56 protein-coding genes (2 of these 56 running past the window's edge) are annotated in these 55853 nt (G+C 66.8%); 24 read left to right on the forward strand and 32 right to left on the reverse strand.

What is annotated here, in order from left to right:
- The 9 genes from U5O44_RS08685 to scpA form a co-directional block, all read right to left on the reverse strand.
- On the reverse strand, positions 1–770 hold the 5' end (the start) of the coding sequence (locus tag U5O44_RS08685; protein ID WP_322588032.1) for a propionate--CoA ligase. 1126 nt of this gene lie to the left of the window's left edge; the window shows 770 of its 1896 coding nt (coding positions 1–770); its start codon is at positions 768–770; its stop codon lies off the left edge, out of view.
- 204 nt (positions 771–974) lie between these two features.
- Positions 975–1442: a VOC family protein gene (locus U5O44_RS08690; RefSeq protein ID WP_322588033.1), complete on the reverse strand. Its 468-nt coding sequence runs from the start codon at positions 1440–1442 to the stop codon at positions 975–977.
- Positions 1439–1825: a type II toxin-antitoxin system VapC family toxin gene (locus U5O44_RS08695; protein WP_322588034.1), complete on the reverse strand. Its 387-nt coding sequence runs from the start codon at positions 1823–1825 to the stop codon at positions 1439–1441. The genes U5O44_RS08690 and U5O44_RS08695 overlap by 4 nt, the downstream gene beginning before the upstream one ends.
- A complete protein-coding gene (locus tag U5O44_RS08700) occupies positions 1822–2079 on the reverse strand; it encodes an AbrB/MazE/SpoVT family DNA-binding domain-containing protein (protein ID WP_322588035.1) in 258 nt (85 codons plus the stop codon). The genes U5O44_RS08695 and U5O44_RS08700 overlap by 4 nt, the downstream gene beginning before the upstream one ends.
- A gap of 70 nt (positions 2080–2149) precedes the next feature.
- Positions 2150–4228 (reverse strand): acetyl/propionyl/methylcrotonyl-CoA carboxylase subunit alpha, encoded by a 2079-nt coding sequence (locus U5O44_RS08705; RefSeq protein WP_322588036.1) that lies wholly within the window; start codon positions 4226–4228, stop codon positions 2150–2152.
- Positions 4229–4251: 23 nt separating this feature from the next.
- Positions 4252–5784, reverse strand: coding sequence for an acyl-CoA carboxylase subunit beta (locus U5O44_RS08710; protein ID WP_322588037.1), 1533 nt, complete (start codon positions 5782–5784; stop codon positions 4252–4254).
- Between the two features lie 65 nt (positions 5785–5849).
- Complete coding sequence (meaB, locus tag U5O44_RS08715) at positions 5850–6899, reverse strand: methylmalonyl Co-A mutase-associated GTPase MeaB (protein ID WP_322588038.1); 1050 nt, start codon at positions 6897–6899, stop codon at positions 5850–5852.
- Between the two features lie 31 nt (positions 6900–6930).
- Positions 6931–7410 carry a GNAT family N-acetyltransferase gene (locus U5O44_RS08720; protein ID WP_322588039.1) on the reverse strand — a complete coding sequence of 160 codons (480 nt, stop codon included), beginning with the start codon at positions 7408–7410 and terminating at the stop codon, positions 6931–6933.
- Between the two features lie 27 nt (positions 7411–7437).
- A complete protein-coding gene (gene scpA / locus U5O44_RS08725; protein WP_322588040.1) occupies positions 7438–9609 on the reverse strand; it encodes a methylmalonyl-CoA mutase in 2172 nt (723 codons plus the stop codon).
- Between the two features lie 130 nt (positions 9610–9739).
- On the opposite strand from scpA, the gene U5O44_RS08730 reads away from it, so the two are divergent.
- The 4 genes from U5O44_RS08730 (at position 9740) to U5O44_RS08745 (ending at position 14315) form a co-directional block, all read left to right on the forward strand.
- On the forward strand, positions 9740–10390 hold the full coding sequence (locus U5O44_RS08730) for a GntR family transcriptional regulator (protein ID WP_322588041.1): 651 nt from the start codon (positions 9740–9742) through the stop codon (positions 10388–10390).
- Between the two features lie 157 nt (positions 10391–10547).
- Positions 10548–11708, forward strand: coding sequence for an ADP-forming succinate--CoA ligase subunit beta (gene sucC, locus U5O44_RS08735; protein WP_322588042.1), 1161 nt, complete (start codon positions 10548–10550; stop codon positions 11706–11708).
- Positions 11709–11733: 25 nt separating this feature from the next.
- Positions 11734–12630, forward strand: coding sequence for a succinate--CoA ligase subunit alpha (gene sucD, locus U5O44_RS08740; RefSeq protein WP_322588043.1), 897 nt, complete (start codon positions 11734–11736; stop codon positions 12628–12630).
- 113 nt (positions 12631–12743) lie between these two features.
- Positions 12744–14315, forward strand: a complete 1572-nt coding sequence (locus tag U5O44_RS08745) for a methyl-accepting chemotaxis protein (protein WP_322588044.1) — start codon at positions 12744–12746, stop codon at positions 14313–14315.
- 22 nt (positions 14316–14337) lie between these two features.
- On the opposite strand, the gene U5O44_RS08750 is transcribed toward U5O44_RS08745, so the two are convergent.
- Positions 14338–14988 (reverse strand): YbhB/YbcL family Raf kinase inhibitor-like protein, encoded by a 651-nt coding sequence (locus U5O44_RS08750; RefSeq protein WP_322588045.1) that lies wholly within the window; start codon positions 14986–14988, stop codon positions 14338–14340.
- Between the two features lie 156 nt (positions 14989–15144).
- On the opposite strand from U5O44_RS08750, the gene U5O44_RS08755 reads away from it, so the two are divergent.
- The 4 genes from U5O44_RS08755 (at position 15145) to U5O44_RS08770 (ending at position 18436) form a co-directional block, all read left to right on the forward strand.
- Entirely contained in the window at positions 15145–15564 is a 420-nt protein-coding gene (locus tag U5O44_RS08755) for a VOC family protein (protein WP_322588046.1), read from the forward strand.
- Positions 15565–15653: 89 nt separating this feature from the next.
- Complete coding sequence (locus tag U5O44_RS08760) at positions 15654–17276, forward strand: sensor histidine kinase (RefSeq protein WP_322588047.1); 1623 nt, start codon at positions 15654–15656, stop codon at positions 17274–17276.
- Positions 17273–17668, forward strand: coding sequence for a response regulator transcription factor (locus tag U5O44_RS08765; protein WP_322588048.1), 396 nt, complete (start codon positions 17273–17275; stop codon positions 17666–17668). Before U5O44_RS08760 ends, U5O44_RS08765 begins: the two co-directional genes overlap by 4 nt.
- Positions 17669–17839: 171 nt before the next feature.
- On the forward strand, positions 17840–18436 hold the full coding sequence (locus tag U5O44_RS08770; RefSeq protein WP_322588049.1) for a hypothetical protein: 597 nt from the start codon (positions 17840–17842) through the stop codon (positions 18434–18436).
- A gap of 53 nt (positions 18437–18489) precedes the next feature.
- Here U5O44_RS08770 and U5O44_RS23030 read toward each other — a convergent pair whose 3' ends face one another.
- Together U5O44_RS23030 and U5O44_RS08775 are read right to left on the reverse strand one after the other, a co-directional pair.
- Entirely contained in the window at positions 18490–18585 is a 96-nt protein-coding gene (locus U5O44_RS23030; RefSeq protein WP_416222144.1) for a heme-binding protein, read from the reverse strand.
- 185 nt (positions 18586–18770) lie between these two features.
- A complete protein-coding gene (locus U5O44_RS08775) occupies positions 18771–19802 on the reverse strand; it encodes an MBL fold metallo-hydrolase (protein ID WP_322588050.1) in 1032 nt (343 codons plus the stop codon).
- 205 nt (positions 19803–20007) lie between these two features.
- Here U5O44_RS08775 and U5O44_RS08780 point away from each other — a divergent pair, with 205 nt between their 5' ends.
- Positions 20008–21159, forward strand: a complete 1152-nt coding sequence (locus tag U5O44_RS08780) for an ISAs1 family transposase (RefSeq protein WP_322588051.1) — start codon at positions 20008–20010, stop codon at positions 21157–21159.
- 19 nt (positions 21160–21178) lie between these two features.
- Here the strand turns inward: U5O44_RS08780 and U5O44_RS08785 are convergent, their stop codons facing one another.
- From U5O44_RS08785 to U5O44_RS08800, 4 genes are all read right to left on the reverse strand, one after another.
- On the reverse strand, positions 21179–21577 hold the full coding sequence (locus U5O44_RS08785) for a TlpA family protein disulfide reductase (RefSeq protein WP_322588052.1): 399 nt from the start codon (positions 21575–21577) through the stop codon (positions 21179–21181).
- A gap of 134 nt (positions 21578–21711) precedes the next feature.
- Positions 21712–22332 carry a sulfur oxidation c-type cytochrome SoxX gene (soxX, locus tag U5O44_RS08790; RefSeq protein WP_322588053.1) on the reverse strand — a complete coding sequence of 207 codons (621 nt, stop codon included), beginning with the start codon at positions 22330–22332 and terminating at the stop codon, positions 21712–21714.
- A 21-nt stretch (positions 22333–22353) separates the two neighbouring features.
- Positions 22354–23163, reverse strand: coding sequence for a sulfur oxidation c-type cytochrome SoxA (gene soxA / locus U5O44_RS08795; RefSeq protein WP_322588054.1), 810 nt, complete (start codon positions 23161–23163; stop codon positions 22354–22356).
- A gap of 139 nt (positions 23164–23302) precedes the next feature.
- On the reverse strand, positions 23303–23851 hold the full coding sequence (locus tag U5O44_RS08800) for a MerR family transcriptional regulator (RefSeq protein WP_322588055.1): 549 nt from the start codon (positions 23849–23851) through the stop codon (positions 23303–23305).
- On the opposite strand from U5O44_RS08800, the gene U5O44_RS08805 reads away from it, so the two are divergent.
- The 4 genes from U5O44_RS08805 (at position 23850) to U5O44_RS08820 (ending at position 26516) form a co-directional block, all read left to right on the forward strand.
- Positions 23850–25403 carry a cryptochrome/photolyase family protein gene (locus U5O44_RS08805; protein WP_322588056.1) on the forward strand — a complete coding sequence of 518 codons (1554 nt, stop codon included), beginning with the start codon at positions 23850–23852 and terminating at the stop codon, positions 25401–25403. The genes U5O44_RS08800 and U5O44_RS08805 overlap by 2 nt on opposite strands.
- A 67-nt stretch (positions 25404–25470) precedes the next feature.
- Complete coding sequence (locus U5O44_RS08810) at positions 25471–25917, forward strand: thiol-disulfide oxidoreductase DCC family protein (RefSeq protein ID WP_322588057.1); 447 nt, start codon at positions 25471–25473, stop codon at positions 25915–25917.
- Between the two features lie 69 nt (positions 25918–25986).
- Entirely contained in the window at positions 25987–26166 is a 180-nt protein-coding gene (locus U5O44_RS08815) for a hypothetical protein (protein WP_322588058.1), read from the forward strand.
- Positions 26163–26516 carry a hypothetical protein gene (locus U5O44_RS08820; RefSeq protein ID WP_322588059.1) on the forward strand — a complete coding sequence of 118 codons (354 nt, stop codon included), beginning with the start codon at positions 26163–26165 and terminating at the stop codon, positions 26514–26516. Before U5O44_RS08815 ends, U5O44_RS08820 begins: the two co-directional genes overlap by 4 nt.
- Before the next feature lie 32 nt (positions 26517–26548).
- On the opposite strand, the gene U5O44_RS08825 is transcribed toward U5O44_RS08820, so the two are convergent.
- The 3 genes from U5O44_RS08825 to U5O44_RS08835 are packed head-to-tail and all read right to left on the reverse strand — an operon-like array spanning position 26549 to position 27716.
- Positions 26549–26968 carry a BLUF domain-containing protein gene (locus U5O44_RS08825; protein ID WP_322588060.1) on the reverse strand — a complete coding sequence of 140 codons (420 nt, stop codon included), beginning with the start codon at positions 26966–26968 and terminating at the stop codon, positions 26549–26551.
- Positions 26962–27255: a YlcI/YnfO family protein gene (locus U5O44_RS08830; protein ID WP_322588061.1), complete on the reverse strand. Its 294-nt coding sequence runs from the start codon at positions 27253–27255 to the stop codon at positions 26962–26964. The genes U5O44_RS08825 and U5O44_RS08830 overlap by 7 nt, the downstream gene beginning before the upstream one ends.
- Positions 27255–27716 (reverse strand): putative toxin-antitoxin system toxin component, PIN family, encoded by a 462-nt coding sequence (locus U5O44_RS08835; protein WP_322588062.1) that lies wholly within the window; start codon positions 27714–27716, stop codon positions 27255–27257. The genes U5O44_RS08830 and U5O44_RS08835 overlap by 1 nt, the downstream gene beginning before the upstream one ends.
- Positions 27717–28018: 302 nt before the next feature.
- Here U5O44_RS08835 and U5O44_RS08840 point away from each other — a divergent pair, with 302 nt between their 5' ends.
- Complete coding sequence (locus U5O44_RS08840; RefSeq protein ID WP_322588063.1) at positions 28019–28273, forward strand: DUF2281 domain-containing protein; 255 nt, start codon at positions 28019–28021, stop codon at positions 28271–28273.
- A 73-nt stretch (positions 28274–28346) separates the two neighbouring features.
- On the opposite strand, the gene U5O44_RS08845 is transcribed toward U5O44_RS08840, so the two are convergent.
- From U5O44_RS08845 to aceE, 5 genes are all read right to left on the reverse strand, one after another.
- Positions 28347–28583 (reverse strand): toxin-antitoxin system HicB family antitoxin, encoded by a 237-nt coding sequence (locus U5O44_RS08845; protein ID WP_322588064.1) that lies wholly within the window; start codon positions 28581–28583, stop codon positions 28347–28349.
- Positions 28580–29026: a putative toxin-antitoxin system toxin component, PIN family gene (locus U5O44_RS08850; RefSeq protein ID WP_322588065.1), complete on the reverse strand. Its 447-nt coding sequence runs from the start codon at positions 29024–29026 to the stop codon at positions 28580–28582. Before U5O44_RS08850 ends, U5O44_RS08845 begins: the two co-directional genes overlap by 4 nt.
- Before the next feature lie 136 nt (positions 29027–29162).
- Positions 29163–30989, reverse strand: a complete 1827-nt coding sequence (gene lpdA, locus U5O44_RS08855) for a dihydrolipoyl dehydrogenase (RefSeq protein ID WP_322588066.1) — start codon at positions 30987–30989, stop codon at positions 29163–29165.
- 15 nt (positions 30990–31004) lie between these two features.
- Positions 31005–32678, reverse strand: coding sequence for a dihydrolipoyllysine-residue acetyltransferase (gene aceF / locus U5O44_RS08860; protein WP_322588067.1), 1674 nt, complete (start codon positions 32676–32678; stop codon positions 31005–31007).
- Between the two features lie 26 nt (positions 32679–32704).
- Positions 32705–35413: a pyruvate dehydrogenase (acetyl-transferring), homodimeric type gene (gene aceE, locus U5O44_RS08865; protein ID WP_322588068.1), complete on the reverse strand. Its 2709-nt coding sequence runs from the start codon at positions 35411–35413 to the stop codon at positions 32705–32707.
- A 209-nt stretch (positions 35414–35622) separates the two neighbouring features.
- Here aceE and U5O44_RS08870 point away from each other — a divergent pair, with 209 nt between their 5' ends.
- The 5 genes from U5O44_RS08870 (at position 35623) to U5O44_RS08890 (ending at position 42351) form a co-directional block, all read left to right on the forward strand.
- On the forward strand, positions 35623–38145 hold the full coding sequence (locus U5O44_RS08870; protein WP_416222145.1) for a PAS domain S-box protein: 2523 nt from the start codon (positions 35623–35625) through the stop codon (positions 38143–38145).
- 6 nt (positions 38146–38151) lie between these two features.
- On the forward strand, positions 38152–38787 hold the full coding sequence (locus U5O44_RS08875; RefSeq protein ID WP_322588070.1) for a response regulator transcription factor: 636 nt from the start codon (positions 38152–38154) through the stop codon (positions 38785–38787).
- Between the two features lie 84 nt (positions 38788–38871).
- Positions 38872–39735 (forward strand): bifunctional methylenetetrahydrofolate dehydrogenase/methenyltetrahydrofolate cyclohydrolase FolD, encoded by an 864-nt coding sequence (gene folD, locus U5O44_RS08880; RefSeq protein ID WP_322588071.1) that lies wholly within the window; start codon positions 38872–38874, stop codon positions 39733–39735.
- A 22-nt stretch (positions 39736–39757) separates the two neighbouring features.
- Positions 39758–41803, forward strand: a complete 2046-nt coding sequence (locus tag U5O44_RS08885) for a M3 family metallopeptidase (RefSeq protein ID WP_322588072.1) — start codon at positions 39758–39760, stop codon at positions 41801–41803.
- Positions 41804–41811: 8 nt separating this feature from the next.
- Positions 41812–42351, forward strand: coding sequence for a lipocalin family protein (locus U5O44_RS08890; RefSeq protein ID WP_322588073.1), 540 nt, complete (start codon positions 41812–41814; stop codon positions 42349–42351).
- A 19-nt stretch (positions 42352–42370) separates the two neighbouring features.
- On the opposite strand, the gene U5O44_RS08895 is transcribed toward U5O44_RS08890, so the two are convergent.
- The 5 genes from U5O44_RS08895 to rsmI form a co-directional block, all read right to left on the reverse strand.
- Positions 42371–43543, reverse strand: a complete 1173-nt coding sequence (locus U5O44_RS08895) for a glycosyltransferase (RefSeq protein ID WP_322588074.1) — start codon at positions 43541–43543, stop codon at positions 42371–42373.
- A 75-nt stretch (positions 43544–43618) separates the two neighbouring features.
- On the reverse strand, positions 43619–45223 hold the full coding sequence (locus U5O44_RS08900; RefSeq protein WP_322588075.1) for a M16 family metallopeptidase: 1605 nt from the start codon (positions 45221–45223) through the stop codon (positions 43619–43621).
- Positions 45220–46692: a M16 family metallopeptidase gene (locus U5O44_RS08905; RefSeq protein ID WP_322588076.1), complete on the reverse strand. Its 1473-nt coding sequence runs from the start codon at positions 46690–46692 to the stop codon at positions 45220–45222. The genes U5O44_RS08900 and U5O44_RS08905 overlap by 4 nt, the downstream gene beginning before the upstream one ends.
- Positions 46679–48922, reverse strand: a complete 2244-nt coding sequence (locus tag U5O44_RS08910; protein WP_322588077.1) for a diguanylate cyclase domain-containing protein — start codon at positions 48920–48922, stop codon at positions 46679–46681. Before U5O44_RS08910 ends, U5O44_RS08905 begins: the two co-directional genes overlap by 14 nt.
- 97 nt (positions 48923–49019) lie before the next feature.
- A complete protein-coding gene (gene rsmI / locus U5O44_RS08915) occupies positions 49020–50078 on the reverse strand; it encodes a 16S rRNA (cytidine(1402)-2'-O)-methyltransferase (RefSeq protein ID WP_322588078.1) in 1059 nt (352 codons plus the stop codon).
- Here rsmI and U5O44_RS08920 point away from each other — a divergent pair.
- The 3 genes from U5O44_RS08920 to U5O44_RS08930 are packed head-to-tail and all read left to right on the forward strand — an operon-like array spanning position 50062 to position 51735.
- Positions 50062–50478 carry a YraN family protein gene (locus U5O44_RS08920; protein ID WP_322588079.1) on the forward strand — a complete coding sequence of 139 codons (417 nt, stop codon included), beginning with the start codon at positions 50062–50064 and terminating at the stop codon, positions 50476–50478. The two genes, rsmI and U5O44_RS08920, sit on opposite strands and share 17 nt — an antisense overlap.
- A 35-nt stretch (positions 50479–50513) precedes the next feature.
- Positions 50514–51098 carry a phosphoheptose isomerase gene (locus U5O44_RS08925; RefSeq protein WP_322588080.1) on the forward strand — a complete coding sequence of 195 codons (585 nt, stop codon included), beginning with the start codon at positions 50514–50516 and terminating at the stop codon, positions 51096–51098.
- Positions 51099–51102: 4 nt separating this feature from the next.
- A complete protein-coding gene (locus U5O44_RS08930) occupies positions 51103–51735 on the forward strand; it encodes a BON domain-containing protein (RefSeq protein WP_322588081.1) in 633 nt (210 codons plus the stop codon).
- Here the strand turns inward: U5O44_RS08930 and U5O44_RS08935 are convergent.
- From U5O44_RS08935 to U5O44_RS08945, 3 genes are read right to left on the reverse strand one after another with little or no spacing between them, the layout of a single operon-like run.
- Entirely contained in the window at positions 51732–52637 is a 906-nt protein-coding gene (locus tag U5O44_RS08935; RefSeq protein WP_322588082.1) for an NAD(P)-dependent oxidoreductase, read from the reverse strand. The two genes, U5O44_RS08930 and U5O44_RS08935, sit on opposite strands and share 4 nt — an antisense overlap.
- 15 nt (positions 52638–52652) lie before the next feature.
- Positions 52653–53795, reverse strand: coding sequence for a PilT/PilU family type 4a pilus ATPase (locus tag U5O44_RS08940; RefSeq protein ID WP_322588083.1), 1143 nt, complete (start codon positions 53793–53795; stop codon positions 52653–52655).
- A gap of 27 nt (positions 53796–53822) precedes the next feature.
- Entirely contained in the window at positions 53823–54866 is a 1044-nt protein-coding gene (locus U5O44_RS08945; RefSeq protein ID WP_322588084.1) for a type IV pilus twitching motility protein PilT, read from the reverse strand.
- Positions 54867–54954: 88 nt separating this feature from the next.
- Here U5O44_RS08945 and U5O44_RS08950 point away from each other — a divergent pair, with 88 nt between their 5' ends.
- Both U5O44_RS08950 and U5O44_RS08955 read left to right on the forward strand, forming a co-directional pair.
- Positions 54955–55647 carry a YggS family pyridoxal phosphate-dependent enzyme gene (locus U5O44_RS08950; RefSeq protein WP_322588085.1) on the forward strand — a complete coding sequence of 231 codons (693 nt, stop codon included), beginning with the start codon at positions 54955–54957 and terminating at the stop codon, positions 55645–55647.
- Between the two features lie 116 nt (positions 55648–55763).
- Positions 55764–55853, forward strand: partial view of an Hsp20/alpha crystallin family protein gene (locus U5O44_RS08955; protein WP_322588086.1) — the start only. It continues 420 nt past the right edge of the window; only the first 90 of its 510 coding nucleotides appear in the window; it begins with the start codon at positions 55764–55766; the stop codon falls past the right edge of the window.

A 55853-nucleotide genomic window follows, 5' to 3' on the forward strand; every position in this document is an offset into this window, starting at 1 on the left:
CCGGCGGTGTCGCGCTGCACGCCCTTGGGCTTGCCGGTGGTGCCGGAGGTGTAGAGGATGTACGACGGATGGGTCGACTCCACCCACACGCACGGCACCACGGTGTCCATCTGCTGCGCGCGCTGTTCGGCGTAGTCGACGTCACGGCCGTCGACCCGGGCGTAGTCGGCCAGACCGCGGTTGACCATCAGCACCTTGGCGGGCTTGTGGGTCGAGAGGTTGATCGCCTCGTCGAGCAGGTGCTTGTAGGGCACCGACTTGCCGCCGCGCATGCCGGCGTCGGCGCTGACGATGAGGGTCGGCTGGGCGTCGTCGATGCGGCTGGCCAGCGAGTGGCTGGCGAAGCCGCCGAACACCACCGAGTGGATCGCGCCGATGCGCACGCAGGCCAGCATCGCAAACGCCGCCTCGGCAATCATCGGCATGTAGATCAGGACGCGGTCGCCCTTCTTGACGCCCTGCGCTTGGTAGATCGCGGCCATGCGCTGCACTTCGGCGTGCAGTTCGCTGAAGCTGTAGGCCTTCTCGGTGTTGGTCTCGGTCGAGACGAAGATCAGCGCGTTCTGGTCGGCGCGGGTCGCCAGATGGCGATCGACCGCGTTGTGGCACAGGTTGGTCTCGCCGCCGGCGAACCACTTGGCAAACGGGGGGTTGCTGTAATCGCAGACCTGGTCGAACGGCTTGTGCCAGTCGATCAGGGAGGCCTGCTCGCCCCAGAAACCCTCGCGGTCTTCGATGGAGCGGCGGTGAAAGTCGGCGTAGTGGGTCATGTTCTGTCTCCTGGGCGGGCGGTCGGTGCGACCTCAGTGCGGCAAGTTCAGCGAATTCATAATTCAAAATCACCGGACTGACAGGCGCCTGTCAGTCCTGCGTCCAGAAGGGTTCTGAACGCTCTCTTCAAACAGAACAGCCCAGGTTTCGCGTCAAAAGCGAATCCCGGGCTGCTGGGTCGGTCAGTCGTTCGGTCCGGTGGCTCAGCCGAGTGCGGCGATCACCTCAGCCGGCGCCTGCACCAGCTCGATCAACACCCCCTCCCCGCCCACCGGGAACTCGTCATTGCCCTTGGGGTGGATGAAGCAGATGTCGAAGCCGGCCGCACCCTTGCGGATGCCGCCCGGCGCGAAGCGCACGCCGTTGGCCGACATCCACTCGACCGCCTTGGGCAGGTCATCGACCCACAGGCCAACGTGGTTCAGCGGCGTGGCGTGCACGGCGGGCTTCTTGTCGATGTCCAGCGGCTGCATCAGGTCCACCTCGATCGCGGTCGGACCGTCGCCGAGGGCGCAGATGTCCTCGTCCACGTTCTCGCGCTCGCTGACGAAGGTGCTCTTGACCGACAGGCCGAAGACATCGACCCAGAGGTTCTTGAGCCGCTGCTTGTCGGGGCCGCCGATGGCGATCTGCTGGAGGCCGAGGATCTTGAAGGGTTTGGGGGTCGTCATGGTGATGATGAAAGCTTGGGGCGATAGACCACGCCGGGCAGGCCCTGCAGGTCCACGTCCTGGGTGTAGAGCGCAGCGCCGTGGGCCTGCGCGGTTTGCCAGATGAGGGCGTCGGCCATCGCGAGCTTCCAGCGCCTGGCGGCCTGTGCTGCCGCGAAATGATCAGCCGGTGACAGGCTGACCACCTGCGGCACCGTCATGGCGCCGTACACCACACGAGCGGCCTCTTCACCGCGCATCGTGAGGACGCGGCGGCAGACCTCGAACAGCGTCAGCGCAGGCACGATCAAATGGTCCGTGTCATGCAGGATGGGCTCGAAAAAGGATGCGTTGACACCCCCGCTGAAATATTCCAGCCAGCCACAGGAATCGACGACGTTCACGGTGCAGGCCAGAAGGGTCCAGGGGCAGGATCACATCCGCCGGGCCAGCAGGCCCCTTCGGGATCATTGGGCACATCGGTCGAGAGGCCCGGCAAGAAGCCGCGCAGGCTGCGAATGTCCACCTGCGGCTCCAGAACCGCCTGCCCGCCCACAACCCGGATGTCGACACGCTGTCCGGCCTTCAGATTCAATGCCCGGCGGACATCCTTGGGGATGACCACCTGAAATTTGGGTGACACACTGACGGTTGTCATACAAAACTCCTTCAATACGACGATTTCAGCTTATCACCCAAATTCAAGTTCGGGTAACTTCAGGCCACGTTCACTCGAACCGCAGGATCGGCTGGTCCACGCTCAGGCTCTCGCCCTTCTTCGCGAGGATCTCGGCGACGACGCAGTCCTGCGCGGCGACGAGGATGTTCTCCATCTTCATCGCCTCGATGACCGCCAGCTTCTCGCCTGCCTGCACCTTCTGGCCAACCGCCACCGACACATCGGCCAGCAGCCCCGGCATCGGCGACAGCAGCGACTTGCTGGTGTCGGGCGGCGCCTTGTAGGGCATCAGCTTCATCAGCTGCGCCGCACGCGGGTTCAGCACCAGCGCGTCGATCTGCGTGCCGTTGTGGGCGACGCGGATGGCCAGCGGGTTCTTGTTGGCGCTGCGCTCGACCTGGGCGGTGAACGGCAGGCCATTGCAGACGCCGGTCATCAGCAGGTCACCCAGCTTGGTGTGGCTGCGGATCGCGTAGATCTTGTCGCCCAGCAGCACGTTGGCGGTGCCGAGCGCGCTGTCGTAGCCGCTGACCTTGACGTCGTGGTAGACGTGCTGGCCTTCGGCACCCAGCACGGCGACCACCAGATCCGGCGCGTCCTTGTTGACACCGTGACCGGGCAACTGGCCGCTGATGCCGGCCGCGCGCTCGCGCGCCTTGCGGCGCACGAAGGCGGCCAGCGCCACGAGGAACAGCGGGTCGTCGTGCGGCACGTCCTCGGCCTTGAAGCCGTGGCTGTAGTGCTCGGCGATGAAGCCGGTGTTGAACTCGCCGGTGACGAACTTCGGGTGCGCCAGCAGCGCGGCCTGGAAGGGGATGTTCGAGCTGATGCCGCGGATCACGAAGCCGTTGAGGGCCTCGCGCATCTTGGCGATTGCCTCGGTGCGGTCACGCCCGTGGACGATCAGCTTGGCGATCATCGAGTCGTAGAACATCGGGATCTCGCCGCCCTCGTAGACGCCGGTGTCCACGCGCACGCCGCCGAAGTGGCCCTTCTCGTAGGCGGGGCCTTGCAGCGTCTCGGTGCCCTGCACCAGATCGGCGGCCGGCGGTGCATAGCGCACCAGGCGACCCGTCGAGGGCAGGAAGCTGCGGAACGGGTCTTCCGCGTTGATGCGGCACTCGATCGCCCAGCCTTCGCGCTTCACGTCGGCCTGGGTGAACGCGAGCTTCTCGCCCGCGGCGACGCGGATCATCTGCTCGACCAGGTCCAGCCCGGTGATGCACTCGGTGACCGGGTGCTCGACCTGCAGGCGGGTGTTCATCTCCAGGAAGTAGAAGTCCTGGTCCTTGCCGACGACGAACTCGACCGTGCCAGCCGACTGGTAGTTCACCGCCTTGGCGAGTGCGACAGCCTGCTCGCCCATGGCCTTGCGGGTGGCATCACTGATGAAGGGGCTCGGCGCTTCCTCGATGACCTTCTGGTGGCGGCGCTGGATCGAGCACTCGCGCTCGTTCAGGTACAGCACGTTGCCAAAGCTGTCGCCAAGCACCTGGATCTCGATGTGGCGCGGCTCCAGCACGTACTTCTCGATGAAGACGCGGTCGTCGCCGAAGCTGTTGCGCGCTTCGTTGCGGCACGACGAGAAGCCTTCGAACGCTTCCTTGTCGTTGAACGCCACGCGCAGACCCTTGCCGCCGCCGCCGGCCGAGGCCTTGATCATCACCGGGTAGCCGATGCCCTTGGCGATCTCGACCGCCTGCTCGGGCGTGTCGATGGCGTTGTTGTAGCCAGGGATGGTGTTGACCTGGGCTTCCAGCGCCAGCTTCTTCGAGGCGATCTTGTCGCCCATCGCCGCGATGGAATAGTGCTTCGGGCCGATGAAGGCGATGCCCTCCTCTTCGAGCCGCTGCGCGAACGCGGCGTTCTCGGACAGGAAGCCGTAGCCAGGGTGGACGGCCTGCGCGCCGGTGGCCTTGCACGCGGCGATGATCTTGTCGGCGACGAGGTAGGACTCGCGCGACGGCGCCGGGCCGAGCAGCACGGCCTCGTCGGCCAGCTCGACGTGGCGCGCTTCCTTGTCGGCCTCGGAATAGACAGCGACCGTCTTGATGCCCATCTTCTGGGCGGTCTTGATGACACGGCAGGCGATTTCGCCGCGGTTGGCGATCAGGATCTTGGTGAACATGTTGTTTTCTCCTTGCCGGCCCATCACAGCGGGATGTTCCCGTGCTTGCGCCACGGGTTGTCGAGCTTCTTGTCCTTGAGCATCACCAGCGAGCGGCAGATGCGCTTGCGGGTCTCGTGCGGCTGGATGACGTCGTCGATGAAGCCGCGCGCGCCGGCGACAAACGGGTTGGCGAAGCGGGCCTTGTATTCGGCTTCCTTGGCGGCGAGTTTCTCGGGATCGCCCTTGTCCTCGCGGAAGATGATCTCGACGGCGCCCTTGGCGCCCATCACGGCGATCTCGGCGTTCGGCCACGAGAAGTTCACGTCGCCGCGCAGGTGCTTGGACGACATCACGTCATAGGCGCCGCCGTAGGCCTTGCGGGTGATGACGGTGACCTTCGGCACGGTGCATTCGGCATACGCATACAGCAGCTTGGCGCCGTGCTTGATGATGCCGCTCCACTCCTGCGAGGTGCCGGGCATGAAGCCGGGCACGTCGACGAAGGTGACCACGGGGATGTTGAACGCATCGCAGAAGCGCACGAAGCGCGCCGCCTTGATCGAGGACTTGATGTCCAGGCAGCCGGCCAGCACCTGCGGGTTGTTGGCCACGATGCCGATCGTCTGGCCTTCCATGCGGGCGAAGCCGATGACGATGTTCTTGGCGTAGTCGGGCTGGATCTCGAAGAAGTCGCCGTCGTCGACGACCTTCAGGATCAGCTCCTTCATGTCGTAGGGCTTGTTCGGGTTCTCCGGTACCAGCGTGTCGAGCGAGTGGTCCAGGCGCGTGCCCGGGTCACCGCTCGGGCGCACCGGCGGCTTTTCCTTGTTGTTCAGCGGCAGGTAGTTGAAGAAGCGGCGCAGCATCAGCAGCGCTTCCACATCGTTGTCGAAGGCCACGTCGGCCACACCGCTCTTGGTCGTGTGCGTGATCGCGCCGCCCAGCTCCTCGGCGGTGACTTCCTCGTGCGTCACGGTCTTCACGACTTCGGGGCCGGTGACGAACATGTAGGACGAGTCCTTCACCATGAAGATGAAGTCGGTCATCGAGGGCGAATACACCGCGCCGCCCGCGCACGGGCCCATGATCATCGAGATCTGCGGCACCACACCCGAGGCCATCACGTTGCGCTGGAACACTTCCGCGTAACCGCCGAGCGAGGCGACACCTTCCTGGATGCGCGCACCACCCGAGTCGTTCAGGCCGATCACCGGGGCGCCGACCTTCATCGCCTGGTCCATCACCTTGCAGATCTTCTCGGCATGGGCCTCCGACAGCGCACCGCCGAAGACGGTGAAGTCCTGGCTGAACGAGAAGGCCAGGCGGCCGTTGATCATGCCGTAGCCGATCACGACGCCGTCACCGGGGATCTTGTTGTCGGCCATGCCGAAGTCGGCGCAGCGGTGCTCGACGAACATGTCCCATTCTTCGAAGGTGCCTTCGTCGAACAGGAGTTCAAGCCGCTCGCGGGCGGTCAGCTTGCCCTTGGCGTGCTGGGCGTCGATGCGCTTTTGCCCACCGCCGAGGCGGGCCTTCGCGCGCTTGGCTTCGAGCATCTGTTGGATGTCATGCATGGAGCATCTCCTCGGTGATCAGGTCGGAAATCGGGAAGGAAAGAGGCAGGTCAGGTCAGGTCAGGTCAGTTCAGCAGGTCGAGCAGGCGGCGCGCCGCCACCGACGCGGCAAGGCGGCCTTCGCGAACCTGTTCAGTGGTGTCAGCGAGGTGGCCGCGCACGTCCGGGTGGGCACGGAAGCGCGCGCGCAGCCCGGCCTCGATGCGCTCCCACATCCACGACAGGCTCTGCTGCTGGCGGCGCTGGTCGAGCCGGCCGCTGGCGGTCTGCAGTTCGCGAAAGCGCGTGACAGCGGTCCAGAAGTCGTCCAGGCCCGTGACCTTGAGCGCGCTGAGCTGGATGACCTGCGGCTGCCACAGCAGGTCGCCGCCGTGGCCGTGGTGCGGATCGTGGCCGCCGCCGTGGTACTGGTGCATACCCAGCAGGCGCAGCGCGCTGGTGATCTGGGCGCGGGCACGGGTGGCGGCGTTCGGGTCGATGTCGGCCTTGTTGATGACCACCAGGTCGGCCAGCTCCATCACGCCCTTCTTGATCGCCTGCAGGTCGTCGCCCGCATTGGGCAGCTGCAGCAGGCAGAACATGTCCGTCATGCCTGACACCGCCGTCTCGCTCTGGCCGACGCCGACCGTCTCGATGATGACCACGTCGTAGCCCGCGGCCTCGGCGACCAGCATCGCCTCGCGGGTCTTCTCGGCCACGCCGCCCAGCGTGCCCGACGAGGGGCTCGGGCGGATGTAGGCGTTCGGCTGCACGGAGAGCTGCTCCATGCGCGTCTTGTCGCCGAGGATCGAGCCACCCGACACGCTCGACGACGGATCGACGGCCAGCACCGCCACGCGGTGCCCCCGGCCGATCAGGTACAGGCCGAGGGCCTCGATGAAGGTGGACTTGCCCACGCCCGGCACGCCCGAGATGCCCAGTCGGAAGGCGCGACCGGTGTGCGGCAGCAATGCGTTCAGCAGCGCATCGGCGCGCAGGCGGTGGTCCGGCCGGGTCGATTCCAGCAGCGTGATGGCCTTGGCCATCGCGCGCCGCTGCACGGTGGGCTGGTCGCCGACGATGCCCGCGGCCAGCGCCTGCTCGGCAGCCGGCAGGTGGGAAAAGTCTTCAGTCATTGCCGCTCGTGGCCGGTCAGGGCCTTCATCGTCAGTCGGTGTCGCTCGGCGGATGCGCCGGGCGGCGGAAGTAGAGATCCCATTCGCCTTCGGCTTCAAGGATGAAACCGTGGCGCTGGTAGAAACGGGTCGCGTCGGTGTGTTTCAGGGCCGTGACCGACATCGGCATGGCCTGCACATCGGCCTCCGCCAGCACCTGCCGCATCACCCAGCTGCCAATGCCCTCGCCCTGCGCGCTGGGGTGGATGTAGAGGTGGTCCAGCAGCAGGTCGCGCGGCCGGGGAATCACCACCACGAACCCCACCAGCTCATCGTCCCGCAGGATGTGCCGGGTGTGCGCCGGATTGAAGCCTCGGCTCAGGCGCTCGCGCGCCCGTTGCGGATCAAAATGCCCCAGCCGGGTCAGGCTCTCCCGCATCGCTGCCATCCGCAACGCCAGCAAGGCTTCGAAATCGCCTTCCCCCGCGGGGGTGAGTTGGAATCGTGGCTGTGCAGTAGAAGGAGCGTTCATGGTCACCGAGGTGTCTGAGGGGGTACCTCAGGCCGCGGACACATGGGCGCGTATCTGCTCCAGAACATCCTTGGCCGAGGCCGGAATGGGCGTGCCGGGACCGTAGATCCCCTTCACGCCCGCTTCGAACAGAACATCGTAATCCTGTTGCGGAATCACCCCGCCGACGAACACGATGATGTCGTCGGCGCCCTGCTTCTTCAGCTCGGCGATGATGGCCGGCACCAGCGTCTTGTGACCGGCCGCCAGCGTCGAGACCCCCACAGCGTGCACGTCGTTCTCGATCGCCTGCCGCGCGCACTCTTCCGGCGTCTGGAACAGCGGGCCCATGTCCACGTCGAAGCCGAGGTCGGCGTAGGCGGTGGCCACGACCTTGGCGCCGCGGTCGTGCCCGTCCTGGCCGAGCTTGGCGATCATCACGCGGGGGCGGCGGCCGTAGGTCTCGGCGAACGCGGCGATCTCGGTCTGCAGCTTTTCCCAGCCCTCGGCCGAGTCGTAGGCCGCGGCGTAGACGCCGGTGACCTTCTGGATGTCGGCGCGGTGGCGGCCGTAGACGGTTTCGAGCGCATCGCTGATCTCGCCCACCGTGGCACGCAGGCGCACCGCCTGGATCGACAGGTCGAGCAGGTTCCCCTGACCGGACTTCGCAGCCTCCGTCAGCGCGGCCAGCGCAGCCTGCACCGCCGCCGTGTCGCGGGTGGCGCGGATCTGCTGCAGCCGGGCGACCTGGCCTTCGCGCACCTTGACGTTGTCCACGTCGAGGATGTCGATCGGGTCTTCCTTGGCCAGCTTGTACTTGTTGACGCCGACGATCACGTCCTTGCCGGAGTCGATGCGCGCCTGCTTCTCGGCGGCACTCGCCTCGATCTTCAGCTTGGCCCAGCCGGAGTCCACCGCCTTGGTCATGCCACCCATCGCCTCGACTTCCTCGATGATGGCCCAGGCCTTGTCGACCATCTCCTGCGTCAGCGACTCCATCATGTAGGAGCCGGCCCACGGATCGACCACGCTGGTGATGTGGGTCTCTTCCTGGATGATGAGCTGCGTGTTGCGGGCAATGCGCGAGGAGAACGCGGTCGGCAGCGCGATGGCCTCGTCGAGCGCGTTGGTGTGCAGCGACTGCGTGCCGCCGAAGACCGCGGCCATCGCCTCGACCGTCGTGCGCACGATGTTGTTGTAGGGATCCTGCTCGGTCAGCGACCAGCCCGAGGTCTGGCAGTGCGTGCGCAGCATCAAGCTCTTGGGGTTCTTGGCGTCGAAGCCCTTCATGATCCGGCACCACAGCAGACGCGCGGCGCGCATCTTGGCGATCTCCAGATAGAAGTTCATGCCGATCGCCCAGAAGAACGACAGGCGGCCAGCGAAGGCGTCCACGTCCATGCCCTTGGCGATGGCGGTCTTGACGTATTCCTTGCCGTCGGCGAGCGTGAAGGCGAGTTCCAGCGCCTGGTTCGCGCCGGCTTCCTGCATGTGGTAGCCGGAGATCGAGATCGAGTTGAACTTCGGCATGTGGGCCGCCGTGTACTCGATGATGTCGCCGATGATCTTCATCGACGGCTCGGGGCCGTAGATGTAGGTGTTGCGGACCATGAACTCCTTGAGGATGTCGTTCTGGATGGTCCCCGAGAGCTTGTCCTGCGAGACGCCCTGCTCTTCGGCCGCGACGACATAGCCCGCCAGCACCGGCAGCACCGCGCCGTTCATGGTCATCGAGACCGAGACCTTGTCGAGCGGGATCTCGTTGAAGAGGATCTTCATGTCCTCGACCGAGTCGATCGCCACGCCGGCCTTGCCGACGTCGCCCGTCACGCGCGGGTGGTCGGAGTCATAGCCGCGGTGCGTGGCCAGGTCGAAGGCGACCGAAACACCCTGCCCGCCGGCGGCCAGCGCCTTGCGGTAGAAGGCGTTCGATTCCTCGGCGGTCGAGAAGCCGGCGTACTGGCGGATGGTCCACGGGCGCACCGCGTACATCGTGGCCTGCGGACCGCGCAGGAAGGGCTCGAAGCCGGGCAGCGTGTTGGTGTGCTGCAGGCCCTGCACATCCTCGGCGGTGTAGAGCGGCTTGACGGTGATGCCGTCCGGCGTGACCCAGTTCAGGGCATCGACCTGCCCCCCGGGGGCGGACTTGGCGGCGGCCTTGGTCCACTGGGCGAGCGAAGCGGGCTGGAATTCGGGGTTGTTCGAGGTGCTGTTCGACATGTTGTGTTCCTGGCGCTGGTTCGCTCATGATACATGATGCATAATTATGAATTCAATGTTGACGTTGCTCTGACACCCCTACACTGCACAGCTTCCGCCCAGCCCCGCCACCCTTCGCCCGCCCCCTGCTGTGAACATACCCGCCCTCGACACGGCCTTGGCCCCGCGCGCCCTCTACCAGGATGTGGCCGAGCGCCTGCGCGAACAGATCTTCAACCGCGAGCTGGAGCCCGGGAGCTGGATCGACGAGCAGAAGCTCACCGCCGAACTCGGCATCAGCCGCACGCCGCTGCGCGAGGCGCTGAAGGTGCTGGCCGTCGAGGGACTGGTGACGATGAAGGTGCGCCGTGGCGCCTACGTCACCGAGATGTCCACCGACGATGTGCGTCAGGTCTACCACCTGCTTGCGCTGCTGGAGAGCGACGCCGCCGGTGAAGTCGCCCGCAACGCCTCGCCTGAAGACCTGGCCCAGTTGCGTGCGCTGCACGACCGCCTGGAGCGGGAGGTGCACCAGCGCGAGTTCTTCTTCGCCACCAACGAGGCCTTCCACATCCAGTTGCTGACGATCGCGGGCAACCGCTGGCGCCAGCAGATCGTGGCCGACCTGCGCAAGGTCATGAAGCTCAACCGCCACCATTCACTGTTCAAGCAAGGCCGCCCGGAAGAATCGCTCACCGAACACCGCGCGCTGATGGATGCGCTGGAGCGCCGCGACGGCGCCCTGGCGACCCGGCTCATGCGTGCGCATTTCGACAGCGGCCTCGCCGCTGCTGCAGGCTGAGACACGCCACGGCACATCCTTCGTGCGACTCGTGTGACATGTCTCAGCTTGAGGTCAGTTTGAAGTCGCAGAGTGCGCCCGCGCGTCACACTCCGCACCCCCAGTCCCCCAGTTTCAACACCCCGAAACTCTCCGCCATTCCGAGGAGCAAACCCCGATGAAGATCCACGAATACCAAGGCAAGGAAGTCCTGCGCCAGTTCGACGTGCCGGTGCCGCGCGGCTACCCGGCGTTCACGGTGCAGGAGGCGGTGGAAGCCGCACAGAAGCTGGGCGGCCCGGTGTGGGTCGTGAAGGCGCAGATCCACGCGGGTGGCCGCGGCAAGGGCGGCGGCGTGAAGGTGGCCAAGAGCCTGGACGACGTGCGCCGTCTGGCCGAGCAGATCCTGGGCATGCAGCTCGTGACGCACCAAACCGGCCCGGAAGGCCAGAAGGTGCGCCGGCTGTACATCGAGGACGGCGCGGACATCCAGAAGGAGTTCTACGTCTCGCTGGTGACCGACCGCCAGTCGCAGAAGGTCGCGTTCATCGCCTCGTCGGAAGGCGGCATGGACATCGAGGAAGTCGCGCATTCGACGCCCGAGAAGATCATCACCGAGGTGATCGACCCGCTGACGGGTCTGGGCGCCGAGCAGGCCGAGAAGATCGCCCGCGCGATCGGTCTGGAAGACGTGTCGATGGCGCAGGCCGTGGGTCTGTTCCAGAACCTGTACCGCTGCTACATGGACACGGACGCCTCGCTGGTCGAGATCAACCCGCTGAACCGCGACGGCAAGGGCAACCTGATCGCGCTGGACGCGAAGTTCAACTTCGACGCGAACGCGCTGTTCCGTCACCCGGAGATCGTGGCCTACCGCGACCTGGACGAAGAGGATCCCGCGGAAGTGGAAGCCTCGAAGTTCGATCTGGCCTACATCAGCCTGGACGGCAACATCGGCTGCCTGGTGAACGGTGCCGGTCTGGCGATGGCGACGATGGACACCATCAAGCTGTTCGGCGGCGAGCCGGCGAACTTCCTGGACGTGGGCGGTGGCGCCACGGCCGAGAAGGTGACCGAGGCGTTCAAGATCATGCTGAAGAACCCGGAGGTCAAGGGCATCCTGGTGAACATCTTCGGCGGCATCATGAAGTGCGACACCATCGCCGAGGGCGTGATCGTGGCGTGCAAGGCGGTGAACCTGTCGGTGCCGCTGGTGGTGCGCATGAAGGGCACGAACGAGGATCTGGGCAAGAAGATGCTGGCCGAGTCGGGCCTGCCGATCATCGCGGCCGACACGATGGCCGAAGCCGCGACGTCGATCGTCGCAGCCGTCAAGTAAGCCCAGCAGCACAAGGAACACAGACATGAGCATCCTGATCAACAAGGACACCCGCGTCATCACCCAGGGCATCACGGGCAAGACGGGCCAGTTCCACACGCTGGGCTGCCAGGCGTATGCGAACGGCAAGAACGCCTTCGTCGCGGGCGTGAACCCGAAGAAGGCGGGCGAGAAGTTCTCGGACATCCCCATCTACGCCAGCGTGAAGGAAGCCGCGCAGCAGCAAGGCGCCACCGTCAGCGTGATCTACGTGCCGCCGGCGGGCGCGGCCGCGGCGATCTGGGAAGCGGTGGAAGCCGACCTGGATCTGGCGATCTGCATCACCGAAGGCATCCCCGTGCGGGACATGCTGGAAGTGCGCAACAAGATGAAGGCCAAGGAAGCGGCCGGCGGCAAGAAGACGCTGCTGCTGGGCCCGAACTGCCCGGGCCTGATCACGCCGGAAGAGATCAAGATCGGCATCATGCCGGGTCACATCCACCGCAAGGGCCGCATCGGCGTGGTGTCGCGTTCGGGCACGCTGACGTACGAAGCCGTGGCGCAGCTGACCGAGATCGGTCTGGGTCAGTCGAGCGCAGTCGGCATCGGCGGCGACCCGATCAACGGGCTGAAGCACATCGACATCATGCGGGCGTTCAACGACGACCCGGACACGGATGCGGTCATCATGATCGGCGAGATCGGCGGACCCGATGAAGCCGAAGCGGCGATGTGGTGCAAGGCGAACATGACCAAGCCGATCGTGGGCTTCATCGCCGGCGTGACCGCGCCGGCCGGCAAGCGCATGGGCCACGCCGGTGCGCTGATCTCCGGTGGTGCCGACACGGCGGACGCCAAGCTCGCCATCATGGAAGAGTGTGGCTTCACCGTCACGCGCAACCCCTCCGAGATGGCCAAGCTGCTCAAGGCGCTGCTGAAGTAAGCCAGTCCGCCGGGCGGGCCGGGCAAGCCGGTCGCGCATGAAAAAGCCACTCCGAGGAGTGGCTTTTTTGCATCCAGACTCAACCCGCCCCCGGCCCTGTCGATAGGCCGGAGATGCCGCTCATCCCACTGCTCCGGACCTTCACCATCCGCACCCGCATGAATGCGGCGATCGCACTCGTCGTGGTGCTGTTCATGTTCGTGGGGGCCATCGGGATCTTCGCCGGCAAGCGCCTGCAGACCCTCAATGAACACATGACCACGAACGCATTGCGCGATGTGCGCCTGCTCGGCGTCGTGGCAGAACACATGGGGCAGCTGTCGCTGCATGAAAAACAGGCCATCATCGACTATGAGGACGGCATTTCCGTGCTCCGCGAGCGCGAGGCCTGGAAAGCCGCAGCGGACGCCATCCACCAATCGCTGACCACCTTGCAGACCCAGGCATCGGCCGACATGGCCCAACGCTGCGGCGAGGCGATGGTGCACCTGGACCAGTACATCCGGCACGCAACCGTGGTGCTCGACCGGGTGCAGGATGGCGGCTTCAACACCGCACACGACGCCGACAAGGCGATGGACAGCGCCAAGACGAACCTCCGGGCGATCGAGCAGCAGCTTGCCGGTCTGCGCCAGCAGGTCGACGCCCGCACCGAACAGGGTCAGCAGGCCTTCGACGCGGCCATGCAGCAGACGCTCGTGCTCTACCTCGGCACGCTCGGCCTGATCATCGCCCTGCTCGCACCGCTGACGTGGCTGAACGCGCGCTCCATCGTGCAGCCGATCGAAGAAGCGCAGAACATCGCGCGCGCCATCACGCGGGGCGACCTGACCCAGCCCATTGCGGTGAAGGGCGCAGACGAGGCCTCCGACCTGTCGGCTTCGCTGCGCGACATGCAGCACGCGCTGCGCACGCTGGTCGGTCAGGTGCGCGGCTCGGCCGAGGACATCCGATCCGCCAGCGACGAGATCGCCGCCGGCAACCTGCAGCTGAGCGCCCGCACCGAGCAGACCACCGACAACCTGCAGCAGACAGCCTCCTCCATGGAGGAACTCACCGCCACCGTGTACGAGTCGGCCAACGCGGCCCGCCACGCGAGCGAGCTGGCGGCGACGGCCGGTGCTGTTGCGGTGCGCGGCGGCTCGGCCGTGACCAGCGTCGTCGCCACGATGGAGGAGATCCAGGCCTCCTCCCGCAAGATCGCCGACATCATCGGCGTGATCGACGACATCGCCTTGCAGACCAATATCCTGGCGCTGAACGCTGCGGTCGAAGCAGCCCGTGCGGGCGAGCAGGGTCGGGGATTCGCCGTGGTGGCAGGCGAGGTGCGCAACCTGGCACAGCGCTCGGCCGGCGCAGCCCGCGAGATCAAGGCACTGATCGCCACCAGCGTCGACAAGGTCAGCTCCGGCGCACGCCTGGCCGCCGATGCCGGCAAGACCATGACCGAGATCGAAGCCTCGGTGCAGCGCGTCACCGCGATCATCGAGGCCATCACGGTGGCCAGCACGCAGCAGGCCGGCGGTATCGCCGACGTGAACTCGGCGGTCGTGCATCTGGACCAGATGACCCAGCAGAACGCCGCGATGGTGGAGCAGTCCGCCGCCGCCGCGCAGGGACTGCAGGAGCAGTCACAGCGGCTGAATCAGGTCGTGGGCGCGTTCCGGATCGACGCCGCAGCCTGACCGGGCCGCGTGGCGGACGGGCTCAGCGGCCGTAGGTGGCCGTGAACGAGGCCGTTCCCAGCAGCTTGTCGCCCAGACCCTTGTTCAGCGCGAAGCCGTGCAGCGCGGCGGAGCCCGTCTTGGGAATGCCGGCGGCGGCATACAGATCCGGCACGGCCAGCGCATAGACGGTGAAGATGTAGCGGTGCGGCTTGTCGCCCACCGGCGGGCACGGGCCGCCCCAGTTGCCATTGCCGCCCGTCGCGCCCGTGTCGAAGAAATCGTTGTGCCCACCGTTTGCGCCGGCCGGCAGCTTGGCGGCGGCATTGCCCGTCCCTTGCGCCAGCGACGTGACGGAGGCCGGGATGTTGTAGACGCCCCAGTGCCAGAAACCGCTGCCCGTCGGCGCGTCCGGGTCATAGACCTGGATGGCGTAGGACTTGGTGCCAGCCGGCGGATTGGCCCACACCAGCGTCGGCGAGACGTTGTCGCCCTTGCAGCCGAAGCCGTTGAGCACGTGCTTGTTGGCGATGGTGCTGCCCCCGGCGATGTCGGGGCTGGACAGCGTGAAGCTGCTGGTCGGCTTGCTCAGTGACGGGAGCGACGGCATTGAACCCGAGCAGCCGGCCAGCAGCGCAGCAGCGGCGGCGGTGGCAAGCAGGACGGGCGAGAAATGGGTACGTTGGCGTTGCATCGTGCAGAGTCTCCAGAGGCTGAAATCGGTTGCCGCGCATGGGCGTGGATATTCTGTCAGTCCCTGGCCGTCTGGTTCACCCCATGAACCCGAGGTCCGGCAGGGAGATTGATCAGGTACGGCCCGGCTCGACGGCATGGCAGGACAATGCCGCGCATGCACTACCTCCACACCATGGTCCGCATCACCGATGTCGATGCCTCGCTCCATTTCTACCGCGACGCCCTGGGCTTGCAGGTGCTCTCGCGCCGCGACGTGCCGCAGGGGCGCTTCACGCTGATCTTCCTGGCCGCGCCGGGCAACGAGACGGCGCAGGTCGAACTCACCCACAACTGGGATCCCGAGGCTTACACCGGCGGGCGCAACTTCGGGCACCTCGCCTATGCGGTGGACGACATCTACGCGACCTGCCAGCGGCTGATGGACCACGGCGTGACGATCAACCGGCCGCCGCGGGATGGGCGGATGGCGTTCGTGCGCTCGCCGGACGGGATCTCGGTCGAGCTGCTGCAGCATGGGGCGGCGCTGGCGGTGGCGGAGCCTTGGGCGTCGATGCCGAATGTGGGCGCATGGTGAATGTGGTGAAGGCAGACCCGTGCCGCGCTCCGCTGCGGCGCATGTGCCGCATGCCTGCAACCTCCTGAACGCCTGACGCACCGAACCCCATGTACCGCAGACGCTTGTCCCTGGCCCTGGGCGTGCTGGCCCTGGCGTTCATGTTGCAGGGCGCCGTGGCCTGGTGGGCGATCGACGTGGCCACCGGCCATGTGCAGCGGGGCCGGGTGGTCAGTGACCTGCTGAAGGGTTATCTGGAACTCTCGGCCACCAAGCAGCGCCTGCGGAGCTGGACCTCGCAAGTCTTGCTGCAGGCGGGTGCCGATGGCCAGCTGCGCGACCGCTACCAGCTGGACATGCTCATGACACTGGAGCGGCTGGAAGGCTATGCCCTGCTCGCCGCAGAACTCGACAACGACGTCCACCGCGCCGCCATCGATCTGGCACAGCGGCGCGAGACGCTGGACATCCTGCGGCGCAGCCTGGAGGAGCTGCGCGTGGCACTGGCGAGCGCACGGCCCATGCCCCGCGATGCCGACCCCACCGTCGCCTGGGCCGAGCTGACACGGGTATTCGATGCCTCGCAAGGCCGGGACTTGCGCAGCCTGCTGGCCCAGACGATTGCCCGGGAGCAGCAAGCCGTGAACCGCGAGCGGGCAGCGGCAGACCGCTCCTTGTCGCTGCTGGCGGCCGGCGCGCTGGGGGCCACGCTGGTGATCGCGGCCGCTGCCGCCGTGCTCGCGATGCACTTCGCCCGCGCATTGCGCCAGCCCCTGGACGAGCTGGCCGCCGGTGCCAAGGCCTTGCAGCGCGGCGAGCTGGACCATCGCATCCCGGACCAGCGGAACGACGAGTTCGCCATCCTGGCGAGCACCGTGAACGCCATGGCCCAGGAGCTGCAGCAGCACCGGGCCCGGGAGGCACAGGTCCGCCACGACCTGGAGGAGCAGGTGCAGACCCGCACGGCCGAACTGCAGCAGGCCCTGCAGGCGCTGCAGTCCGTGGATGCCTCGCGGCGCAGGCTGTTCGCCGACATCAGCCACGAATTGCGCACCCCCACCACCGCGATCCGCGGGGAGGCCGAGATCGCGCTCAGGGGCCGCGACAAGCCCTTGGCCGAGTACCAGGACGCACTGCGCCGCATCGTCGACACCGCCAGCCAGCTCAGCCAGATCATCGACGACCTGCTGACCATGGCCCGCAGCGACGCCGAGGCGCTGAGCATCCAGCAGCGTCCCGTGTCGATCCGGACGCCCCTGCAGGAAGCCTTGCAGCAAGCCCAGCCGCTGGCGGCTTCCTGCCAGGTGACGCTGCACGTGCAGGATGTGCTGCCGGAACAGCTCTGCGTGCTGGGGGATGCGGCACGCCTGCGGCAGCTGATCATGCTGCTGCTCGACAACGCGATCCGCTATTCGCACCGCGGCGGCGCGGTGCACATCCGTACCCGGTGCAGCGACGACGGCACACGCTGGCAGCTGGAGGTGCACGACCACGGGATCGGCCTGCAACTCGAGGAACTGCCCCACCTCTTCGAGCGCCACTTCCGCGGCACACGGGCCCGGGTGCACCGGGCCGACGGGACCGGTCTGGGCTTGCCACTGGCCCAGACCCTGACCAAATCCCACAGCGGCCAGCTGCAGCTGCAGCCCCACCCCGAAGGCGGCACGGTGGCATGCCTGAGCCTGCCGCTGCGGGCCCGTGATGCCGCAGCGCTGCCCTCCTCCTCCACATGAACATCCTCATCGTTGAAGACGACCGGCGCGTGGCCGACTTTCTGGAGCGCGGCCTGCGCGCCGAGGGCCACCGCGTGCAGGTCGCCCGCACTGGCCCCGAAGGACTGCAGATGGCCACGGACCTCGACGCCATGCGCGTGACCCGCGCCGGCCAGGCGCTGGACCTCACCGCCCGGGAACTGGCCCTGCTGGAGTTGCTGATGAGCGCCCCGGGGCGGCTCTACAGCCGCGAACGCATCCTGGCCAATGTCTGGGGGGTGCATGAAGACCCACTGACGAACGTGGTCGATGTCTACATCCGCCGCTTGCGCAGCAAGATCGACGAGGGACAGGGGCCGTCGCTCATCCACACCGTGCGGGGTCTGGGCTACCGCCTGGAGGCACCGGGCTAGGCGCCATGGCATGGCATGGCATGGCATGGCATGGCATGGCATGGCATGGCGACACAGGATCGTCATCTTCTCGTCATCTGGGGCAAGGGTTCCGTTCATGCAACGGCAGCGGCGGTTTCATGCATGCCCAGCAGACTCTCGCCTGTGTCCACTCGCTGAAGAGAAGCTTCCATGTCCATCCGCCACCCGGTCCTCGCCTCCTCCCCTGCCCCGCGCCGCACGCTGCTGGCAGCCGCCCTGCTCGCCCTGTCTGGCACGGCTGCGGCCTTCTCGCCCACTGTCGTCAACACGAACATCACCGAAGCCGATGTCCGGTCCGCACAGGAAGGCTGGGGCAAGGCCCTCATCCAGATCAGCGAAGACCACGCCAGCGGCGGTCTGAGCAAGGCCAAGGCCACGGCAGGCGCCGTCCTCGACGCCGCCTATGGCTACAACATGGGCGTGGTGCTGTTCAAGCCCACCCTGGCCCACGGCCAGCAGACCTTCCGCACCACCCGAGCCGGTGCACTGGCCTACTTCGTCGGCGACGACAAGACCTACCCCGACGACACCGGCTTCGCCCTCAAGGGCTGGAAGAAATACGAGTTCAAGAATGCCGGCGTATTCATCAATGGTGACCTGGCGCTGACCCAGGGCCATGTGATGCTGACCGACAAGCAGGGCAAGGTCACGGTGGTCGACAAGACCTGGGGCTTCAAGAAGGACGAGAAGGGACAGCTGCGCATCGTGCTGCACCACTCGTCACTGCCGTACCAGCCGGCCAAGTGAGCTACAGCACTGTGCCGGGGACGCTTTGATCCAGACCGAGACAGCCGCATGGCTCATCGCAGCAGCAGCCAGATTTCATTGCGACGCATGAACCAGGGCGTCATGGGGCTGTTGTAGCGTGCCAAGACCGGCTGGCCCTGTGTGGCCACGCCGACGGCAGTCAGGCTACCTCAGGAAGGCCGCTGCCGGCCCCAAGGAAGCGCATCAGTGGGTGTTTAAGCGCCTTGGCTGGGGTGGCCTTAGGGGAGGAAAAAGGGCGTTTGAATTTCCTATCCTCCGGGGACATGCTGTTCGCTTGCTGGTCTTTGTCTGCGCCCATGCTGACGCTCAGCGATTACTCGCGCTCCAGTTCCAGGTAAGTCCTGCTGGCGTTGCCGGGCATCAGCTCGGCGGCATTCAGCAATCGCGTGAAAGGTGCGGCGTTGAAGGACTTCACCGCTGCGCTGGCGTCAGTGCCGTCGTCCACCGCCTTTTTCATGTGCGCGCGCAGGGCCATCAGATAGGCCTGGGTGTCGGCCTTGGCCGTAGCCACGTTGGTGACGCTGCCGTGACCAGGCACCAGCACGGCCGGGTTCAGCTGCTCGACAACGGCAAAGGTGGCCAGCCAGCGCTGAGTATGGCTAACGGGCAGCACACCCAGCATGCGGTCTACGTAGACCACGTCGCCGGTGAACAACACGTTTTTACCCGGTAGCCAAACCATGGTGTCACCCGGCGTGTGCGCGCCCCCGCGGTGCTTGAAGTCAAAGACGACACCGCCGAGTTCCAGCCGCTCGTCGCTGCCACTGAGCCAGCGCGTGGGCAGCGTGGGCACGGTGCCGTCGGCCTTGGCACCCAACGTGGCCTTTAGGCTCTGCAGGTGGTCGTTACCGCGGTTGTTCATGTCGGCCTTGGCATGGGCGTGCGCGATGATTTCAATGCCCTGTGCCGCAAAGTAGCCATTGCCCAGCCAGCGGTGGTCTTGCCCGCCGGTGTTGAAGACCCACTTCAGCGGCTGCTGCGTCACGGCTTTTACAGCGTCGTGGATCTGCCGGGCGCTTTGAAAGGTGGCTCCACTGTCGATAAGCGCGGCGCCGGAGTTTGTCACCACCAGTCCGATGTTGGCGTTCAGGCCTTCGTTCTCCACGGAACGGGCGCCTTTGTCGCCGACATGGGCATAGACCCCGTCAGCAACACGTTGGAAACGAACCTCCACGGCCTGCACAGCCAGGGGCACTGCAGCCAACAAGGTGGCGGCCAACCACCGAGTGAATTTGCGATTCATCGTTTTCAAGTTAAGCCTTTCAAGGTACCGCGTTGAACAGAAAGCGCGCGGGTACTGCCGCGGCACCTGGCGCGTGCGTTGAGAAAGTGTCAGGCTGGTCATGTGTGGGTCTCCTGCAGTGAATACGAAAGAGCCCACGAAAGGATGCGTCGCTGTTACAAAAAACGCGCGATGCCCTCGATATCTTCAGGAAACAGCTGCCCGGCTTCACTCATCACCACCCTCAGGGCGATTGCATCAAATATTTCTTGACAGAAGTGCCAGAAAGCTGGTCTTGAAGTGAGAGAGAAGTCCGAGTGAGATGCCTGTGACGAGTACAGAAGACCCCCCCGGAGACCTGAGCGCCTTCGCAGACCTGCCCGACCCGCGCCGACGCCACTGCCGCCACCCGCTGCAGGAGCTGCTGCTGGTGGCCTTCGCGGGGATCGCCAGCGGGGCGCAGGACTGGGTGGGCGTGAGCGACTGGGGGGCGCTCAAGCTGGACTGGCTGCGCCGCTTCCTGCCCTTCGAGCAGGGCGTGGCCTCGCACGACACCTTCAACCGGGTGTTCGCACTGCTGGACTCGAAGGCGTTCGAGGCGTGTTTCATCCGCTGGATGCAGCCGCTGTGCCCGGCCGTGGAGGGTGGCCCCACGATCGCCATCGACGGCAAGAGCGTGCGCGGCTCGCGCACCGGGGGCGCAGCGATGGTGCATCTGGTGTCGGCCTGCCACACCGCCAGCGGCCTGACGCTCGGGCAGGTGCGCACTCCCGCCAAGAGCAACGAGATCACGGCGATCCCCGAACTGCTGGACGCACTCGATGTCAAGGGTGCCACCGTCACGATCGACGCGCTGGGCTGTCAGCGTGACATCGCCGCGAAGATCCGCGAGCGCGGGGCCGAGTTCATCCTGTCGGCCAAGGACAACCAGGCCACGCTCGCGCAGGCCACACAGACCCTGTTCGACCGCTCCGTGCAGGATGTCGAGCGCGGCCTCCTGCAGCAGGACATCACCCTCGACAAGGGCCACAGCCGCCTGGAGACCCGCCGCTGCGTCGTCGCCCATGACGTGAGCACGCTGCCCGAGGCAATCCGCCGGGACTGGCCCGACCTGAAGACCGCCATCATGGTCGAATCCACCCGCGAGTTCATCAACGGGCGCCACCAGGGCGAGGCCAGCACCGAGCGGCGCTACTACATCAGCTCCGCCGCCTTCGACCCCAGCGAGTTCAACCGCCGCATCCGCCAGCACTGGCACATCGAGAACCAGTGCCACTGGGTGCTTGATGTCGTCTTCGGCGAGGATGACGCCCGAATCTATGTCGGCCACGGCGCACAGAACTTCGCCATCCTGCGCCGCATCGTGCTCAACCTCCTCAAGCGCGAAACTTCCACCAAGGCCAGCGTGCGCCGCAAGTGGAACCGCCTCAGCTGGAGCCCCGATTACCTGCAGAGCCTGTTCGGCCTCGTGCCCTTGTGAGCCCGTCTCCCTCTCCTCGTCACCAACCGCTGTCTTTTTTGTCAAGAACTATTTGATGCAATCGCCCTGTCACCACCCTGCCGTCTCGACCCAGCACCACCGTCACCGGCAGGCCCTTGGGCTTAGGCAGCGCACGTGCGATCTCGGGCGTCACCCACGCCGAGGCAAACTGGTAGCCGCGCCGCGAGAGGTAAGCCGTCGCATCCTCTGGCTTCTTGTCGATCGACAGTCCCACAACACGCAGGCCGCGGTTGGCGTGGGCGCGCTGCAGTTGGTCGATCAGCGGCGACTGCACGGCACAGAACGGGCACCAACTGGCCCACCAATAGAGCACGACGACGTGGCCATTCAGTGTGGCTGGGTGCAGTGTCGTGCCACCCAGCAAGGGCAGGTCGGGCAGGATCAGGCGCGAACCCACGGGCGGTGGCGGGCGGGCTTCGCGCTTGCTCGGCGATGGGGTTTGAGCCTGAACGGGCGCCCCGCATACGCCCCATGCCCAGGGGATCAAAGGCGCCAGTTTCAAAAGCACCCGACGCGCCGGACCGATGGCTTTCACTGGTTGACGGGTGACTTCGGGTCCATCAGCAAGCCGACCAGATCGGCGATTTGTTCAGGCTGGAGGATGCCGTTGAGACCAAATCGCGGCATGTTGGAGCAGGCCGAAAAAGCGTGCGAGTTATAGATCTTGTCGTAGGTGTATTTGACGATGGCTTCGCTGTTACCCCGGAGCTTGCCGTATTGGTTCAAACCGGGACCCAAGGTGCCGTAAGACAGCTCTTGTTTGGTCATTTGGTGACACGCATAGCAGTTGCCGCCAGGCTTTTGATTCGGGTTGTTGTCGCCCACGCGCAGGCCATAACCGCTTTGGGCGATCGCTTCGCCCCTCTTCCAGTCTCCGATCAATGTGCCGCTGGCGGGGTACACCACCTTCATCGCAGCGTTCATTTTCTCGACGCGCTCGGCATCGGCTTTGCTCGGTTTGTCCCTTGCGGCGCTGCAAATTTTTTGGGTGTCGTCTTGCACGAGGCGTTTCTCCCAACCCGGTTGCATGTTCTGCCAAGAACTGGCGACGGCCTGTTCGGCGCTCGGGAATCCTGCGCTGCCACCCAGGCTTCCGCAACCAACCAACAAGGTCACTGCGCCAGCGCTCAGGAGAAGGTTTTTCGGTTTCATGTTTTGTTCTCTCTTGCCGCTTCAGCGCTTGATGTAAGGGGACTTGATCTCGTTGCCATTGCCTATTGCGTTCATGTAGGTCAGCAAGGCCGTCACTGCATCGGATGTGTATTGAACGTCGGGGTGACGCATCTGCCAGTAGCAGTCCCACATGCGGTGCTGCAGCGTACGCACCTCGCTTTGCGAGACGCGATAGGCAGGCCATGTCGCAACTCCAGTTGCTGCGCCTTCCGTCTTCAGCAGGTTGGGCAAACCCTGTAGGCGGATGCGCTTGCCGTCCTCGGCATGGCAGGTCGCGCAGGAGAAGTCAAAGGGGCCGCTGCGACGCCAAAAGAGGTCTTCACCCGTCTTGACTGCTGCATTCACAGCGGGGTGGCTGGTGTCAACCTTGAACGCCATGCCGTTGGACTTGGCTGCGACGAATGTGGCGATTGCCGCCATGTCCGAGCCTGGACCCTTGCTCTTGAAAGCGCCCTTGTTGAAATACGGTTTGGTGTCCCAACCCTGCAGGGTTTCCATGCAGTACACCAAGCGCGCTTCGAGGTCCATGACCTTGCGCGCGTCGGCAAAGTAGCGCGGCAATTCTGCGTAAGCGCCCTCGAGCTTGCCCGGGCCTTTACCCAGATCGCAGGTTTCCAGCGACGCGTTCTTGGTGCCCCGTTTGGTTTTCCACAGTACTTCGCCCCGCATTTCCCAAAGCTCGGCTGGGTTGCCATCTTGAAGGGCGGCGCGATACGCGGCGATGCCGGCGTCAGACTGGTCTTGAGCAAGCAGCGGCTGGGCCAAACCGGCCGTTGCCACGGCCGCAATGGCCCATGCGTTGATGTTCATCTGATTGGGACTCCGGTCATTTGATGTGTGAGCTTCTGTCTCGAACGGAGTGGTTGGCAATCCACATATTGCCGTTCGAGCAATATCAGTCAACGCGGATGTTAGTCATTTCTGAACATTGCGAGCTCAGGGTTTGTGCTCAGACTTCCGGGCCGCAGGTGTGAGGTAGCCAGACTGGAGGGCATGACGATAGAACGCGCTGCAGTTGTAGCGTGTCCAGCGAGGCCAGGCTGCCAATGGCGTGCCCCAGGTCCGTCAGCTGCTTGATGAGCGTCAGCCGACGAACGTCATCGGCCGAGTACAGGCGTTGACCGCTCGGCGTCAGCGCTGGCTGGGTCAGCCCGTAGCGGCGCTCCCCTACGCGCAGCGTGGCCACCGGCATGTGCAACATGCGCGCCACCGCCCCACTGCGGTGGAGTGACGGCTCCGCGGCCTTCGTCACCTCCGCTGCGGGAAGTGGGGACGGTCTTGTTGGCTTGGTTTTTTCCATTTTTTGACTCGTTTTTGACGCCGATAATATGGCCATTTCCGCATCAATGTATTTCTTGAACTGCTTTTGAGTTGGTCCTGTCGTACAATTTGACGACAATGAGCCATCCACAGCGTGTGTCGCAACCCTCGATGAAGCCAACACACCAAGTGCACATCCGGGTACACGCTGCCCTGGTCTCGCACAAGGACAGCACATGACCGAACTGCGCTCACTGATCGTCGTGCTCGGCGACCAGCTCGATCTTGATGCCTCCGCCTTTGATGACTTCGATGCCAGCGTTGACGCCGTGTGGATGGCTGAAGTCGCCGAGGAGTCGACACATGTCTGGTCGAGCAAGCCGAGGACAGTGACGTTCCTGTCGGCCATGCGCCACTTCGCGCTGGCGCTGCAGGCCGCTGGTCGTCCGCTGCACTACACGCGCCTGGACACATCCTCAAAAGCCAGCACCCTGGCGGGCACCCTGCAGGCGGACCTCCTGCACCTGAAGCCTGCCCGCCTGCTGATGACCGCTCCGGGTGACTGGCGGGTGCTGCAAGCGATCAAGGCCGTGGCTGCGTCCCATGGGCTGCCGCTGGACATCCGCGAGGACCGCCATTTTTTCAGCAGCGTCCGTGATTTCGCAGCGCATGCCAAAGGCCGCAAGTCGTTGCGCATGGAGTATTTTTATCGCGAGCAGCGCAAGCGGCATGACGTCCTGATGCAAGGCGATGCGCCTGTGGGTGGGCAGTGGAACTTCGATGCCGAGAACCGCGAAGCCTTCGGTCCTGCCGGCCCCGGCAACGTGCCGCCTCGCACGGCGTTCGAGCCCGACGCCATCACGCGTGAAGTGATCGCGCTCGTCCACGACCGCTTCGCAGACCATCCCGGCCGGCTCGACAGTTTTGCCTGGCCAGTGACACGCGCCCAGGCGCTGCAGTCATTGCAGGTCTTCATCCAGGAACGGCTGCCGTTGTTCGGTCGTTACCAGGACGCGATGTGGTCGGGTGATGCGTGGCTGTACCACTCGCACTTGTCGGCCGCGCTCAATCTGAAGCTGTTGAACCCCCGTGAAGTGGTCGCAGCGGCCGAGGCCGCTTACCACAGTGGACACGCGCCATTGGCCAGCGTCGAAGGCTTCATCCGGCAGATCCTGGGCTGGCGCGAGTATGTGCGCGGTGTCTACTGGACCCAGATGCCGGCCTACCAGGAACGCAATGCGCTGGGTGCCCAGGAAGACCTGCCCGCCTGGTTCTGGACCGGCGCCACCGACATGGTCTGCCTGCGCGACGCACTGGTGCAAACGCTGGAACACGGCTATGCCAACCACATCCAGCGCCTGATGGTGACGGGTCTGTACGCGTTGATGTTAGGCGTCGAGCCGAAACAGGTGCATGCCTGGTACCTGGCGGTCTACGTCGATGCGGTCGAGTGGGTCGAGCTGCCCAACACGCTGGGCATGAGCCAGTACGCCGACGGCGGCGTGATGGGCAGCAAGCCCTACGTCGCCACCGGCAAGTACCTCCAGCGCATGAGTCCCTACTGCAAGGGCTGCCGCTACGACCCGGCGCAACGCAGCGGCGACAGCGCCTGCCCGTTCACGACGCTTTACTGGGACTTCCTGATGCGGCATGAGGACACCCTGGCGCGCAACCCGCGCATGGCATTGCAGGTGAAGAACGTGGCGCGGCTGACCGATGTGCAGAAGCAGGAGGTGACCCAGCGTGCGGCGGCCATCCGCTGCGGCGACGTCGGTGTCGCACATGGGTGAGCGCTTCTGCCACCTGCAGGTTGCACCTGGCCGCCGATCCGCTGACCGTTGACGAGAGGCCTGCATGATGACCAACGCTGCGAACGAGAACATCCAGAAAGCCGTACCGTTGACCGTGCTGTACGACGGCGCCTGCCCGCTGTGTCGCCGTGAGATTGGCGTCTACCGTGGTCTGCAGCCATTGCACCTTGATGCGCCGGTGTGTTTTGCTGATGTCAGCGACACCACGCTGCCGCTGCCGCCGGACACCACACGCGAGCAACTGCTGGCGCGCTTCCACGTGCGCGGTCGCAACGGTGAACTGCTCAGCGGAGCGCAGGCGTTCCTGGCGCTGTGGGCTGCATTGCCTGGCTGGCGTTGGCTGGCCCTGGCAGGCCGCGTGCCGGGTGCCGTCTGGGCGATGGAGCGCACCTACCGGCTCTTCTTGCGCTTCCGGCCGAGCTTGCAACGCTGGGCTTTTCGTCTGGACAAGCTGCGGCAGCGTGCTCGGCTGGAGGACCACCGAAAGGCGTGACGCGCAACGTGATTTCTCAACCTCTGCTGACGGCAACCAAGTCAAATGACCGAAAAAATGAACACGGAAATGAACGAAGACCTGCGCTGCTGCGGCAGCGGTACTTGCATCATCGACGCCGACGGCCGCTGCTGGTGTGGTCAGCAGTGGGACGGGCAGAAAATGGCCCATGCCCCACTGGCGAAGGTTGAAGCCCCCGGCCAAGCGGCTGCGGCGCAGCCGGATCCCAACGACCCGAGATCACCATGAACCTGTTCAACAAACTTCCCGGTTTCGTGCAATCGCAGCCGGGCCGGGAGCAGCAGGTCTGGCAACGCCTGCCGGCCATTGGACTGTGGGGCACGCTGCTGCCGCTGGGGCTGGCAGGGTTGAACCACCTACTGGCGCCAAATGTCGCCGAGTCCAGCGCTGACGCAGCCGCGTTGCTGCTGTGGGATTACACGATGTTCGGCGTCGTGGTGCTGCACTGGACATTAATGCTGACCGTTGCGATCGGATGCTTCATCGTCCGGGTGATGAAGGGGCCGGCGTATGTGGCCGACGCCTACCCATTGCCCACTGAAAGCGAGGAACCGTTGACGGAGAGGCGCCGGACTTAGCCGCGCAAGGTTTGCGCGAGCGGCTGGGCAGATCAAGGCGTTGCACGCACCGCCCTGCCACAGGCGACAAGCGCGTCGATGCGCGCCATGACCAGCGCGCCGCTCGCTGAGTAGGGATCAAATTCAGGCCAGGCGATCTTCGTTTGCGGATCCACGTCCGACAGACTGACGTGTGCCATGGACCAGCCACGGTAGCGGCGCTCGACAATGCTCTCGCAGTGAAGCAGCTCCAGTTCCTTGTGACGTGGGTCTGCGTGAATGCGTGCATACAGACTCGTCACTCTGTTGCGGTCTCCTTCCAGCGCCTGCAGATACACCCCCTGGCCTTCGCAGAGCATGCCCGTGATGTCGTTTTCCGTGTTCCAGGCGTGGGCCTTGCGCAAAATCGAATCGGTGCGTGCCACCGTCTGTGGGCCTACGGGTCTGCTCAAGTAAATCAGGCGAATCAGCATGCTTCGGGTCTCATGGACGATGTTGTGGTGACAGTCTTGGACGCCAGCCGGTCGTCCTCCGTTGGCGGTTGCCCTCCCGCGCGATTCAGCAGCGCCATGGCGGCTTGCACATCCCCGCGCTGCGCTCGTTCGGTGAAGTAATCCGCTGTCTTCAGCGCCGCCAGCTTTTCGGCTACTGCGCTCACGATGAACTGGTTGAGCGTCGTGCCATCTTCCCTGGCCACCTGTTCAGCCCCTGTCTTCAGCGATCGGGGCAGGCGCAGGGCGTAATTGCTCGGTGTTCCCATCACGAACTCCTTGGGTCTTGCTGGAAAAACTGCCGAGGTGTCAGCACCGACACCCCGAACTTCATGGACTGGGGCAGAAAATCCCGTGCATTGAAGGTCACGAGGCCCACTGACGCCCCCAGCACCTGCCGGTTGGCCGCGACCTCCAGCACCAGATCATCGTTCGGGTCTTTCAACTGGGGCCGCCAGAGGAAATGGATCGACACCTGCGTCAATCGCCCCGCCAGCACATCCAGCAGGTTGAGCACAGAAGCCCGCTCCACGCCTGCCGCCTTGAGATGCTCCGGCCGTGTCAAGACGGCCTCGTACTCCAGAAACAGCGGCACGCTGCACAACACCGCCCACCGCTGCGTGATGACCTCTCGCACGATCTCGGCGGAAGCGCCTGTCGGGCTGCGCACTGCGGCCACCAGTACATTGGTATCCAGAACAATGTTCATATTGCCTGCAATATATGGCAAGGCTCATCGATCTGCAATCCCTACAGGCTGTTCACCATGAATGACAAAGCCCGACCGGCTCACACCGATCGGGCTTTTCTTAGCAGGCGTTGATGCGCTGCGTAGGTACCCGCTTTCGCGGGCATGACGGGGATTGGCTTACTTCTTGCTATTCGGCGTGCGGCCCACGGCTTGCAGTACCAGGTCGTAGACGCCTTCCGACTTCGTGCCGGGCTTGCAGCCCACCGAACCCGGCTTTGTTGTACAACTCGACTCGATCATTGATGATCGCGCGACGATGTAGGCCGACGAGAGGGATCACCATGAACTACGCACAGACCATCTACCAGCGCAGCCTGCAACTGCCGGACACTGCGGCGCAAGAGGCGCTCGACTTCATCGACTTCCTGCTCCAACGCTACGCCCCTGCTGCGGCCAGAACACCCGGTCGAGGCGATGCCGCCCCACAGGACACCGCCGCGTTCCTGCGCGCTGTGGCCGGAGGGTGGGGTGATGACATCCCGGACGACATCGACGACACGGACCTGGGAACGGATACCCCCCGAGACTCGCTCTGACGGACATCGGCCACATGACCACGCCCGTGACCGCCCCACGCTACCTGCACCCAACCCGAACAGACCTCGGGCATCACTTCCGGTCCATCGGCTCCGGCTCCGCGTCCGGCACTTGCGCCATCGCGGCCATGAACTTGTCCCGGCTGCTGCGGGTGGCCCGCTGCTCCAGGTAGTCCTGGGTGGCCAGCGCCGACAGCTTTTCGGCCAGCGCCGTGCTGATGAGCTGGTTGACCGAGATGCCCTCCTGCGATGCGTAGACCTTGGCGTTCTTGTGCAAGGATTCGGGCAAGCGGATGCTGAGTGCGCTCATGGCTGCTTCCTTTCCGGCTGGTTCAAATCGTTCAGGTTCAAGAATGTCTGCGGCGTCATCACCTTGATGCCAAGGGAAGAGGCCGCCGCGAAATCCCGCAGGTTCCAGGTGACGATGCATTGGCACTGCCCGTTCACGGCCGCCTCCAGCACCATGTCGTCTTTCACGTCCGCCAGTCGGGGGCGCCACAGGAAATGCACCGTCTGGCGAACGGCCATGGCGCAAAGGTAGTCGAGGATGTCCGTCACGGCGGCAGGGGCGACCGGCACCATGCCTGGGCGCAGCAGGACATCCTCGTACTCCATGACCAGTGGAACCGTGACCACAGGCTGGTAGCGCCCCTGATCCAGTTGCGTCAGCAGCTCGAATGACCAACCGGCCCTCGAACGCAGGGCGGCGACGAGCACGTTGGTGTCGATGACAATTTTTAGCACATGGTGCATGGTATTGCCAATGATACCGAAACATGCTGCATGTCTCCAACAAAAAGCCCGACCGGCTCACACCGATCGGGCTTTTCTTCGCAGGCGTTGATGCGCTGCGTGGGTACCCGCTTTCGCGGGTATGACGGGGATCGGCTTACTTCTTGCCCGGCGGCAGGTCCGTACAGCTACCGTGCGCGACCTCGGCCGCCATCCCGATCGACTCGCCCAGCGTCGGATGCGGATGAATCGTCTTCCCGATGTCCACCGCGTCCGCGCCCATCTCGATGGCCAGCGCGATCTCGCCGATCATGTCGCCCGCATGCGTGCCGACGATGCCGCCGCCGAGGATCTTGCCGTGGCCATGCGCCTCGGGCGAGTCATCGAACAGCAGCTTCGTGAAGCCCTCATCGCGGCCATTGGCGATGGCGCGGCCAGAAGCCGTCCACGGGAACAGGCCCTTCTTGACCTTGATCCCCTGCGCCTTCGCCTGGTCCTCGGTCAGCCCCACCCACGCCACTTCCGGATCGGTGTAGGCCACGCTCGGGATCACGCGGGCGTTGAACGCGGCCGAGGCCAGCTCCTTGTTGCCCTGCAGCGTGCCGGCGATGACTTCCGCCGCGACGTGCGCCTCATGCACCGCCTTGTGCGCCAGCATCGGCTGCCCGACGATGTCGCCGATGGCGAAGATGTGCGGCACGTTGGTGCGCATCTGGATGTCGACGTTGATAAACCCGCGATCGGTCACCGCCACGCCGGCCTTGTCGGCGGCGAGCTTCTTGCCATTGGGCGTGCGGCCCACGGCTTGCAGCACCAGGTCGTAGATGCCTTCCGACTTCGTGCCGTCCAGCCCCTCGAACTGCACCTTGATGCCTTCCGGGGTGGCTTCGGCGCCGACGGTCTTCGTCTTCAACAGGATGTTGTCGAAGCGCTTGGCGTTCATCTTCTGCCAGACCTTGACGAGGTCACGGTCCGCGCCCTGCATCAGGCCGTCGAGCATTTCCACCACGTCCAGGCGGGCGCCCAGCGTGCTGTAGACGGTGCCCATCTCCAGGCCGATGATGCCGCCGCCGACGATGAGCATCTTCTTCGGCACGGACTTGAGCGCGAGCGCCCCGGTCGAGTCGACGATGCGCTCATCCTGCGGGAAGAACGGCAGGCGCACGGCCTGCGAGCCCGCCGCGATGATGGCGTGCTTGAACTTCACGACCTTGGCGCCGCCAGCGCGCTCGGTGCCCGCGCCGGTGGTTTCCTCGACCTGCACGTGGTACGGGTCCAGGAACTGGCCGACGCCGCGCACGGTGGTGACCTTGCGCATCTTGGCCATCGCGGCCAGGCCGCCGGTCAGCTTGCCGATGACCTTGTCCTTGTGGCCGCGCAGCTTGTCGATGTTCAGGCTCGGGGCGCCGAACTCGACGCCGAGCGCGCCCAGGTGCGAGACCTCGTCCATCACGGCCGCGACGTGCAGCAGCGCCTTCGACGGGATGCAGCCCACGTTCAGGCACACGCCGCCGAGCGTCGCGTAACGCTCGACGATGACGACCTTCAGACCCAGATCGGCCGCACGGAACGCCGCCGAGTAGCCGCCGGGGCCGGCGCCGAGCACGAGCAGGTCGCACTCGACATCGGCCGCGCCGCTGTAGCTCCCTGCATTACTCCCTCCCCCAGCGGGGGAGGGTTGGGGAGGGGGTGAAGCCGCAGGCGAAGCTTGTGCCGCTGGGGGAGGGTTAACAGCCGCAGCCGCCTCCGCGCTGTCCAGCACCAGGATCACGCTACCCTGGTTCATCTTGTCGCCGATGGCGACCTTCAGCTCCTTGACCACACCCGCGTGGCTCGACGGAATCTCCATCGACGCCTTGTCAGACTCCACCGTGATGAGGCTCTGTTCGGCCTTCACCGTGTCGCCGGCCTTCACCAGCAGCTCGATGATCGCCACGTCCTTGAAGTCGCCGATGTCGGGGACTTGTACTTCGATCAATGCCATGTCAGTGACTCCCGATCACAGCACGATGCGGCGGAAGTCCGCCAGCAGCGATGCGAAGTAGACGTTGAAGCGCGCAGCCGACGCGCCGTCGATGACGCGGTGGTCCCACGACAGCGACAGCGGCAGCATCAGGCGCGGCTGGAAAGCCTTGCCGTCCCACTTCGGCTCGATCTGGCTCTTGCAGACGCCCATGATCGCCACTTCCGGGGCGTTGATGATCGGCGTGAAATACCGGCCACCGATGCCGCCCAGCGACGAGATCGTGAAGCACGCACCGCTCATGTCGGCCGGGCCGAGCTTGCCGTCGCGTGCTTTCTTCGCCAGCTCGCCCATTTCCTGGCTGATCTGGACGATGCCCTTCTTGTCGCAGTCCTTGATGACCGGGACCACCAGGCCGTTGGGCGTGTCCGCCGCGAAGCCGATGTGGAAGTAGTTCTTCAGCACCAGCGTGTCGCCGTCCAGCGAGCTGTTGAACTCGGGGAACTTCTTCAGCGCCGCGACCGCCGCCTTGATCATGAAGGCCAGCATCGTGACCTTGACGCCGGACTTCTCGTTTTCCTTGTTGGTGGCCACGCGGAAGGCTTCGAGGTCGGTGATGTCCGCATCGTCGTGGTTGGTGACGTGCGGGATGACGACCCAGTTGCGGTGCAGGTTCGCGCCCGAGATCTTCTTGATGCGCGACAGCTCCTTGCGCTCGACCGGGCCGAACTTGGCGAAGTCCACCTTCGGCCAGGCCAGCAGGCCAGGGAAGGCGCCGCCAGCCGCAGCAGCCGGAGCCGGAGCGGGGGCAGCGGCCTTCTGCGCAGCGGTCTGCACGCTGCCGGCCATCACGCCCTTCACGAAGCCCTGGATGTCGGCCTCGGTGATGCGGCCCTTCGGACCGGAGCCCTTGACCTCGGCCAGCGGCACGCCCAGTTCGCGGGCGAACTTGCGCATCGACGGCGAGGCGTGCGGCAGGTTCAGGGCCAGTGCCGTGGTCGGCTCATGGGCCGGCACAGCAGCCGGCGCCGCGGCAGCAACGGATGCCGCCACAGGAGCCGGTGCGGGTGCAGCAGCCGGCGCCGCCGCAGCGACCGGCGCCGCAGCGGGCGCCACCGCCCCCGCCACGCCCTCAAGCACCACGACCAGCGAACCCTTGCTCACCTTGTCGCCGAGCTTGACCTTCAGCTCCTTCACGACACCGGCGTGCGACGACGGAATTTCCATCGACGCCTTGTCGGACTCGACCGTGATCAGGCTCTGCTCCGCCTTCACCGTGTCGCCGACCTTGACCAGCAGCTCGATGACGGCCACTTCGTCGAAGTCGCCGATGTCCGGCACGAACACCTCGATCGCCGCCGACGCGGCATTGCTCCCTCCCCCAGCGGGGGAGGGCTGGGGAGGGGGAACCACGGCGGCCGGTGCTGCAACCGCCGGAGTCGGCGCAGGTGCCGGTGCCGCGGCAGCCGCACCCGCGACCTCCAGCATCACCACGACCGTGCCCTCGTTGACCTTGTCGCCGAGCGCGACCTTGAGTTCCTTGACCACGCCGGCGTGCGACGACGGGATCTCCATCGACGCCTTGTCCGACTCGACCGTCAGCAGGCTCTGCTCGGCCTTGATGGTGTCACCCGCCTTGACGAGCACCTCGATGATCGCCACGTCCTTGAAGTCACCGATGTCCGGGACTTTCACTTCGATCAATGCCATGTTGTGTCTCCGTGTGCTGCTGAGGGTCAGGCGTACAGCGGGTTGATCTTGTCGGCCTTGATGCCGTACTTGGCGATCGCTTCAGCCACCTTGGCGACCGGCACCGCACCTTCATCGGCCAGCGCGCGCAGGGCGGCGACGACGATGTAGTGGCGGTTGATCTCGAAATGCTCGCGCAGCTTGCCGCGGAAGTCGCTGCGGCCGAAACCGTCCGTGCCCAGCACCTTGTAGGCGCGGCCCTTCGGGATGAAGGCGCGGATCTGCTCGGCGTAGGCCTTCATGTAGTCGGTCGAGGCGATGACCGGGCCGGCGTGCGGCTGCAGCTGCTGCGTGACGAACGGGATCTGCGGCGCCTCCATCGGGTGCAGCAGGTTGAAGCGCTCGGCGGCCTGGCCGTCGCGGCCCAGCTCGTTGAAGCTCGGGCAGCTCCACACGTTGGCGGCCACGCCCCACTCTTCCTCCAGCAGCTTCTTCGCGGCGATCGACTCGCGCAGGATCGTGCCCGAGCCCAGCAGGTTGACACGCGGCGTCACCGCCTCGGCGCCCTCTTCGAGCAGGTACATGCCCTTGATGATCTGCTCTTCGGTGCCGGCGGTCAGGCCCGGCATCGGGTAGTTCTCGTTCAGCAGCGTCAGGTAGTAGAAGACGTTTTCCTGCTTCTCGACCATGCGCTTCAGACCGTGCTGCATGATCACGCCGACTTCATGCGCGAAGGTCGGGTCGTAGCTGACGCAGTTCGGGATGGTGCCGGCGAGGATGTGGCTGTGGCCGTCCTCGTGCTGCAGGCCTTCGCCGTTCAGCGTGGTCCGGCCGGAGGTGCCGCCCAGCAGGAATCCGCGGGCCTGCATGTCGCCCGCCGCCCAGGCCAGGTCGCCGATGCGCTGGAAGCCGAACATCGAGTAGTAGACGTAGAACGGCACCATGATGCGGTTCGAGGTCGAGTAGCTCGTGGCCGCCGCAATCCAGCTCGACATGCCGCCGGCTTCATTGATGCCTTCCTGCAGGATCTGGCCGGCCTTGTCCTCGCGGTAGTACATCACCTGGTCCTTGTCGACCGGGGTGTAGTTCTGACCTGCGGGGTTGTAGATGCCGACCTGGCGGAACAGGCCTTCCATGCCGAAGGTGCGCGCCTCGTCCACGAGGATCGGCACCACGCGCGGGCCCAGCGCCTGGTCGCGCAGCAGTTGCGTCAGGAAGCGCACATAGGCCTGCGTCGTCGAGATCTCGCGGCCTTCGGCGGTCGGCTCGATCACGCTCTTGAAGGTTTCCAGCGCCGGCACGGTGAAGCTCTCGTCGGCCTTGGTGCGGCGGTGCGGCAGGTAGCCGCCCAGCGCCTTGCGACGGGCGTGCAGGTACTGCATTTCCGGCGTGTCGTCGGCCGGCTTGTAGAACGGCAGCTTGGGCAGCTCGCTGTCCGGGATCGGCAGGTTGAAGCGGTCGCGGAACAGCTTGATGTCCTCGTCGGTCAGCTTCTTGGTCTGGTGGACGTTGTTCTTGCCTTCGCCGGCCTTGCCCATGCCGAAGCCCTTGACGGTCTTGATCAGCAGCACCGTCGGCTGGCCCTTGGTGTTGACCGCCTTGTGGTAGGCCGCATAGACCTTCTGCGGGTCGTGGCCACCGCGCTTGAGGTTCCAGATGTCGTCGTCGGACATCTTCGACACCATCTCCAGCGTGCGCGGATCGCGGCCGAAGAAATGCTTGCGGACGTAGGCACCGTCGTTGGCCTTGAAGCTCTGGTAGTCGCCGTCCAGCGTGTCCATCATCAGCTTGCGCAGCGCGCCGTCCTTGTCGCGGGCCAGCAGCGGATCCCAGCTGCTGCCCCACAGCAGCTTGATGACGTTCCATCCGGCGCCGCGGAACTCGCTTTCCAGCTCCTGGATGATCTTGCCGTTGCCGCGGACCGGGCCGTCCAGGCGCTGCAGGTTGCAGTTGATGACGAAGATCAGGTTGTCGAGGTTCTCGCGCGCGGCCAGGCCGATGGCGCCGAGCGACTCGACCTCGTCCATTTCACCGTCGCCGCAGAAGACCCAGACCTTGCGGTTCTCGGTGTTGGCGATGCCGCGGGCGTGCAGGTACTTCAGGAAGCGGGCCTGGTAGATCGCCATCAGCGGGCCCAGGCCCATCGAGACGGTCGGGAACTGCCAGAACTCGGGCATCAGCTTCGGATGCGGGTAGCTGGACAGGCCCTTGCCGTCGACTTCCTGGCGGAAGTGGAGGAGCTGCTCTTCGGTCAGGCGGCCTTCGAGGTAGGCGCGGGCGTACACGCCGGGCGAGACATGGCCCTGGATGTAGAGGCAGTCACCGCCGTGGTTCTCGGATTCGGCGTGCCAGAAATGGTTGAAGCCGGCGCCGAACATGTGGGCCAGCGAGGCGAAGGAGCCGATGTGGCCGCCGAGGTCGCCGCCGTCTTCCGGGTTGTGGCGGTTGGCCTTGACGACCATCGCCATCGCGTTCCAGCGCATGTAGGCGCGCAGGCGCTCTTCGATCTCGATGTTGCCGGGGCAGCGCTCTTCCTGGTCGGTCTCGATGGTGTTGACGTAGCCGGTATTGGCCGAGAACGGCATGTCGATGCTGCTCTGGCGCGCGTGCTCCAGCAACTGCTCCAGCAGCTCATGGGCGCGATCGCCCCCTTCGGCCTGGATGACGGCAGACAGCGCGTCCAGCCACTCGCGGGTTTCCTGGGGATCGGAATCAGGGTTGGCCGCACCGGGCAGGCCTTGGGGGATTGCAGACATGGTGTCTCCTCGTTCTGCAGCGTCAGGGGTAGACCGCTGGTTCCCATCTGAACCGGCGGTCAGGCGCACCCCTCCATCGGGGTATGGGGCCGAAGTCTCGCACATCGGGCGAGCAATTTCAAATGGCGCGCAACATTTTCATAATGTGAAACCAACAGGAACCTCTGCGAACCATCCGGCCCGACGCCGGTCGCAACGATAATTCCCGCATGCCTCTGTCCCTACCCAACCGCCCGCCCGTGATCAGCAGTCGTCTGCGGCCTTTGCGGCGCCTGTGGTCCTGGTGGAGACGCCAGTCACCGTCACGTCAGGATCGCATGGCAACGCTTGCGCCGCTGCTGTCGGTGCTGCTGTTTCTCGCAGCCATCATCGCGGCGTTCTGGTACCTGCGGACCGAGGAAATCGACCGGGAGATGGAGTCGGTCAAGCGCGATGCCGAGCTGGTGCAGCAGCAGATCCGCCTGCGCCTGATCGACAACCAGGAACAGCTGGTGCGGCTGGCACGCGAGGTGGTCACGCACACGATCGACCGGGAGCAGCTGCTGGCACAGGCAGAAGCCCTCGTGCGAGACCGACCGGAGATCGTCAGCCTGACCTGGCTGTCGCAGAGCCGGCAGGTCGTGGCACGCCATGTCTCGCCCGATCTGGTGGCCGCCATGCCGCGCCTGGGCACACCCGGCAGCAACGAAGCCTCCGAAGCCCCGCGCCAGGAGGCGACCACGGCGGCCTTCGCCGATGCCAAGTCGCTGCGCCTGCCGGTCTACTCCCGCCCGTTCCACCATGCAGACCGCCTGCTGGTCTTCCAGGTGCATGTGCCGCTGATCGACCACGGCGACTTCGCCGGCACGCTGGTGGCCGAATACGCCATCGAGTCGATGCTGCGCTATTTCGTGCCGGCCGAGGTGTCGCGCCGCCGGGTCATCTCGCTGCTGGACGCCAGCGACGAGGTGATGGTCAGCACCGTCAGCGGCCTGCCCGGACGTCCGAGTCCGGGCCTGACCTACACGGTGCCCTTCGCGCCGGTGGACCATGGCGTCACCTTGCGCGGCGAGGGTTACCGTACCTCGGTCGGGCTGGTCGGCAACACGCTGTTCTGGATGGTGCTGGCCTTGTCGGCGCTGACGCTGTGGATGCTGTTCGGCACCTGGCGCCACATGCGCCGCCGACTGCAGATCCAGGGCGCGCTCGTGCAGGAGACCAATTTCCGCCGTGCGATGGAGAACTCCATGCTCACCGGCATGCGCGCCATGGACAAGGACGGCCGCATCACCTATGTCAACCCGGCCTTCTGCGCCATGACCGGCTTCAGCGAAGCGGAGCTGATCGGCCGCATGCCGCCCTATCCACACTGGCCGCCCGAGCGCATGGAAGAAAGCGCCCGCCTGCTGCTGCAGGAACTCGCCGGCCGCAGCCCTGCCGGCGGCATCGAGGTGCGCGTGCAGCGCAAGGATGGCACGCAGTTCGACGCGCGCATGTACGTCTCGCCGCTGATCGACTCGCGCGGCCACCAGACCGGCTGGATGACCTCGATGACCAACATCACCGAGGCCAAGCGCATCCGCGACCAGCTCACCGCCTCGCACGAACGTTTCACCACGGTGCTCGAAGGACTGGATGCGGCCGTGTCGGTGCTGTCGGTGCAGACCGGCGAGCTGCTGTTCGCCAACCGCACCTACCGGCTCTGGTTCGGCGGCGATGCCCACTGGCACACGCTGCTGGCCGGGCGTCCGCCCAAGTCGGTGGACGAACTCGGTGACGCCATCGACGGCATGACCGGCCTGCCCACCGCAGACCTGGACGAGTCCGGTGCCGAGGCACGCGAGGTGTTCAGCGATGTGCAGCAGAAGTGGTTCGATGTGCGTCCGCGCTATCTGCAATGGACCGACGGCCGGCTGGCGCAGATGCTCATCGCCACCGACATCACCGTGCGCCGCCGCATGGAAGAGCAGACCGCCCACCAGATCGAGCGCGCCCAGGCCACCAGCCGGCTGGTGACGATGGGCGAGATGGCGTCCTCGGTGGCACACGAGCTGAACCAGCCGCTGGCGGCGATCAGCAACTACTGCAGCGGCATGCTGACCCGGCAGCGCGCCGGCACGCTGAAGGACGAAGACCTGATCTCCGCACTGGAGAAGACCTCGAAGCAGGCCCAGCGCGCCGGCCAGATCATCCACCGCATCCGCCAGTTCGTGAAACGCAGCGAGCCGCAGCGCCAGGCCACCCGCGCCGCCGACATCGTCGACGACACGCTGGAGCTGGCCGGGCTGGAGCTGCGCCGGCGCAATGTGTCGATCAACAGCTATGTGGCGCAGCGCCTGCCGGTGCTGCAGGTCGACCCGATCCTGATCGAGCAGGTGCTGCTGAACCTGCTGAAGAACGCCGCCGAGGCCATCGACAACGCCCAGTTGCCGACCAAGCGGCGCACGATCGAGCTGCGGGTCGTGCCGCGCCACACACCCGAGATGGGCGGCGTGATCGAGTTCAGCGTGACCGATGCCGGTCCCGGTCTGAAAGAAGACGTCAGCCGCCGGCTCTACGAGGCCTTCTTCTCCACCAAGACCGATGGCATGGGGATCGGTCTGTCGCTGTGCCGCTCGATCATCGAGTCCCACCAGGGTCGGATCAAAGCGGAGAACCTCTACAATGCCGACAGCATCACAGGTTGTCGTTTCTCCTTCATGCTGCCCGTCGGCACCGCCGGCGACTCCTCCAAAACCTCAGAAATCCACTGACCCCGCATGAGCCTGATCCCCAAAAAAGGCACCGTCTACGTCGTCGATGACGACGAAGCAGTGCGCGATTCGCTGCAGTGGTTGCTGGAAGGCAAGGACTACCGCGTCAAGTGCTTCGATTCCGCTGAAGCCTTCCTGTCGCGCTTTGATCCTCGCGAAGTGGCCTGTCTGGTCGCGGACATCCGCATGGACGGCATGAGCGGCCTGGAGCTGCAGGACCGCCTGCTGGAGCGCCGCAGCCCGCTGCCCATCGTCTTCATCACCGGCCACGGCGACGTGCCGATGGCGGTGACGACGATGAAAAAAGGCGCCGAGGATTTCATCGAGAAGCCCTTCAAGGAAGAAGAGCTGGTCGGCCTCGTCGAACGCATGCTGGACCGCGCCCGCTCGGCCTTCTCCACCCACCAGGAACAGGCCAGCCGCGACGCCCTGCTCGCCCGGCTGACCACGCGCGAAGCACAGGTGCTGGAGCGCATCGTCGCCGGTCGCCTGAACAAGCAGATCGCCGACGACCTGACCATCAGCATCAAGACGGTGGAAGCCCACCGGGCGAACATCATGGAAAAGCTCAACGCCAACACGGTGGCCGATCTGCTCAAGATCGCCCTCGGCGCCACCGCTGCTGCTGCCATCAAGGCCTGAGCACGGCCTCCACGTCGCCCGCAACACCCGATCCCAGCAAGGCCGCTTCCCAGCGGCCTTTTTCATTCCCAGGAGACCTCCCCCATGTCCGCCCAACGCATCGACGGCAACGCCCTGTCTCAGCAACTCCGCGCCGACGTGGCGCAACGCGCCGCCGCCCTGAGCCAGCAGGGCGTCAAGCCCGGCCTGGCCGTGGTCCTCGTCGGCGAGAACCCGGCCAGTGCCGTCTATGTGCGCAACAAGGTCAAGGCCTGCGCCGACAGCGGTCTGCACTCGGTGCTGGAGAAGTACGACGCGACGATGACCGAGGCCGAGCTGCTCGCCCGCATCGACGCGCTCAACAGCGACCCGAGCATCCACGGCATCCTCGTCCAGCTGCCGCTGCCGAAGCACATCGACGACCACAAGGTCATCGAGGCGATCTCGCCGCTGAAGGACGTGGACGGCTTCCACATCGCCTCGGCGGGTGCGCTGATGGTGGGCGAAGTCGGCTTCAAGGCCTGCACGCCCTACGGCTGCATGAAGATGCTCGAATCCATCGGCATGAAGGATCTGCGCGGGAAGCACGCCGTGGTGATCGGCCGCTCGAACATCGTCGGCAAGCCGATGGCGATGATGCTGCTGGCCGCCAACGCCACCGTCACCGTGACCCACAGCGGCACAGCCGATCTGGCCTTCCACACGCGCCAAGCCGACATCGTGGTCGCCGCGGTCGGCAAGCGCAACGTGCTGACCGCCGACATGGTCAAGCCCGGCGCGGTGGTGATCGACGTGGGCATGAACCGCAACGACGAAGGCAAGCTCTGCGGCGACGTGGACTTCGACGGCGTGAAGGAAGTGGCGGGCTGGATCACCCCGGTGCCGGGTGGGGTCGGACCGATGACGATTACGATGCTCCTCGTCAATACGATCGAAGCCGCAGAACGCGCTGCTGCCAGCGCCGCCTGAGGCACTCCGCCCAACGCACGCCATGCCCATGACCGACACGACCTCCACGAACCCCCTGCTGTCCACCCAGGCGCTGCCGCTGTTCGACGCCATCCGGCCCGAGCACGTCACGCCGGCCCTTGATGTGCTGCTGGCCGACGCCGAGGCGGCGCTCGACACCGCCGTGGCGCCGGACACCCCGGCCGACTACGACACGCTGTCGACGGTGCTGTCGGTGGCCACCGAGCGGCTGGGCTGTGCGTGGGGGGCGGTCGGTCACCTGAAGGGCGTCGCGGACACGCCGGAGCTGCGCGCCGCGTTCAACGAGAACCTGCCGCGCATCACCGAGTTCTACACCCGCCAAGGTGCTGATGAGCGGCTTTACGCCAAGTACAAGGCGATTGCCAGCAGCCCGTCCGCCGCAACCCTGAGTGCGCCGAGAAAGCAAGCGCTGTCGCACTGGCTGCGCGACTTCGTGCTGTCCGGCGCCGAGCTGCAGGGTGAGGCCAAGGCCCGCTTCGCCGCGCTCCAGGAGCAGATGGCCGAGCTGGGCCAGAAGTTCTCCGAGCATGTGCTCGACGCGACCGACAGCTTCACGCACTACGCCACGACCGACGAGCTGGCCGGCGTGCCCGAGGACGTGAAGGCTGCCACCCGCGCCGCCGCCGAAGCGGAGGGCAAGGACGGCCACAAGCTGACGCTGCACATGCCGGTCTACCTGCCGGTGATGCAGTACGCCGACGACCGCGCCCTGCGCGAGCGGCTCTACACCGCCTACGTCACCCGCGCCTGCGAAGCCGGTCCGCCCGAGCGCGACAACGGCCCGGTGATGGCCGAGCTGCTGCGCCTGCGCCAGGAAGAGGCCACGCTGCTGGGCTACCCGAGCTACGCCGACGTGTCGCTGGTGCCCAAGATGGCCGAGAGTCCGGCGCAGGTGCTGACCTTCCTGCGCGACCTCGCCCGCCGCGCGCGGCCGTATGCCGAGCGTGATCTGGCCGAGCTGCGCGAGTTCGCGGCGACCGAGCTGGGGCTGGCCGACCTGCAATCGTGGGACAGCGCCTACGCCAGCGAGAAGCTCAAGGAAGCCCGCTACGCCTTCAGCGACCAGGAGGTGAAGCAGTATTTCACCGAGCCGAAGGTGCTCGACGGCCTGTTCCGCATCATCGAGACGCTGTTCGAGGTGGCGATCCGCCCGGACACGGCGCCGGTCTGGCACCCGTCGGTGCGCTTCTACCGCATCGAACGCGCCGGGCAACTCATCGGCCAGTTCTACCTCGACCCGTATGCGCGCCCCGGCAAGCGCCCCGGCGCCTGGATGGACGACGTGAAGGGCCGCTGGCTGCGCCCCGACACCGGTGTGCTGCAGACGCCGGTCGCGCATCTGGTGTGCAACTTCTCGTCCCCGGTGGGTGACAAGCCCGCGCTGCTGACACACGACGAGGTGCAGACCCTGTTCCACGAGTTCGGCCACGGCCTGCACCACATGCTGACGCAGGTCAGCGAGCTGGGCGTGTCGGGCATCTCGGGCGTGGAGTGGGACGCGGTGGAGCTGCCGAGCCAGTTCATGGAGAACTTCTGCTGGGAGTGGGAGGTGCTCAAACACATGACCGCCCATGTGGAGACCGGCGAGCCGCTGCCGCGTGCGCTGTTCGACAAGATGACAGCGGCCAAGAATTTTCAGAGCGGCATGATGACGCTGCGGCAGGTGGAGTTCTCGCTGCTCGACATGCGGCTGCACGCCGAGCCGGGCAGCGACGCGCGCATCCAGCAGGTCGTGGACGAAGTGCGCGACGAGGTGGCGGTGATGCAGCCGCCCGCGTTCAACCGCTTCCAGCACACCTTCTCGCACATCTTCGCGGGCGGCTATTCGGCCGGCTATTACAGCTACAAGTGGGCCGAGCTGCTGAGCGCGGACGCCTGGAGCGCCTTCGAGGAGGAAGGCGTGCTGAACCCGGAGACGGGACGGCGCTACCGGCGCGAAATCCTGGAAGCGGGCGGCGCGCGCGACGCGATCGACAACTTCAAGGCCTTCCGCGGGCGCGAGCCGAACATCGACGCGCTGCTGCGTCATCAGGGGATGGCAGGATGAAATCGACCATGAAACGCTTCACCGCCCTGGGCGCCGCAGCGGCGCTGGCCGTGCTGGCCGGTTGTGCGACGGCCCCCACCACCCCGCTGCCGACCGTCGCCTCGGTCGACCTCGCCCGCTACGCTGGCGCTTGGTACGAGGTCGCCTCGCTACCCAACCGCTTCCAGAAGCAGTGCGCGGCAGACACCCAGGCCCGCTACCGCCAGACCGGCGCCGACATCGAGGTCGTCAACCGCTGCCGCACGGCCGATGGCAAGGTCGACGACATCACCGGTGTCGCCAAGGTCGTCGAAGGCAGCGGCAACGCCAAGCTGCGGGTGAGCTTCTTCCGGCCGTTCTACGGCGACTACTGGATCCTCGCGCTGGGCGGGGATGCGGACTACGGCTGGGTGCTGGTGGGCGAGTCGACGCGCCAGTTCGGCTGGGTGCTCTCGCGCAAGCCGACGATCGCGCCGGCCGATCTGGAGGCTGCGCTGGCCCGCGCCGAGGCGCTGGGCTACGCGCGGTCGGCATTCAAGGCCACGCCGCAGACACAGCCACTGCCCTGACGGGCCGCGCGGTGGCGGATCAGCGCCGGCGCCCGGCGCGCGCCACCTGCTCGCACACCGCCAGCGTCTCCACCGCCACATCGTCCCAGGTGCGGCTCATCGCGGCGGCGATGGCCGGCCGGTCCCACGGCTGGTCGAGCGCCTGCCGCAGCGCCTGGGCCAGCGCCTCGGCGTTCTTCGGCGGGATCAGGATGCCGTTGTCGGCGTGCAGGATCTCGCGCGTGCCGCCCACATCGGTCGCCACCACCGGCCGCCCGCAGGCCACGCCCTCCACCACCACGTTCGGGTAGCCCTCGCTCCAGCTCGGCAGCGTCAGCACATCGGCGGCGTTGATCCACTCGGCGACCTGCTCGGGCGCCTGCCCACCCGGCAGGTGCACCCGCTCGGTCAGCCCGGTCGAGGCCACCAGCGCCATCAGCTCGGCCTTCATCACGCCGTCGCCGACAAGGGCCAGCGTCACCTTCGGGTCGTCCTTGGCGAGCTGCTGGAAGGCAGTGATCAGCTCGCGCATGCCCTTGGCTTCGACGAAGCGGCCGACGTAGACGATCATCTTCTCGTCCGGCTTCACGCCCCATTTCGCGCGCAGCGCCGGCTGGTCGAGCGGCTTGAAGACGGCGGTGTTGAAGCCGTTGATGATGGTGTGGACCCGCTCGGCCGGCGCGTCGAACTCGCGGATCGCGTACTGGCGCATCGCCTCGCTCACCGTGAGCAGCGCGTCGATGCCGGCGATGGTGCGGCGCGTCATCTTCTCGTTCACGCCCGAGCGGACATGGATGTCCGAGCCGAGGGCGCCGACGATGCACGGCACGCCCAGCGCCCGCGCCGTGCGCATCGCGGCGAAGCCGTCCGGGTAGACCCAGTAGGCCAGCACCAGATCCGGCTTGAAGCGGCGCACCCGCGGCGTCAGCGACAGGCTGGCGATGTGGCCGTTGTAGCCGCGGCTGACCACCGGCACGCCGGGGAAGGTGAAGGCCTCGACATCGCAGCCGTCCAGCGTGTAATCCGGGCCGACCGAGCCGTAAATGAAGCTGCGCGGCTTGAAGCCCGGGATGCGCGGGTACTGCATCGTCTGGAAGAAGGTCTTCACCGTGGCGAGCTTGCCCAGCGAGCGGGCGGTTTCGTGGATGTAGCGGCCCCGCGTCTGGTCGTGCGGAACGGGCAGCATGGGGGTGACGAGGGCTATGCGCAGCATCTTGGGCTCGGACGGCGGGAGAGTCGGATTGCCCGGGATTGTCGCGGCAAACGTGGCGGCCACCAGGGCGAACGCTCAGCGCAGCAGGGTCGGACGGTCGAGATCCAGGGCAGAAGCCTCCAGGCGGAGGGCTTGTGCGGGTGTCCCTGTGGCGGACAGGACACGGCCGAGGGGGCCGGCGATGACCGTGCGGAGACGGTCCGCCGTCCAGTGGCGCTGCGCGAAGGCCCGCACCTCGGCCGGCCGGACCACCTCCAGCCGCGCAGCCCAGCGGCTCCAGCCCTGCGCGCCGCTGCGGCCGAGCGCCCAGTCCTCGCCGATGCGGGTGACCAGCCCGCTGGTGGTGTCGAGCTGCCGCGCCAGTCCGCCCAGGAGCGCGGCGCGGCGGGCAGCGAGTTCCGCGGCATCGGCGGGCTGCTGCGCCATCGCCAGCAGCTGGGCCTGCATCAGCGCGGCGACCTCGCTGGCGTGGCCGTGGTCGGTCTGTGCCGACGCGAAGAACAGGCCGGTCCTGCGCTGGACCTCGACACGGCCGGACACACCATAGGAAAGCCCGCGCCGGATGCGCACCTCCTGGTTCAGCCGTGCCGAATATCCTGCGCCGACCACGGCCGCCGCCAGCGTGCCGGCCGCGTGGTCTGCCGCCTCGGGGCCGACAAAGGGCGCGCAGACCAGCACACTGGTCTGCACCGCCGCCGGCAGATCCAGGAGCAGGGTCGGCGCCACCACGGCCACGGACGGCAGCGACATCGGCTCCGGAGGGTCGTCGGCCAGGGCCTCGGGCGGACGCCACCAGTCCCCCAGCGCCGACAGGGCCATCGCATGTGCCGCCACCGGGTCCACCTCGCCCGCCAGCACGACCGCCACCCGGTCCGGTCGCACCCAGCGGCGGTGCAAGGCCACGGCATCCTCCCGGCGCACCGCCATCAGGCTGGACGGTGTCGTCACGCGCCCCTGCGGATCCGCGCCCCAGGCCGTGCGGCGGGCCACCAGCGCAGCCAGCTGGGCGGGATCCTGCAGCCGCAGCGCCAGCGCGTCGCGCGACTGGGCCCGCGCGGCGCCCAGGTCCGCCGCCGTGAACAGGGGGTGGCGCAGCAGGTCCGACAGCAGCGCCAGCGCCGCGGGAGCGCGTGGCGCCAGCACCGTCATTTCCAGCACGGTCAGGCGGTCCTCCACCCGCACCGACACCGCGCCCCCCAGCGCCTCGGCCTGCCGCGCCAGTCCACTGCCATCGACCGCCCTGCCCCGCCGCATGGCACCGCGGGTGAGCAACTGCGCCATCAGCTCGGCCGTGCCGCGCCGACCGGGTGGATCGAAGGCCGGTCCACAGCGCAGCAGCAAGGCCACGCTCACCAGCGGCAGCCCGGGCCGCGGCGCGACGATCAGCGTCAGGCCCTGTTCGCCGAGCGGCTCCGCGCTGTATGCCGGCGTCTGTGGCGCGGGCGTCGGGCCAGGCTCGGGCGGCACCGTCGACGCTCGGGCGCGGGTCGGGGGGGCCGGTGGGCGCACCGGCGCTGGCACGGGGTTCGGGGTCTGGCCCTGTCCGGCCAGCACAGGACTGCCCGCACCCGACCGCTGCACGGCGCAGCCCGCCACACCGCCTCCAAGACCCAGGCCAAGGCCCATGCGCATGCCCATGCCCTGCACCACGCAGCGGTGCCCGAATCCGCGCCGGTTCATGGCCCGCCCCCCGCGGCCGAGCGCGGCGCCTGCACATAGCGCAAGGTGACCCGCGGCACCTCCAGCACATGCCCGCGCAGCACCCGCTGGACATCCTCCGCGCGCACGGCCTGCAGCTGCGCCAAGGCCACATCCGCCGCCTGGGCATCCTGGCGCTGCACCACCGCCCAGCCCAGCGCGAGGGCGCGGCCTTCGGCGGTCTGGCGCGCCACCAGTGCCTCGGTGAGCAGCTGGGTGCGCACCTTGTCCAGCTCACCGATCGGGATGCGGCCGTGGGCGAGCCGGTGCACGCCACGCAGCAGTGCCACCTCCAGCGCCGACAGCCGGGCATCGACACCGGCATCGGCGGCTGGAGCCGGTGCGCCGGCCGCGATCGCCCAGGCACTGAGCATTCCGCCATCCACCAGCAAGTCCGCGCTGAAGCCGGCGCTCTGCGCCAGCGGCATGCGGTCGACCAGACCGACTGGCAGGCGCGCCGAATCGCCACCGCCCAGCAGCGCGGCGGCCACCTGCAGCGCGGCGGCGTCCGCGTGGGCGGCGCCGGGCGCCTGCCACATCAGGGCCACCGCAGGGGCGGGCACCCTCGGCGCGCGCAAGGTGACCCGGTGGTCGTGCACACGGCGCGGCTCGCGCACCACCACCCGCGGCACCGGCGTGCCAGGCGAGGTCAAGGGCCCGAAATGCTGGTCCACCCAGCGGTCGACGCGGACCGGATCGACATCGCCGGCCACGATCAGCGTCGCGTTGTCCGGGCGGTAGAAGGTGGCGTGGAAGCGGCGCACATCGTCCAGGCTGGCGGCGTTCAGCTCCTCCACCCGGCCGATCACCGGGTGCCGGTACGGGTGGGCCTGCCAGAAGGCCGGCGCCATGGCGTGGAACAGCCGGCCGTAGGGATCGTCCAGCACCTTCTGGCGGAACTCGGACGCGACCACCGCCCGCTCGCTGCGCAGCTGCGACTCGCCGACCTGCAGATGCGCCATGCGCTCGGCCTCGGCCCAGAGCAGGCGCTCGACATGGTTGGATGGCACCACGTTCAGGTAGGCGGTGGTGTCTTCGGTGGTGAAGGCGTTGTTGTGGCCGCCGACATCCTCGGTCAGCCGGTCGAAGGCCTCGTCGGCGAGGTGGCCCGTGCCCTTGAACATCAGGTGCTCGAACAGGTGCGCGAAACCCGAGCGACCGGGAGGGTCGTCCTTGCCCCCCACCTGGTACCAGACCTGGACAGCCGCCGTTCCCGCCCCGGCACGGCCATTGCCGGCGGCGTCCGGCGCCCCCGGCGTGTCGGGCAGCACCACGACCAGCAGGCCGTTGGACAGCCTGCGCACCCGCGGCCGCAGCGTCGGCACCCGCAGGGCTGCCGCCGTCCCTGGCGGCAGGTGCTGCGGCTGCGCGCCGACGGTCAGACCCAGGCCCGCGGCAGCCATGGCCACGGCGCCCCCGCGCAGCAGCCTGCGGCGGTCAGGGCGAGCCAAGATCGGTGTCGTGCACACGGTGGAACCGCAGGCCATTGCGGCCCTCGCGTTTGGCGGCGTACATGGCCGTGTCGGCCCGGCGCATCAGGGCCGCCTCGTCATCGCCGTCGTCCGGGAACACCGCGATGCCGATGCTGAAGGTGACCTGCAGGCACGCCGCCTCGATCTGGTAGGGCGTCGAGACGGCGGCCAGGATGTGGCGGGCCACTTCGGCCGCATCCTCGGCGGCATGGATCTGCGGCAGCAGCACCACGAACTCGTCCCCGCCCAGCCGGCAGACCGTGTCGCTGGCCCGGACCGCACCGAGCACGCTCTGCGCCACCCGGCGCAGCAGTTCATCCCCGACGTCATGGCCCTGCCGGTCGTTGACCTGCTTGAAGTGGTCGAGATCGAGGAACATCACCGCCAGGGAGCCGCCCGTGCGGCGGGCGAGCTGCAGCGCCTGGTGCAGACGGTCCTGCAGCAGCAGGCGGTTGGGCAGTCCGGTCAGGGCGTCGTGCTGGGCCTGGCGGACGAGGGTGCGCGCCAGCTCGTGCGCCGTGGTGGTGTCCTGGAAGGTCGCGACGGCCCCGATCAGCGCGCCACTGGCCGGGTCGTGCATGGGCGTGATCGTCTCCCGGACGACGCGGCGGCTGCCGTCACGGTGCAGCAGCCGGGAAGACTGCGCCTGGGCACACTCTCCCGCACCGAGGCAGGCGAGCACCGGGTCCGGCAGCGGCTCGCCATCGTCGAGTCCGACGCGCCGGACCACCTGGCCGTAGCGCAGCCCCGTCGCCTGCGCCGCGCTCCAGCCGGTCATCGACTCCGCGGCCGGATTGAAACTGACGATGTGGCCGCGCTCGTCGGTGCCGACCACCGCATCCCCGATGCTGGCCAGCATCACCGACATGCGCTGGAACTGCATGGCCAGCTGCTCGGCCAGCCGCTTGCGGGTGACGTCCTCGACGATGGCCAGCGAGCGCCCTGCGCGGCCCTGTGCGTCGCGCTCGCAGGTCGAGGACAGCAGCACATCCACCAGCTGTCCGTCCCGGCACACCATGCGCAGCTCAATGTCGCGGATCTCGCCCGTGCGCATCAGCACCGGCCAGGCCTGCCGGAGCATGCGCTCGCGCGAGTCGGTGTCGAGAAACGCGGTGGCCGGGCGGCCCACCACCTCCTCGGCCGCATAGCCCAGGCGCTCCAGCCAGCGCTGGCTGACCGCCAGGATGCGGCCCTGCGTGTCGATCGAATGCAGCATCGCGGGCGTGTGCTCATAGAGGTGGCGCAGCCGCTCCCGCTCCCGCTCCAGCGCGCGCTGGCGGCTGCGGGACGACTCCATCGCCGACGACAGCAGCAGCGGCGGCAGCATGGCCGCGAGCAGGGGCAGGTGCAGCAGCAGGGCATGCCAGTCGTCCAGGATGCGGGGCAGCGCCAGGCCGCCACGCGAGATCGTCGCGCCTGCCGCGAGCGAAATGCCCCAGACCTGCAGCGCCACATGGGCATAGGACTGGCGCACGGCCACCAGCAGGACGGGCAGGCCGAGGTAGACAAACGGGAACGGCAGGTAGCGCAGGGCCAGCACCGCCACCCCGACGGACAGCGCCAGCAGCACCAGCGACTCGGTCTCCAGCAGCCCGCGCAGCGTCTCCTGCAGCGGACCGCTGCGTGCCAGCAGCACCAGGCACAGCGGCAGGACCGCCGAAGTCCCGATCAGGCTGCCCTCCAGCCAGTTCAGCCAGAGCCCGAGGAGCGGGGGCTGCGTCGCCGCGCCGAGGCCCAACGACAGCACCGCCAGGCAGGCGCCCAGCACCGCGGGCAGCAGCGCCGCGCGGAGCCAGGTGTGCCAGGCGGCCAGGGGGCTGCGGTGGATCTGCCGCCAGTCCGCCGTGCGGGACAGCAGCCAGCCGCCCACGACCATCTCGCCCAGGTTGGGCAAGGCGTACAGCACCGCGGTGCGCAGGTCCGCACCGGCCAGCCCGTTGGCGGCCAGCAGCGCAACGAGCAAGGCGGACAGCGTCGAAGGCCCGCGGGCCTTTCCGGCCTGGAGCAAGGCGCAGGCCCCGAAGGCATTGGCATACCAGAGCGTCGCCAGACCGACCTCGCGGCAGGACAGGTTGATCGACAGCGTGGCCAGCGCCGCGCAACCCACGGCCGTCACAAGCCAGCGCCAGGCGGACCGGTTCGCGGCCTCGGTACCCGTGCGGGCCGGTGTGTCTGCCGCGTCGAGCAGCTCTTCTTTCTGTTCCAGCATGAAAGGACGTCCCCCTGACGCGCGTGCTGCGCGTTCCGTCGAATGGCACCATTCTGGGATGTTCGCCCACGACACACCAATCGGTGTCAACGCGGTGTCAACGGCGGGGCCGTCCGCGCCGCGCCGGCAAGCGTGTCGGGGGCAGATCGGTCGGCACCGGGGGGTGGCGGGGTTCCGCCCGTGCCGGCGCCTCCTCCTCGCCTGTCTCCACCTCCGTCTCGGTGTCCGCGTCCGAGGACTGTCGACGCAGGGCCAGCGCCTGCTCGTAGAGCGCGTTGCGCGCCCCACCCGTCACCTGCGCCGTCAGCGCCACCGCCTGCTTGAGGGGGAGTTCGGCCATCAGCGTGCGCAGCAGGCGCTCGGTGGACACCGCACCGGCCTCGTCGGGCGCGGCCTGCCCGGCAGCCCGGGCGTGCAGCACCAGCACGAACTCGCCACGCCGGTGGTCCGCATCGGCGGCCAGCCACGCCGGAAAGCCGGCGCAGTCCAGCGTGTGGATGCTCTCGAACTGCTTGGTCAGCTCGCGGCAGACCGTCAGGCGCCGCGCGGGCAAGGTCTCGGCCAGTGCCTCGGCCAGCGCCTCGATGCGGTGCGGCGCCTCGAACAGCACGCAGGTGCCCGGGTCGGCGCCGAGCAGCCGGAGATCCTGTGCACGGGCAGCCGACTTGGGCGACACGAAGCCGGCGAAGCGGAACCCGCCCCCGGCCACATCCCCCGCCGCGCTCAGCGCCGTCACCACGCTGCTCGCCCCCGGCAGCGGCACCACACGGAATCCCGCGGCCCGCACCGCCGCCACCAGCCGCGCCCCCGGATCGGAGATGGCCGGTGTGCCGGCATCGCTGACATAGGCCACACGCTCGCCACGCGCCAGTCGCTCGATCACCTGTGGTGCGGCGGACTCCTCGTTGTGCTCGTGCAGCGCGATCAGCGGGCGGTGCAGGCCCAGCCGCTGCAACAGGCCAGCGCTGACGCGCGTGTCCTCGCAGGCGACGGCCTCCACCAGCGACAGCACATGGATGGCCCGCAAGCTCATGTCGGCCATGTTGCCGATGGGGGTGGCCACGACATACAGTGCCGAGACGGGGTGCTGCTGGTGCCCCGCGGCAGCGCTGGCGGCTTGCAGGATCAGGGGGGAAACAATGGTATCGAGGCTCACGGGCAGCAATCGCGGTGACAGGGGCTGGGACAGGAAGGACATCGGCGATGCCGGCGAGGAACGCGCCTTGGCGCATCTGCAAGCGCAGGGGCTCGTGCTGGTGCAGCGCAATTATCGGGTCGCGGCCGGCCCCTCCGTGCGCGCCGGTGAAGTGGACCTGATCATGCGCGACCGGAACCGCGAGGACACGCTGGTGTTCGTCGAGGTGCGCCGACGCGCCAATGCCGACCACGGCGGGGCAGCCGCCAGTGTCACGCGGTCCAAGCAGGCACGTGTCATCTTCGCTGCGCGCCATTACCTGCAGCGCCATTGCCGGGTCTGGCCACCGTGCCGATTCGATGTGGTCGCCATCGACGGCGACACGCTGACCTGGCTGGTGGCGGCCTTCGACGCGGGCTGAAATCGAATGCTCATCTGGCTGGAATATCATCGGTCATGCTTGAGCAACGCATACAGCAACAGTTTTTCGACAGCGCCGACCTGAAATACGCCGCCGCGGAGGTGCTCACGCGCCCCGTGAGCGACGCGGCACAGGTCCTGCTGAACGCCATCACCTCGGGGGGCAAGGTTCTCGCGTGCGGCAACGGTGGCTCGGCGGGAGATGCCCAGCATTTCGCCGCCGAGTTCGTCGGGCGCTTCGAGCGCGAGCGCCCGGGCCTGGCCGCACTGTCGATGTCCACCGACACCTCCATCCTGACGGCGATCGGCAATGACTACGCCTTCGACCAGATCTACGCCAAGCAGGTGCAGGCGCTGGGCCAGCCGGGAGACGTGCTGCTGGCCATCACCACCAGCGGCAACTCGGCCAACATCCTCGAAGCCATCGACGCCGCGCACCAGAAGGACATGGTCGTCGTGGCCCTGACGGGCAAGGGTGGCGGCAAGGTCAACAGCGCGCTGAACGAGAGCGACATCCACATCTGCGTACCGCACGACCGCACGGCCCGCATCCAGGAAGTGCACCTGCTGGTGATCCACTGCCTGTGCGATGCGGTCGATGTTTCACTGCTTGGAGAATGACCCGATGGCCTTGCCGCTGAACCACACCCGCCTGTCCCGCCCCCTGTCGACGCTGATCGCCGCTGCGGCCCTGTGCACCTCACTGGCCGGCTGCGCGCCGCTGCTGGTCGGTGGCGCGGCGGTCGGTGGCGCGATGGTGGTCACCGACCGCCGCAGCTCGGGCGTGCAGCTGGAAGACGAGACGATCGAGCTGAAGGCCGGTCAGCGCATCCGTTCCGTGGCCGGGGAGCGCGCAAACGTCAACGTGACCAGCTACCAGCGCCAGGTGCTGCTGACCGGCGAAGTGCACAGCGAAGCCGACAAGGCCGCCATCGAGGCCGCCATCGGCAAGATCGACGGCGTGAAGTCGGTGGTCAACGACCTGGCCGTGATGTGGCCCAGATCCACCAGCGAGCGCTCGCGCGACCTGCTGCTCGTCGGCAAGGTCAAGGCCACCTTCGTCGACGCCGCGAGCCTCGCGTCCAACGCTTTCACGGTCGTGGCCGCGCGCGGGGTGGTCTACCTGATGGGCCGGGTCACCGAGGAAGAAGCGACCCGCGCAATCTCGCTGGCGCGCGCCGTGCCCGGTGTCGTGAAGGTGGTGCGGCTGGTCGATGTGATCACGCCCGAGCAGCTCAAGAACCTCAAGGGCCGTTAACGCAGGCGCCGGACCAGGCTGGAGGTGTCCCAGCGCTGGCCGCCCATGGCCTGCACCTCGGCGTAGAACTGGTCGACCAGCGCCGTCACCGGCAGCCGCGAACCATTGCGGCGTGCCTCGTCCAGCACCAGCCCGAGATCCTTGCGCATCCAGTCCACCGCGAAGCCGAACTCGAACTGGTCGTCCACCATGGTCTTGCCGCGGTTGTCCATCTGCCAGCTCTGCGCCGCGCCCTTCCCGATCACATCCAGCACCTGCCGCATGTCGAGCCCGGCGTTCTGGCCGAAGGCGATGGCTTCCGACAGGCCCTGGACCAGCCCGGCGATGCAGATCTGGTTGACCATCTTGGCCAGCTGACCCGCACCACTCTCGCCCAGCCGCGTGATGGCGCGCGAAAACGCCATCGCCACCGGCCGCATCGTCTCGAATGCCGCTGCATCGCCACCGCACATCACCGTCAGCACGCCATTGACCGCGCCGGCCTGACCGCCGGACACCGGCGCGTCGATGAACTGTCCGCCCTGTGCCGCGGCCAGTGCCGACAGCTCGCGCGCCACATCGGCCGAAGCGGTGGTGTGGTCGACCAGCAGACCGCCCGGGCGCAGGCCCGCCAGTGCGCCATCGGCACCCAGCACGACCGAGCGCAGATCGTCGTCGTTGCCGACACACAGGAAGACGATGTCCGCCTGCTGCGCCGCTTCGCGCGGCGTCAGGACCATTGCGGCGGACAGGCCTTCGGCCGCGTGCTGCATCACCCAGGCTTCGGCGCGGGCTGCGGTGCGGTTGTAGACGGTCACGCGGTGACCGGCGCGGGCGAGGTGGCCGGCCATCGGGCCACCCATCACGCCCAGGCCGATGAAGGCCACCGAACGGGGCTCGGCAAAGTCGTAGGTCTTGGTCATGTCAGTTCAAAAACTTCAAAAGCGGCGGTCGATCCCCAGGCCACCCATGTCGGTGGGCTTGCCGGTGCGCGCGCGCATGCTGTTGAGCTTGATCTGCAGCCGCAGATCGTTGACCGAGTCGGCATTGCGCAGCGCATCGGCCTCCGTAATGTAATAGCCCTCGTAGAGGTCGAAGAGGGCCTGGTCGAAGGTCTGCATGCCGTGCTCGCGGCCCTTCTTCATCACCTCCTTGATCGCCGACACCTCACCCTTGAAGATCAGGTCGGAGATGAAGGGCGTGTTGAGCAGGATCTCCACCGCCGCGATGCGCCCGGCGCCGTCCTCGCGCGGGATCAGGCGCTGCGAGACCATCGCCTTCAGGTTCAGCGACAGGTCCATCAGCAGCTGGTCGCGGCGCTCTTCGGGGAAGAAGTTGACGATGCGGTCGAGCGCCTGGTTGGCGCTGTTGGCGTGCAGCGTGGCCATGCAGAGGTGACCGGTTTCCGCGAACGCGACGGCGTGCTGCATGGTCTCGCGGTCGCGGATCTCGCCCATCAGGATCACGTCGGGGGCCTGGCGCAGCGTGTTCTTCAGTGCAGCGTCCCAGGTCAGCGTGTCGATGCCGACCTCGCGCTGGGTCACGATGCAGTTCTTGTGCGGGTGGACAAACTCGACCGGATCCTCGATCGTGATGATGTGGTCGCAGGCCGCCTCGTTGCGGTGGTCGACCATCGAGGCCAGCGTCGTGCTCTTGCCCGAACCGGTGGCGCCGACCAGGATGACCAGCCCGCGCTTGATCATCGTGATGTCCTTCAGGATGCTGGGCAGGCCGAGCTTGTCGATGCTCGGCAGCTCCTTCGGGATGGTCCGCAGCACCATGCCCACCTGCCCCTGCTGGACAAACGCATTGACGCGGAAGCGCCCGATGCCCTGCGGCGAGATGGCGAAGTTGCACTCCTTGGTGCGCTCGAACTCGGCCGACTGCTTGTCGTTCATCACCGAGCGGGCTAGCGCCATCGTGTGCTGGCTCGACAGCGGCTGCGGGGAGACCTTGACGACCTTGCCATCGACCTTGACGGCCGGCGGGAAGTCGCAGGTGAGGAACAGGTCGGAGCCGCCGCGCGAGACCAGCAGGCGCAGCAGATCGTTGATGAACTTGGAGGCCTGGTCGCGTTCCATGGTGGGATTCGTCTGGGTGGAACGGCGTCAGCCGGGGAAGTTCTCGGGCGAACGGGCCTTGGCGCGGGCCTCGGCCGGCGTGATCTGGCTGCGGCGCACGAGATCGGCAAGGTTCTGGTCGAGGGTCTGCATGCCCTGGCCCTGGCCGGTCTGGATGACCGAATACATCTGCGCCACCTTGGCCTCGCGGATCAGGTTGCGGATGGCGGGGGTGCCGAGCATGATTTCATGCGCCGCCACCCGGCCGGTGCCGTCGCGGTTCTTGCACAGCGTCTGCGAGATCACCGCCATCAGCGACTCGGACAGCATCGCCCGGACCATGTCCTTCTCGTCGCCGGGGAAGACGTCGATGATCCGGTCGATGGTCTTGGCCGCACTCGAGGTGTGCAGGGTGCCGAAGACCAGGTGGCCGGTCTCGGCTGCGGTCAGCGCCAGCCGGATGGTTTCCAGATCGCGCAATTCGCCCACCAGGATCGCGTCGGGGTCTTCGCGCAGAGCAGACCGCAGGGCGGCCGCAAACGACTTGGTCTGTGTGAACACCTCGCGCTGGTTGACCAGGCATTTCTTGGATTCGTGGACAAATTCGATCGGATCTTCGACCGTCAGAATATGCCCATATTCCGATTCGTTGAGGTGATTCACCATCGCCGCCAGCGTCGTGGACTTGCCGGAACCCGTCGGGCCCGTGACCAGCACCAGCCCGCGGGGTTTGAGCGCCAGTTCACCAAACACCTTCGGCGCGTTGAGGTCTTCCAGCGTCAGGATCTTGCTCGGAATGGTGCGGAACACGGCCCCCGCGCCGCGGTTCTGGTTGAACGCATTGACCCGGAAACGCGAAAGGCCTTGAATCTCAAAGGAAAAATCGCACTCCATGCTCTCCTCGTAGCTCTTGCGCTGCGAGTCGTTCATGACGTCGTAGACCATCTCGTGGATGCGCTTGTGCGGCAGCGGATCGACGTTCAGGCGACGCACGTCGCCATGAACACGGATCATGGGCGGCATGCCAGCCGACAGATGCAAGTCTGACGCCTTGTTACGAACTGCAAACGTCAGCAGTTGTGTGATATCCATGCATTTGCTCCTGCGGATCAGGCGGCCAGTTTGCCGACTTTTCCAAAAGGAAAAGTGACGAAAAATGAAAACTTCGATTCAGACGATTATGACGACCATCGCGAGCAACGTACAAGCCACGCAAGCGCGGCTAAATCAGGCTTGTTCCACGGCAGGACGCGCACCAGAAACAGTACACCTCCTCGCCGTGAGCAAGCTGCAGCCGGCCGATGCCATTCGCCAGGCCTGCGCGGCCGGACTCCACGCCTTCGGTGAAAACTACGTGCAGGAAGGCCTGGACAAGATCGCGGCGCTGGCCGACCTGCGCCCGGCGCTGGCCTGGCACCTGATCGGCCCGCTGCAGAGCAACAAGACCCGCGCCGTCGCCGAGGCCTTCGACTGGGTCCACAGCATCGACCGGCTGAAGACCGCGCAGCGCCTGAGCGAGCAGCGACCCGACAACCTGCCGCCGCTGAACGTGTGCCTGCAGGTCAACATCAGCGGCGAGGACAGCAAGAGCGGCGTGGCGCCGGCCGAGGTGCTGGCGCTGGCCCGCGCCGTGGCCGCGCTGCCGCGCCTGCGGCTGCGCGGGCTGATGTCGATCCCGGAACCCGAGGCCGATCTCGACGCCCAGCGCCGGCCGCACCGTGCCCTGCGCGCCCTGCTCGACCAGCTCAACGCCGAGGGCCTGTCGCTCGACACGCTGTCGATGGGCATGAGCGCCGACCTGGAGGCGGCGGTGCTGGAAGGCGCCACGGTCGTGCGCATCGGCACGGCGATCTTCGGTGCCCGAACGCGTTGATCCTCTCTTGAACTTCGCGCGAACAACCGCACATCTGATGAGCCGGAATGCGCTGCGCTCAGTGCCCCGGCGCTCGCAGCACCCGCTGCCGGGCAAACCGAGAAAGAAGGTTGTCCATGATCAAGATCGATGAACTCCGCGAGGGCTTCGGCTCGTTCTGGGGCTCGGTGTCCGAGGGCTGGGACCGCATGCGCCACACGGCGGCC

Source organism: Sphaerotilus sp., from assembly GCF_034519685.1.
In the GTDB taxonomy this organism is placed as follows: domain Bacteria; phylum Pseudomonadota; class Gammaproteobacteria; order Burkholderiales; family Burkholderiaceae_C; genus Sphaerotilus.

Bases quoted from the DNA above. Each gene is read 5' to 3' on its own strand.
- U5O44_RS08690 (WP_322588033.1), bottom strand. From the start codon at position 1,442: ATGACGACCCCCAAACCCTTCAAGATCCTCGGCCTCCAGCAGATCGCC.
- U5O44_RS08700 (WP_322588035.1), bottom strand. From the start codon at position 2,079: ATGACAACCGTCAGTGTGTCACCCAAATTTCAGGTGGTCATCCCCAAG.
- U5O44_RS08705 (WP_322588036.1), bottom strand. From the start codon at position 4,228: ATGTTCACCAAGATCCTGATCGCCAACCGCGGCGAAATCGCCTGCCGT.
- U5O44_RS08710 (WP_322588037.1), bottom strand. From the start codon at position 5,784: ATGCATGACATCCAACAGATGCTCGAAGCCAAGCGCGCGAAGGCCCGC.
- meaB (WP_322588038.1), bottom strand. From the start codon at position 6,899: ATGACTGAAGACTTTTCCCACCTGCCGGCTGCCGAGCAGGCGCTGGCC.
- U5O44_RS08720 (WP_322588039.1), bottom strand. From the start codon at position 7,410: ATGAACGCTCCTTCTACTGCACAGCCACGATTCCAACTCACCCCCGCG.
- scpA (WP_322588040.1), bottom strand. From the start codon at position 9,609: ATGTCGAACAGCACCTCGAACAACCCCGAATTCCAGCCCGCTTCGCTC.
- sucC (WP_322588042.1), top strand. From the start codon at position 10,548: ATGAAGATCCACGAATACCAAGGCAAGGAAGTCCTGCGCCAGTTCGAC.
- sucD (WP_322588043.1), top strand. From the start codon at position 11,734: ATGAGCATCCTGATCAACAAGGACACCCGCGTCATCACCCAGGGCATC.
- U5O44_RS08745 (WP_322588044.1), top strand. From the start codon at position 12,744: ATGCCGCTCATCCCACTGCTCCGGACCTTCACCATCCGCACCCGCATG.
- U5O44_RS08750 (WP_322588045.1), bottom strand. From the start codon at position 14,988: ATGCAACGCCAACGTACCCATTTCTCGCCCGTCCTGCTTGCCACCGCC.
- U5O44_RS08755 (WP_322588046.1), top strand. From the start codon at position 15,145: ATGCACTACCTCCACACCATGGTCCGCATCACCGATGTCGATGCCTCG.
- U5O44_RS08760 (WP_322588047.1), top strand. From the start codon at position 15,654: ATGTACCGCAGACGCTTGTCCCTGGCCCTGGGCGTGCTGGCCCTGGCG.
- U5O44_RS08765 (WP_322588048.1), top strand. From the start codon at position 17,273: ATGAACATCCTCATCGTTGAAGACGACCGGCGCGTGGCCGACTTTCTG.
- U5O44_RS08770 (WP_322588049.1), top strand. From the start codon at position 17,840: ATGTCCATCCGCCACCCGGTCCTCGCCTCCTCCCCTGCCCCGCGCCGC.
- U5O44_RS08775 (WP_322588050.1), bottom strand. From the start codon at position 19,802: ATGACCAGCCTGACACTTTCTCAACGCACGCGCCAGGTGCCGCGGCAG.
- soxX (WP_322588053.1), bottom strand. From the start codon at position 22,332: ATGAAACCGAAAAACCTTCTCCTGAGCGCTGGCGCAGTGACCTTGTTG.
- soxA (WP_322588054.1), bottom strand. From the start codon at position 23,163: ATGAACATCAACGCATGGGCCATTGCGGCCGTGGCAACGGCCGGTTTG.
- U5O44_RS08805 (WP_322588056.1), top strand. From the start codon at position 23,850: ATGACCGAACTGCGCTCACTGATCGTCGTGCTCGGCGACCAGCTCGAT.
- U5O44_RS08800 (WP_322588055.1), bottom strand. From the start codon at position 23,851: ATGTGCTGTCCTTGTGCGAGACCAGGGCAGCGTGTACCCGGATGTGCA.
- U5O44_RS08810 (WP_322588057.1), top strand. From the start codon at position 25,471: ATGACCAACGCTGCGAACGAGAACATCCAGAAAGCCGTACCGTTGACC.
- U5O44_RS08815 (WP_322588058.1), top strand. From the start codon at position 25,987: ATGAACGAAGACCTGCGCTGCTGCGGCAGCGGTACTTGCATCATCGAC.
- U5O44_RS08820 (WP_322588059.1), top strand. From the start codon at position 26,163: ATGAACCTGTTCAACAAACTTCCCGGTTTCGTGCAATCGCAGCCGGGC.
- U5O44_RS08825 (WP_322588060.1), bottom strand. From the start codon at position 26,968: ATGCTGATTCGCCTGATTTACTTGAGCAGACCCGTAGGCCCACAGACG.
- U5O44_RS08830 (WP_322588061.1), bottom strand. From the start codon at position 27,255: ATGGGAACACCGAGCAATTACGCCCTGCGCCTGCCCCGATCGCTGAAG.
- U5O44_RS08840 (WP_322588063.1), top strand. From the start codon at position 28,019: ATGAACTACGCACAGACCATCTACCAGCGCAGCCTGCAACTGCCGGAC.
- U5O44_RS08845 (WP_322588064.1), bottom strand. From the start codon at position 28,583: ATGAGCGCACTCAGCATCCGCTTGCCCGAATCCTTGCACAAGAACGCC.
- U5O44_RS08850 (WP_322588065.1), bottom strand. From the start codon at position 29,026: ATGCACCATGTGCTAAAAATTGTCATCGACACCAACGTGCTCGTCGCC.
- lpdA (WP_322588066.1), bottom strand. From the start codon at position 30,989: ATGGCATTGATCGAAGTACAAGTCCCCGACATCGGCGACTTCAAGGAC.
- aceF (WP_322588067.1), bottom strand. From the start codon at position 32,678: ATGGCATTGATCGAAGTGAAAGTCCCGGACATCGGTGACTTCAAGGAC.
- aceE (WP_322588068.1), bottom strand. From the start codon at position 35,413: ATGTCTGCAATCCCCCAAGGCCTGCCCGGTGCGGCCAACCCTGATTCC.
- U5O44_RS08870 (WP_416222145.1), top strand. From the start codon at position 35,623: ATGCCTCTGTCCCTACCCAACCGCCCGCCCGTGATCAGCAGTCGTCTG.
- U5O44_RS08875 (WP_322588070.1), top strand. From the start codon at position 38,152: ATGAGCCTGATCCCCAAAAAAGGCACCGTCTACGTCGTCGATGACGAC.
- folD (WP_322588071.1), top strand. From the start codon at position 38,872: ATGTCCGCCCAACGCATCGACGGCAACGCCCTGTCTCAGCAACTCCGC.
- U5O44_RS08885 (WP_322588072.1), top strand. From the start codon at position 39,758: ATGCCCATGACCGACACGACCTCCACGAACCCCCTGCTGTCCACCCAG.
- U5O44_RS08890 (WP_322588073.1), top strand. From the start codon at position 41,812: ATGAAACGCTTCACCGCCCTGGGCGCCGCAGCGGCGCTGGCCGTGCTG.
- U5O44_RS08895 (WP_322588074.1), bottom strand. From the start codon at position 43,543: ATGCTGCGCATAGCCCTCGTCACCCCCATGCTGCCCGTTCCGCACGAC.
- U5O44_RS08900 (WP_322588075.1), bottom strand. From the start codon at position 45,223: ATGAACCGGCGCGGATTCGGGCACCGCTGCGTGGTGCAGGGCATGGGC.
- U5O44_RS08910 (WP_322588077.1), bottom strand. From the start codon at position 48,922: ATGCTGGAACAGAAAGAAGAGCTGCTCGACGCGGCAGACACACCGGCC.
- U5O44_RS08920 (WP_322588079.1), top strand. From the start codon at position 50,062: ATGGTATCGAGGCTCACGGGCAGCAATCGCGGTGACAGGGGCTGGGAC.
- U5O44_RS08925 (WP_322588080.1), top strand. From the start codon at position 50,514: ATGCTTGAGCAACGCATACAGCAACAGTTTTTCGACAGCGCCGACCTG.
- U5O44_RS08930 (WP_322588081.1), top strand. From the start codon at position 51,103: ATGGCCTTGCCGCTGAACCACACCCGCCTGTCCCGCCCCCTGTCGACG.
- U5O44_RS08935 (WP_322588082.1), bottom strand. From the start codon at position 52,637: ATGACCAAGACCTACGACTTTGCCGAGCCCCGTTCGGTGGCCTTCATC.
- U5O44_RS08940 (WP_322588083.1), bottom strand. From the start codon at position 53,795: ATGGAACGCGACCAGGCCTCCAAGTTCATCAACGATCTGCTGCGCCTG.
- U5O44_RS08945 (WP_322588084.1), bottom strand. From the start codon at position 54,866: ATGGATATCACACAACTGCTGACGTTTGCAGTTCGTAACAAGGCGTCA.
- U5O44_RS08950 (WP_322588085.1), top strand. From the start codon at position 54,955: ATGACGACCATCGCGAGCAACGTACAAGCCACGCAAGCGCGGCTAAAT.